The sequence below is a fragment of the Micrococcus luteus genome (genome assembly GCF_022664405.1).
GTDB classification, from domain to species: domain Bacteria; phylum Actinomycetota; class Actinomycetes; order Actinomycetales; family Micrococcaceae; genus Micrococcus; species Micrococcus luteus.
Genome location: NZ_JAKRLB010000005.1, coordinates 1 through 56,995 on the forward strand (window position 1 = coordinate 1; position 56,995 = coordinate 56,995).

Annotated in this window: 47 protein-coding genes, 2 pseudogenes and 2 riboswitches (1 of these 51 cut by a window edge); of the genes and pseudogenes, 27 read left to right on the forward strand and 22 right to left on the reverse strand. The window is 72.4% G+C overall.

Features of this window, described 5'->3' with window-relative positions:
* Together MF605_RS03175 and MF605_RS03180 are read right to left on the reverse strand one after the other, a co-directional pair.
* Positions 1–211 (reverse strand): annotated as a pseudogene (locus MF605_RS03175) (IS256 family transposase); the annotation flags it as partial.
* A gap of 33 nt (positions 212–244) precedes the next feature.
* A complete protein-coding gene (locus tag MF605_RS03180; protein WP_134415912.1) occupies positions 245–796 on the reverse strand; it encodes a DUF3800 domain-containing protein in 552 nt (183 codons plus the stop codon).
* A gap of 237 nt (positions 797–1,033) precedes the next feature.
* Between MF605_RS03180 and MF605_RS03185 the strand changes: the two genes are divergently transcribed.
* The 12 genes from MF605_RS03185 to MF605_RS03240 all read left to right on the forward strand — a co-directional run bounded on the left by MF605_RS03185 (position 1,034) and on the right by MF605_RS03240 (position 18,382).
* Entirely contained in the window at positions 1,034–3,034 is a 2,001-nt protein-coding gene (locus MF605_RS03185; RefSeq protein WP_134415910.1) for a type I restriction-modification system subunit M, read from the forward strand.
* Positions 3,031–4,290 (forward strand): restriction endonuclease subunit S, encoded by a 1,260-nt coding sequence (locus tag MF605_RS12060; protein ID WP_134415908.1) that lies wholly within the window; start codon positions 3,031–3,033, stop codon positions 4,288–4,290. The genes MF605_RS03185 and MF605_RS12060 overlap by 4 nt, the downstream gene beginning before the upstream one ends.
* A gap of 6 nt (positions 4,291–4,296) precedes the next feature.
* A complete protein-coding gene (locus MF605_RS03195) occupies positions 4,297–7,563 on the forward strand; it encodes a type I restriction endonuclease subunit R (RefSeq protein ID WP_134415906.1) in 3,267 nt (1,088 codons plus the stop codon).
* Between the two features lies 1 nt (position 7,564).
* Positions 7,565–8,491: a GIY-YIG nuclease family protein gene (locus MF605_RS03200; RefSeq protein ID WP_166795238.1), complete on the forward strand. Its 927-nt coding sequence runs from the start codon at positions 7,565–7,567 to the stop codon at positions 8,489–8,491.
* Positions 8,492–8,601: 110 nt separating this feature from the next.
* Positions 8,602–10,032, forward strand: a complete 1,431-nt coding sequence (locus tag MF605_RS03205) for a DUF262 domain-containing protein (RefSeq protein WP_242821237.1) — start codon at positions 8,602–8,604, stop codon at positions 10,030–10,032.
* On the forward strand, positions 10,022–12,079 hold the full coding sequence (locus tag MF605_RS03210; protein WP_134415900.1) for a GmrSD restriction endonuclease domain-containing protein: 2,058 nt from the start codon (positions 10,022–10,024) through the stop codon (positions 12,077–12,079). Before MF605_RS03205 ends, MF605_RS03210 begins: the two co-directional genes overlap by 11 nt.
* 46 nt (positions 12,080–12,125) lie before the next feature.
* A complete protein-coding gene (locus MF605_RS03215) occupies positions 12,126–14,666 on the forward strand; it encodes a GmrSD restriction endonuclease domain-containing protein (protein WP_134415898.1) in 2,541 nt (846 codons plus the stop codon).
* 75 nt (positions 14,667–14,741) lie between these two features.
* Positions 14,742–14,951: a hypothetical protein gene (locus tag MF605_RS03220; RefSeq protein ID WP_134377219.1), complete on the forward strand. Its 210-nt coding sequence runs from the start codon at positions 14,742–14,744 to the stop codon at positions 14,949–14,951.
* Positions 14,948–15,508, forward strand: a complete 561-nt coding sequence (locus tag MF605_RS03225) for a hypothetical protein (RefSeq protein ID WP_134377220.1) — start codon at positions 14,948–14,950, stop codon at positions 15,506–15,508. The genes MF605_RS03220 and MF605_RS03225 overlap by 4 nt, the downstream gene beginning before the upstream one ends.
* 187 nt (positions 15,509–15,695) lie before the next feature.
* On the forward strand, positions 15,696–16,892 hold the full coding sequence (locus tag MF605_RS03230; RefSeq protein WP_134415896.1) for a homing endonuclease associated repeat-containing protein: 1,197 nt from the start codon (positions 15,696–15,698) through the stop codon (positions 16,890–16,892).
* Between the two features lie 49 nt (positions 16,893–16,941).
* On the forward strand, positions 16,942–17,682 hold the full coding sequence (locus MF605_RS03235; protein ID WP_081339235.1) for a 4a-hydroxytetrahydrobiopterin dehydratase: 741 nt from the start codon (positions 16,942–16,944) through the stop codon (positions 17,680–17,682).
* Positions 17,683–17,692: 10 nt separating this feature from the next.
* Positions 17,693–18,382: a DUF2238 domain-containing protein gene (locus MF605_RS03240; protein ID WP_134377222.1), complete on the forward strand. Its 690-nt coding sequence runs from the start codon at positions 17,693–17,695 to the stop codon at positions 18,380–18,382.
* A 58-nt stretch (positions 18,383–18,440) separates the two neighbouring features.
* Here the strand turns inward: MF605_RS03240 and MF605_RS03245 are convergent, their stop codons facing one another.
* Positions 18,441–19,241 (reverse strand): enoyl-CoA hydratase/isomerase family protein, encoded by an 801-nt coding sequence (locus tag MF605_RS03245; RefSeq protein WP_095346979.1) that lies wholly within the window; start codon positions 19,239–19,241, stop codon positions 18,441–18,443.
* Positions 19,242–19,262: 21 nt separating this feature from the next.
* On the opposite strand from MF605_RS03245, the gene MF605_RS11965 reads away from it, so the two are divergent.
* Positions 19,263–19,391 (forward strand): hypothetical protein, encoded by a 129-nt coding sequence (locus tag MF605_RS11965; protein WP_255351296.1) that lies wholly within the window; start codon positions 19,263–19,265, stop codon positions 19,389–19,391.
* Positions 19,392–19,400: 9 nt separating this feature from the next.
* Here the strand turns inward: MF605_RS11965 and MF605_RS03250 are convergent, their stop codons facing one another.
* Complete coding sequence (locus MF605_RS03250) at positions 19,401–19,943, reverse strand: MarR family winged helix-turn-helix transcriptional regulator (protein ID WP_002857975.1); 543 nt, start codon at positions 19,941–19,943, stop codon at positions 19,401–19,403.
* 132 nt (positions 19,944–20,075) lie between these two features.
* Here MF605_RS03250 and MF605_RS03255 point away from each other — a divergent pair, with 132 nt between their 5' ends.
* Positions 20,076–20,462: a hypothetical protein gene (locus MF605_RS03255; RefSeq protein WP_044658809.1), complete on the forward strand. Its 387-nt coding sequence runs from the start codon at positions 20,076–20,078 to the stop codon at positions 20,460–20,462.
* 9 nt (positions 20,463–20,471) lie between these two features.
* Here MF605_RS03255 and MF605_RS03260 read toward each other — a convergent pair.
* The 3 genes and pseudogenes from MF605_RS03260 to MF605_RS03270 all read right to left on the reverse strand — a co-directional run bounded on the left by MF605_RS03260 (position 20,472) and on the right by MF605_RS03270 (position 24,441).
* Positions 20,472–21,674 (reverse strand): annotated as a pseudogene (locus tag MF605_RS03260) (acyl-CoA dehydrogenase family protein).
* The gene (locus tag MF605_RS03265; RefSeq protein WP_134415894.1) at positions 21,671–23,272 is read right to left on the reverse strand and encodes a fatty acyl-CoA synthetase; all 1,602 of its coding nucleotides are present in this window, start codon (positions 23,270–23,272) and stop codon (positions 21,671–21,673) included. Before MF605_RS03265 ends, MF605_RS03260 begins: the two are co-directional and overlap by 4 nt.
* Before the next feature lie 20 nt (positions 23,273–23,292).
* Positions 23,293–24,441 (reverse strand): acetyl-CoA C-acetyltransferase, encoded by a 1,149-nt coding sequence (locus MF605_RS03270; RefSeq protein ID WP_134415892.1) that lies wholly within the window; start codon positions 24,439–24,441, stop codon positions 23,293–23,295.
* A 258-nt stretch (positions 24,442–24,699) separates the two neighbouring features.
* Here MF605_RS03270 and MF605_RS03275 point away from each other — a divergent pair, with 258 nt between their 5' ends.
* Entirely contained in the window at positions 24,700–24,954 is a 255-nt protein-coding gene (locus tag MF605_RS03275; RefSeq protein WP_095346987.1) for a DUF6480 family protein, read from the forward strand.
* A gap of 138 nt (positions 24,955–25,092) precedes the next feature.
* On the opposite strand, the gene MF605_RS03280 is transcribed toward MF605_RS03275, so the two are convergent.
* The 7 genes from MF605_RS03280 to MF605_RS03310 all read right to left on the reverse strand — a co-directional run bounded on the left by MF605_RS03280 (position 25,093) and on the right by MF605_RS03310 (position 32,745).
* On the reverse strand, positions 25,093–25,488 hold the full coding sequence (locus tag MF605_RS03280) for a hypothetical protein (RefSeq protein ID WP_063188917.1): 396 nt from the start codon (positions 25,486–25,488) through the stop codon (positions 25,093–25,095).
* 190 nt (positions 25,489–25,678) lie between these two features.
* Positions 25,679–27,121 (reverse strand): alanine/glycine:cation symporter family protein, encoded by a 1,443-nt coding sequence (locus tag MF605_RS03285; RefSeq protein WP_095694964.1) that lies wholly within the window; start codon positions 27,119–27,121, stop codon positions 25,679–25,681.
* 60 nt (positions 27,122–27,181) lie between these two features.
* Positions 27,182–28,537, reverse strand: coding sequence for an RNase H family protein (locus MF605_RS03290; RefSeq protein WP_134415890.1), 1,356 nt, complete (start codon positions 28,535–28,537; stop codon positions 27,182–27,184).
* 206 nt (positions 28,538–28,743) lie between these two features.
* Positions 28,744–29,250, reverse strand: coding sequence for a TetR family transcriptional regulator (locus MF605_RS03295; RefSeq protein WP_041102654.1), 507 nt, complete (start codon positions 29,248–29,250; stop codon positions 28,744–28,746).
* Complete coding sequence (locus MF605_RS03300; protein WP_041102655.1) at positions 29,247–29,948, reverse strand: ABC transporter ATP-binding protein; 702 nt, start codon at positions 29,946–29,948, stop codon at positions 29,247–29,249. Before MF605_RS03300 ends, MF605_RS03295 begins: the two co-directional genes overlap by 4 nt.
* Complete coding sequence (locus MF605_RS03305; RefSeq protein WP_134415888.1) at positions 29,948–31,678, reverse strand: ABC transporter permease; 1,731 nt, start codon at positions 31,676–31,678, stop codon at positions 29,948–29,950. The genes MF605_RS03300 and MF605_RS03305 overlap by 1 nt, the downstream gene beginning before the upstream one ends.
* Complete coding sequence (locus tag MF605_RS03310; RefSeq protein ID WP_134415886.1) at positions 31,678–32,745, reverse strand: thiamine ABC transporter substrate-binding protein; 1,068 nt, start codon at positions 32,743–32,745, stop codon at positions 31,678–31,680. The genes MF605_RS03305 and MF605_RS03310 overlap by 1 nt, the downstream gene beginning before the upstream one ends.
* Positions 32,746–32,811: 66 nt before the next feature.
* Positions 32,812–32,917: riboswitch (TPP riboswitch) on the reverse strand.
* Positions 32,918–32,963: 46 nt separating this feature from the next.
* On the opposite strand from MF605_RS03310, the gene MF605_RS03315 reads away from it, so the two are divergent.
* Positions 32,964–34,250 (forward strand): AI-2E family transporter, encoded by a 1,287-nt coding sequence (locus MF605_RS03315; protein ID WP_134415884.1) that lies wholly within the window; start codon positions 32,964–32,966, stop codon positions 34,248–34,250.
* Here the strand turns inward: MF605_RS03315 and MF605_RS03320 are convergent.
* On the reverse strand, positions 34,216–35,265 hold the full coding sequence (locus tag MF605_RS03320) for an agmatine deiminase family protein (RefSeq protein ID WP_134415882.1): 1,050 nt from the start codon (positions 35,263–35,265) through the stop codon (positions 34,216–34,218). The genes MF605_RS03315 and MF605_RS03320 overlap by 35 nt on opposite strands.
* Positions 35,266–35,396: 131 nt before the next feature.
* On the opposite strand from MF605_RS03320, the gene MF605_RS03325 reads away from it, so the two are divergent.
* The 4 genes from MF605_RS03325 to MF605_RS03340 all read left to right on the forward strand — a co-directional run bounded on the left by MF605_RS03325 (position 35,397) and on the right by MF605_RS03340 (position 43,005).
* On the forward strand, positions 35,397–39,041 hold the full coding sequence (locus MF605_RS03325) for a bifunctional proline dehydrogenase/L-glutamate gamma-semialdehyde dehydrogenase (RefSeq protein WP_134415880.1): 3,645 nt from the start codon (positions 35,397–35,399) through the stop codon (positions 39,039–39,041).
* 19 nt (positions 39,042–39,060) lie between these two features.
* Positions 39,061–39,642 carry an acyl-CoA thioesterase gene (locus MF605_RS03330; RefSeq protein WP_060973503.1) on the forward strand — a complete coding sequence of 194 codons (582 nt, stop codon included), beginning with the start codon at positions 39,061–39,063 and terminating at the stop codon, positions 39,640–39,642.
* 31 nt (positions 39,643–39,673) lie between these two features.
* On the forward strand, positions 39,674–41,668 hold the full coding sequence (locus MF605_RS03335; RefSeq protein WP_166795236.1) for an FMN-binding glutamate synthase family protein: 1,995 nt from the start codon (positions 39,674–39,676) through the stop codon (positions 41,666–41,668).
* Positions 41,669–41,784: 116 nt separating this feature from the next.
* Complete coding sequence (locus MF605_RS03340) at positions 41,785–43,005, forward strand: MFS transporter (RefSeq protein WP_134415878.1); 1,221 nt, start codon at positions 41,785–41,787, stop codon at positions 43,003–43,005.
* Between the two features lie 200 nt (positions 43,006–43,205).
* Here the strand turns inward: MF605_RS03340 and MF605_RS03345 are convergent, their stop codons facing one another.
* Together MF605_RS03345 and MF605_RS03350 are read right to left on the reverse strand one after the other, a co-directional pair.
* The gene (locus tag MF605_RS03345) at positions 43,206–43,409 is read right to left on the reverse strand and encodes a cold-shock protein (protein WP_002855790.1); all 204 of its coding nucleotides are present in this window, start codon (positions 43,407–43,409) and stop codon (positions 43,206–43,208) included.
* 238 nt (positions 43,410–43,647) lie between these two features.
* Positions 43,648–44,172: a flavin reductase family protein gene (locus MF605_RS03350; protein WP_078025502.1), complete on the reverse strand. Its 525-nt coding sequence runs from the start codon at positions 44,170–44,172 to the stop codon at positions 43,648–43,650.
* A 73-nt stretch (positions 44,173–44,245) separates the two neighbouring features.
* Positions 44,246–44,365, reverse strand: a riboswitch (SAM riboswitch).
* A gap of 192 nt (positions 44,366–44,557) precedes the next feature.
* On the opposite strand from MF605_RS03350, the gene MF605_RS03355 reads away from it, so the two are divergent.
* Positions 44,558–45,172 (forward strand): hypothetical protein, encoded by a 615-nt coding sequence (locus tag MF605_RS03355; protein WP_242821238.1) that lies wholly within the window; start codon positions 44,558–44,560, stop codon positions 45,170–45,172.
* A 47-nt stretch (positions 45,173–45,219) separates the two neighbouring features.
* Here the strand turns inward: MF605_RS03355 and MF605_RS03360 are convergent, their stop codons facing one another.
* Positions 45,220–45,588 (reverse strand): Hsp15 family ribosome-associated heat shock protein, encoded by a 369-nt coding sequence (locus MF605_RS03360; RefSeq protein ID WP_002855797.1) that lies wholly within the window; start codon positions 45,586–45,588, stop codon positions 45,220–45,222.
* 10 nt (positions 45,589–45,598) lie between these two features.
* On the reverse strand, positions 45,599–46,915 hold the full coding sequence (gene hisD, locus MF605_RS03365) for a histidinol dehydrogenase (protein ID WP_134415876.1): 1,317 nt from the start codon (positions 46,913–46,915) through the stop codon (positions 45,599–45,601).
* Between the two features lie 134 nt (positions 46,916–47,049).
* Between hisD and MF605_RS03370 the strand changes: the two genes are divergently transcribed.
* Positions 47,050–48,627 carry a mechanosensitive ion channel family protein gene (locus tag MF605_RS03370; protein ID WP_242821239.1) on the forward strand — a complete coding sequence of 526 codons (1,578 nt, stop codon included), beginning with the start codon at positions 47,050–47,052 and terminating at the stop codon, positions 48,625–48,627.
* A 16-nt stretch (positions 48,628–48,643) separates the two neighbouring features.
* Here MF605_RS03370 and MF605_RS03375 read toward each other — a convergent pair whose 3' ends face one another.
* Both MF605_RS03375 and MF605_RS03380 read right to left on the reverse strand, forming a co-directional pair.
* Positions 48,644–49,090 carry a universal stress protein gene (locus MF605_RS03375; protein WP_242821240.1) on the reverse strand — a complete coding sequence of 149 codons (447 nt, stop codon included), beginning with the start codon at positions 49,088–49,090 and terminating at the stop codon, positions 48,644–48,646.
* A 72-nt stretch (positions 49,091–49,162) separates the two neighbouring features.
* Complete coding sequence (locus MF605_RS03380; RefSeq protein WP_134415874.1) at positions 49,163–49,978, reverse strand: MBL fold metallo-hydrolase; 816 nt, start codon at positions 49,976–49,978, stop codon at positions 49,163–49,165.
* 12 nt (positions 49,979–49,990) lie between these two features.
* Between MF605_RS03380 and MF605_RS03385 the strand changes: the two genes are divergently transcribed.
* The 5 genes from MF605_RS03385 to MF605_RS03405 all read left to right on the forward strand — a co-directional run bounded on the left by MF605_RS03385 (position 49,991) and on the right by MF605_RS03405 (position 56,343).
* The gene (locus MF605_RS03385) at positions 49,991–51,142 is read left to right on the forward strand and encodes a glutathione S-transferase family protein (protein ID WP_134415872.1); all 1,152 of its coding nucleotides are present in this window, start codon (positions 49,991–49,993) and stop codon (positions 51,140–51,142) included.
* A 200-nt stretch (positions 51,143–51,342) separates the two neighbouring features.
* Positions 51,343–52,110: a LamB/YcsF family protein gene (locus tag MF605_RS03390; protein WP_134415870.1), complete on the forward strand. Its 768-nt coding sequence runs from the start codon at positions 51,343–51,345 to the stop codon at positions 52,108–52,110.
* Positions 52,107–53,867, forward strand: coding sequence for a 5-oxoprolinase subunit B/C family protein (locus MF605_RS03395; RefSeq protein WP_134415868.1), 1,761 nt, complete (start codon positions 52,107–52,109; stop codon positions 53,865–53,867). Before MF605_RS03390 ends, MF605_RS03395 begins: the two co-directional genes overlap by 4 nt.
* Positions 53,864–55,639, forward strand: coding sequence for an acetyl/propionyl/methylcrotonyl-CoA carboxylase subunit alpha (locus MF605_RS03400; RefSeq protein ID WP_095694949.1), 1,776 nt, complete (start codon positions 53,864–53,866; stop codon positions 55,637–55,639). The genes MF605_RS03395 and MF605_RS03400 overlap by 4 nt, the downstream gene beginning before the upstream one ends.
* Entirely contained in the window at positions 55,636–56,343 is a 708-nt protein-coding gene (locus MF605_RS03405; protein ID WP_134415866.1) for a GntR family transcriptional regulator, read from the forward strand. The genes MF605_RS03400 and MF605_RS03405 overlap by 4 nt, the downstream gene beginning before the upstream one ends.
* A gap of 22 nt (positions 56,344–56,365) precedes the next feature.
* On the opposite strand, the gene MF605_RS03410 is transcribed toward MF605_RS03405, so the two are convergent.
* Positions 56,366–56,995: the 3' portion of a putative hydro-lyase gene (locus MF605_RS03410; RefSeq protein ID WP_095694947.1), read on the reverse strand. It continues 183 nt past the right edge of the window; 630 of the gene's 813 nt are visible here — the last part of the coding sequence; the start codon falls outside the window, past its right edge; the stop codon is at positions 56,366–56,368.

The window sequence follows — 56,995 nt, forward strand, 5'->3', positions numbered from 1 at the left end:
CCTTCTCGTAGCCCAGATGGCTGGTCAGCTCGGCCTGCAGGCCCCGCTCGAGCGCGGCCTTGACCAGCGCGGGCACGAACCCGCCGTCACCGGTGAGCTCGACGCCGCCCGCGTCGATCTGCGCGAACAGGGCATCAAGCTGCCCTGAGGCTTTCAGCTGCTCGACCAGGTCCTGGCCCGAGGGCTCGCCTGGGTTCTTCTCGTCGATCATGGTCATGATTCTTACCGTTCCTCTCGGTACGGCTTACACAGACCATCTGACACGCCCGAAGATGTGGGCATACATCGATGCAACGCGTTCGACTCGCGTCTTCTCATTGATTTGATCGATGATCACCATGAGGTTATGTCCGTGATGGTGGGCATGGCGGGCCAGACGGTTCAGAGTCTCTCGCATGGCGTCGGCTTCGCGTTTCTCGACGTCGAGGCCGATCTGCTTGGGCGTCCCACGCTGCTTCTCGTCGGCGTAGTAGAACAGCTTGCCGCCGTGGTCGACGACGACGGACCGCACGAGCGCATCGAACACGCGGAGCTGCTGCGGAAAGCGCGCGGGGGTATCCGGCCGGAACAGATTGGCCCCCTTGAACTCCCACCGTCCGGGGTGTTTCGCTCGGTCGATCTCCGAGGCGAACAGCTGACGCTTCAGTGCGGTGAACTTCGCTCCAAAGCCTCGTGCGGCAGACTCCGGCATGACGAATCCGGCATAACCGAAGGCTGGGCTTGTCCGGAAGCGAGGATGGTCCGGGCCGACGTAGGCGCCCGGCTCGCCGATCTCGTCGATGTACGCCAGCAGCATCTGACCATTGTGCAGGGCACAGCGGACACTGCAGACAAGCGCAGAGGCCCACGCAAGCGCGGGCCTCTCGAATTGGTGCTCGGGGCACTGTCTCAGCCCTAGCTACCACACGCGAGCGTACTCGCGCGCGCAGAGTATAGGCAAGTGTGGTTGTGTATGATCCGTCGCCCTGTCGGGTCGCTGCGGGGTCGGAATGGGTCCCGTCCAGCGGCCCGCCCCCACCATTCGAAGGACCCCATGACCACCCCCGCCACGCGCGGCGCTGCCTCGGCGCCCCACCGCTCTCCCCGGAACCTCTCGAACTTCGTGTGGGGGATCGCGGATCAGCTCCGGGGCGTATTCAAGCCGAACCAGTACGGCACCCTCGTCCTTCCGCTCACCATCCTCCGCCGTATGGAGGCGGTCATGGCCCCGCACCGGGAGTTCTTCGCGGAGCTGGCGGCCAAGGGGCATCCGGACTTCGTCCTCGCCAACCTGGTGGAGTCCCGCACGGGCCTGACGTTCTACAACCTCAGCCCCTTCACCCTGGACCGCATCCTGCAGGAGCCGGACCTGCTCCGCACGAACCTGCTGGCCTACGTGGACGGCTTCTCCCAGAACGTGGCGGACCTGTTCACCTACTACGAGTTCGACAAGACGGTCGCCAAGCTGGACGAGCACGACCGCCTCTTCCTGGTCCTGCAGCAGTTCGCCTCCATCGACCTCTCCCCGGATGCCGTCTCCAACGCGGAGATGGGGACCCTCTTCGAGGACCTCATCCGCCGCTTCGCGGCCGCCTCCAACGAGACCGCCGGTGAGCACTTCACCCCGCGCGACGCGGTGAAGCTCCTCGTGGACCTGCTCACCGCCAACGACGACGACGTCCTCACCGGCTACCCGGTCCGCACCGTCTATGACCCCACGGCCGGCACCGGCGGCATGCTGTCCCTGCTGGACGAGCGCCTGCGCCGCATGAACCCGAACGCGGAGGTCCGCCTGTTCGGACAGGAGCTCAACGACCAGTCCTACGCCATCTGCAAGTCCGAGCTGCTCGGCAAGGGCCAGGACGCGGACGGCATCGCTCGCGGGGACACCCTCAAGAACGACGCCCACCTGACCGAGCGCTTCGACTACGTCCTCTCCAACCCGCCCTACGGCGGCGACTGGAAGGCCTCCCGCACCGCGGTGGAGAAGGAGATCGCCGCCGGTGGCGCCACGAACCGCTTCCCGGGTGGCACCCCCGCCATCAGCGACGGCCAGATGCTGTTCCTCCAGCTCGTGGCTTCGAAGCTCCGCCCGGTCTCGGAGGGTGGAGGTCGGGCCGGCATCGTCCTCAACGGCTCCCCGCTGTTCACGGGCGGGGCGGGCTCGGGCCCGTCCGAGATCCGCCGCTGGCTGCTGGAATCAGACCTGGTGGATGCAATCGTCGCGCTGCCCACGGACATGTTCTACAACACCGGCATCGCCACCTACGTGTGGGTGCTGGACAACAACAAGTCGGAAGAGCGCCGCGGCAAGGTGCAGCTGATCGACGCCCGCACGTTCTTTACCAAGCTGCGCCGCAACGTGGGCTCGAAGAACAAGGAGCTGTCCAAGGCGGACCGCCAGCGCGTGCTGGACATCTACCGGGACTTCGACGCCCAGTCCGAGGCCAACGCCGAGTTCTCCAAGGTCCTCACCGCGCAGGACTTCGGCTACCGGGAGATCTCCGTGGAGCGCCCGCTGCAGCTGCGTTTCGAGGTGGAGGACGCCACCATCGCGGCGGCGCTGGCCACCAAGCCGGTGGACAAGCTTCCCGACGATGGCCGGTCGGCTCTCGAGACCGCCCTCGCCTCCCTGCGTGGCCGGGTCTGGGACCACCAGCCCACTTTCGTGCTGGACCTGAAGAAGGCGCTGAAGGAGCACGGTGTGACCGCTGGCGCTCCACTGGTGAAGGCCCTGGCCGGGGCGATCGGCGTGCACGACCCCGAGGCGGAGGTCGTAAAGAACACGAAGGGCGAGCCGGAACCGGACACCTCGTTGCGCGACACCGAACTGGTGCCCTTCGGCCGGGACATTCACGAGTACTTCGCGGCCGAGGTGGCTCCGCACGTGCCCGGCGCCTGGATCGACGAGTCCAAGACGAAGGTCGGCTACGAGATCCCCTTCACCCGGCTCTTCTACACGTACGTGCCGCCCCGCCCGCTCGAGGAGATCGACGCCGAGCTCAAGCAGCTCACGGCCGAGATCATCGAGCTGTTGAGTGAGGTAGAGCGGTGAGCAAGCAGCTGCGCCGTGTCGCTCAGGTCAATCCACCTGTTCCCGAGTTGCGTGGCTTGGGGGACGATGAGGTCACCTTCCTTCCCCTCGAAGCGGTCTGGCCGGACGGTCGGCGTCGGTACGAGTTCACCAAACCGGCCAACACGGCGGGATACACCGTCTTTCGTCGTGGCGACGTGGTGATGCCCAAGATCACTCCGACGTTTGAGGCTGGCCGCGTGTTCGTGGCTGATGACCTGCCGACAGCGGCAGGACTCGCCACGACTGAGGTGCATGTGCTCCGGGCTCGTGGAATCGAACCCAGGTATCTTGCCTACTTCCTTCGAACGCAGCCGGTCCTCAGTGAGGGAGAGACCGTCCTGCAGGGAGTGGGGAATCTGCGCCGAGTAACTGCTGAGTGGGTGTCTACTCTGTCGATCCCCGTGGACAACGAGTCAGGCCAGGCACGGATCGCCGATTACCTCGACCGCGAGACCGCCACGATCGACGCCCTGATCGAGAAACAGCGTGCCCTCGTCGCGGGCCTGCGCCGTCGGCGTGTAGCCGCCATCGTCGCGGCTACCTCAGGGATGCAGGCGAATGGAGACCGTGGAGAGTCCGCATCCTCGTGGCTCAAGTATATGCCGGCACACTGGTCGGAGCTGCCGATCAAGCGCATCTTGACCGATGTGCAATCCGGCTATTGGGGCTCCGATGAGGTCGGCGATGGCACCGACGTGCGAGTCGTCCGGGTTGCGGACTTTGACCGCCCCACCCTCAGCGTCGGAACGGCACCGACGATTCGGAGCGTCACTCCGTCGGAGAGGGCCAAAGCCGCGCTTCGGCGTGGCGATCTCCTGATGGAGAAGTCTGGCGGCACCGGTATCAACCCGGTGGGCTTCGTGGTCAGCTACGAATCGGATGAGGAGTCGATCTTCGCCAATTTCATCGTTCGGCTGCGGCCTCGTCCCGATCAACACGCACGCTTTTGGCTTTACGCACTCAACGGGGCATACACGTCTGGGCTGACCTGGAAGTCAGTGAACCAGACCACGGGGATCCAGAACCTCGACATGGCGTCATTCATGTCAGAACTATTCCCTGTCCCTCCCCTCGACGAGCAACGAGAAATCGCCGACCACCTCGACCGCGAGACCGCCAAGATCGACGCGCTCATCGCCAAGGCGGAGCGGTTCATCGAGCTCGCGCAGGAGCGCCGGGCTGCACTGATCACCGCCGCCGTCACCGGCCAGATCGAGATCCCCACGGAGGACTGACCGCACATGGCCATCCACAACGAGAGCGAGCTCGAGACCTACATCTGCGAGTACCTGGAGCAGCACGACTGGCTCTACTCGCCCAGCGATGCCGGCTACGACCGCAAGAACGCGATCTTCCCCGAGGACGTCCACGCCTGGCTGGCGGAGAACCAGCCGGAGGACTACGGGCGCCTCGTGAAGGCCGATGCCCCGGCCTCCGCCCAACAGGCGCAGCGGGACCAGATCACCACCCGTCTGATCGACGTGCTGAACAAGCCGCAGGACACCGGCGTCGGCGGCACGCTCAACGTGCTTCGCAAGGGCTTCAAGGTCGGCACCTCCGCCACCCTGCGCATGGCCGAACCGCGGCCGGCCACGAACCTGAACCCGGCCGCCGTCGCCTCCTACGAGCGCATGCGGCTGCGCGTGATGCGTCAGGTGCACTTCAACCCGGCCACCAACCAGTCCGTGGACCTGGTGCTCTTCGTCAACGGCCTGCCCGTGGCGACGATCGAACTGAAGACCGACTCCACCCAGTCCATCGGCCACGCGAAGAAGCAGTACCGCGATCGCAACCCGAAGGCCACGCCGCTGTTCGGGTTCGGCACCCGCGCCGTGGTCCACTTCGCCGTCTCCAACCGCGAGGTCTGGATGACCACCAAGCTGGCCGGGAAGGACACCTTCTTCCTGCCCTTCAACCAGGGCGACGACGGCCACGCCGGCAACCCGCTCAATCCGGACGGCGGTTCCTCCACGGCCTACCTGTGGGAACGGATTCTCCAGCGGGACACCTGGCTCGAGATCCTCCAGAAGTTCGTCTTCCTCAAGAAGGAGACCGTGGAGGACGAGTATGGCCGCTCGCGCCGGAAGTCCACGCTGATCTTCCCGCGCTTCCACCAGTGGGAGGCCGTCACCACGATGCTCGCCGCCGTCCGCGAGGAGGGCGCCGGCAAGTCCTACCTGATCGAGCACTCCGCGGGCTCCGGCAAGACCAACACCATCGCCTGGACTGCCCACCGCCTGCTCTCCACCTACGGGGCGGACGAGCAGCGGGTGTTCGACTCGGTCATCGTGGTCACGGACCGCACCGTGCTGGACGACCAGCTTCAGGAGGCCGTCCGGCAGATCGAGCGGACCTCCGGCATCGTGGTGGCCGTGGACCGCAAGAACCTCGGGGGAGAGGCCACCAGCAAGTCCGCCCTGGTGAAGCAGACCCTGTTGCAGGGCAACCGGATCATCGTGGTGACGCTGCAGACCTTCCCCGCCGTGCTCGAGCTCCTCAAGGGTGACTCGACGCTCGCCGGCCGCACCTACGCAGTGATCGCGGACGAGGCGCACTCCTCCCAGACCGGCTCCGCCGCAGCCAAGCTCAAGCGCGTCCTCACCCCAGACGAGCAGGCCGACCTCGAAGACGGGGGAGAGGCGGACACCGAGTCCGTCCTCGCCGCCGAGGTCGCCGCCACCGGACGCGCGGAGAACATCAGCTTCTTCGCCTTCACCGCCACCCCGAAGGACAAGACCCTGCAGATGTTCGGCCGCCCCTCCGGCGAGTACGACGAGAAGGGCCAGGAGATCCCGGCCTCCTTCCACCGGTACACCATGCAGCAGGCCATCGAGGAGGAGTTCATCCTCGACGTGCTGAAGAACTTCACCAACTACGACACCGCCTTCAAGCTGGCCCTGGCCGGACAGCAGGGCGAGTTCCGTCCGGAAGGCGACCGGGCCGCCGTCGGGAAGCCGACCACCGAAGTGGACCAGACCGAGGCGAGCAAGAAGCTCATGCGGTGGGTCAAGCTGCACCCGACGAACATCGCGCAGAAGGTCAAGATCATCGTGGAGCACTTCCGCGCCAACGTGGCCGGACTGCTCGACGGGCAGGCCAAGGCCATGGTGGTCACCGACTCCCGCGCCGCCGCCGTCCGGTACAAGCGCCAGATGGACCAGTACATCCAGGACATGGGGTACACGGACGTGGGCACCCTGGTGGCCTTCTCCGGCGAGATCACCGACGACGACTTCGGGCTCGAGAAGGTCACAGAACGGTCCATGAACCCGTCCGTGACCGGCGACCTGGCGAAGGCGTTCGACGGGGACGGCTACCAGGTGATGATCGTGGCCAACAAGTACCAGACCGGCTTCGACCAGCCCAAGCTCTGCGCCCTGTACGTGGACAAGAAGCTCTCCGGCGTGCTCGCCGTCCAGACGCTGTCGCGCCTGAACCGTGCGGCACCCGGCAAGGACACCACCTACGTGCTGGACTTCGTGAACTCCGAAGACGACATCCAGGCCGCCTTCGAGCCGTACTACGCCGGCGCGAAGCTGGAGACGGTGACGGACCCGAACCTGATCCATGACCTGGGGACGAAACTCGACGCCGCGGGCGTGTACGACTGGGACGAGGTCGACGCGTTCGCCGAGGTGTGGGTCGTGTGGAAGCCGGGGAGCGGGCAGGAGGGCCTGCAGGCTGCGCTGGAGCCCGTGGCATACCGGTTCCGCAAGGAGCTGGCGCATGCGCGGATGAACCAGGACGAGACGCGCGTGAACGAGCTCGTGCTGGTGCGCAAAGACATGCGGTCCTTCGTCAGCCTCTACGACTTCCTCTCCCAGATCTACGAGTTCGGGGACACCGAGCACTACAAGCGGGCGCTGTTCCTGCGGCACCTGGTGCAGCTCGTGGGCGATCAGCCCGGCGGTGAGGAGCTGATCGACCTGAGCGATGTGCAGCTGGTGAGCATTCGGCAGAGGAAGACGTCCTCGGGGGACATCGGGTTGACCGGTGGGGCCGCGCTGAAGGGGACGACCGCTGTGGGAGGCGGGCAGGTGCGTGAGAAGCAGCGCGGGCCGTTGGAGGAAGTGATCGAGAAGATCAACGAGATCTTCGCCGGCGAAGGCGTGGATGCCTCCCCGTCCCAGCAGGAGGCGTGGGTCAGTGCCCTCGTGGCGCCGCTCATGGAGGACGAGAAGCTGCTGGGGCAGGCTGGAGCAAACTCGCTGGAGCAGTTCCTGGCGAGCCCGAACCTGGAACGGTCGGCGATGGGCGCCGTGTACGCGAATGAGGACGCCTTCGCGAAGATGACGGACATCGTGGGCAGGGGCGGGGACCCATCCAAGATGATCGTCGCGGCGATCGGGGAGTACCTGTACTGGAAGGTGCGGAGCGAGGGGACTGGGCCGGTGGACGTTGCTCACGGACGGTCCGCCGTTTTCGCTGACGAAACGGCCCCTTCGCAGGGTACTTCCGTCGATGAGAGGGCGAGCGCGACGCCGTCGCGCGTCCGGAAGGGGAACTGAGATGGCACATCCCAAGACACTGCAGGTCTTCCTGATGGACGGTGCACCCACCGGTCGGCTGAAGTGCACCCTCGACAACTGGACGGGCCTCGTCTACGTGGTGCCACGCACCAGTCTCAACGCGGACGGGCACCCCGAGGCGTTCGAAGGCACCGGTGTGTACCTGCTGCTGGGGCAGGACGCCGATTCCGGCGACGACGTCGTCTACGTCGGGCAGGCTGTCGGGCGGGCCAACGGCAACGGCATGGTAGGCAGGATCCGGGAGCACGTCCGGAGGGAGGCGCACGACTTCTGGAACCGAGCCATTCTCCTCTCCACCCTCGGGGACACCTTCGGTCCCACGGAAGTGACCTACCTGGAGCACTACTTCCACCAGGCTGCATCCACGGCCGGTCGCTTCACCGTGGACAACGCGGTAGCGCCCTCCCAGGGCAACGTCACTGAGGAGAAGAAGGCGGAGCTGGAGGAGTACGCCGACAAGGCCAAGATCCTGATCAGCGCCCTGGGGCATCGCGTCTTCGAGAGCGCTGACGGCTCACATGCCGCGGCCGCGGCTGGCCGGGCCACCCAGGCGCCCGAAGCGGAGCCGAAGCGCACCCTGTTCACCATGACGGTCAACGGCGTCAGAGCCCAGGGACACCCGACGCCGGACGGGTTCGTCGTCCTGCGGGGCAGTGGCCTCATGGAGGGGCTGCGGCCCAGCGCACCCCCCGGTGTCCGGGCGGGCCGGGAGCGCTTCGCCGACCACATCGGTGCCGATGGGGTGCTGACCGAGGACGTCTCCTTCACCAGCTCCTCGGCCGCGGCCGGATTCGTGGCCGGCGGGAGCATGAGCGGGCCGTCCTCATGGCGGGCGCCGGATGGGCGCACCCTCGGCGAGGTCGAGGCCGCCTCGGCCGCGCCGGAGCCCATGGAAGACGACGCCTGATGAGGACGCGGCCGACCGCCTTGGATGCCGCCGTCGACCATCCGCGGGGTGCCCAGAGCGACGCCCAAGGACCGGGGACGGAGCGCTCGGGGTCGTTGACCGCGAACGTCATGACCGTCGCGGACGCACTGCGCGACCCTCGTCTCCGTATCCCCGAGTACCAGCGGCCCTATACGTGGTCCACGACGAACACGGGGCAGCTCGTCGAGGACATCCGTCGCTTCCGTTCGGCCGCGTCCTACCGGATCGGCACCATGATCGTGCACGCCGAGGACGGCTGGCTGGACATCGTCGACGGCCAGCAGCGGTACATGACCTTCGCCCTGATCGCGCTCGCACTGCAGGAGGTCCTGGGCGACACCGCCGAGCGCGCCGAGCACCAGCGTGCGGCCCTGGACCGCGCGGCGGCCATCGAGCTGCCGCCGGGCCGCCGGGACGTGTCGGAGCGCCACATCGTCGAGAACCACCGCCTCATCCTGCAGACATTCCGGTCCTGGAAGAGCTCCGAGGTCGAGGATTTCGCGGACTACTTCTTGGACCACTGCACGTTGGTGCGTCTGGTCGTCAACGACCTCGACGCAGCATTCCAGATGTTCGACTCGCAGAACACCCGTGGCCGGGCGCTCCTGCCCACCGACCTGTTGAAGGCCTATCATCTCCGCGCCTATGGAGAGGCCACATCGGACCGGGCGGCGATCCTCACGGCCGTGCGGGAGTGGGAAGCTACCCCGCCGTTCGAGATCCACCATCTCTTCTCGCGTCTGCTCTATCCGATCCTCCGCTGGAGCGCCGGTGAGTCCCTGCCGCGCGACGGCTTCACCGCGTCCCGGATCGGAGCGTTCAAGGGGATCTCCGCGGGGCCGACGGGCCTCGGCCGACTGCCCTGGGCGCACGGGCTTCTCATGGCCAAGGCCCACGTGGACGACTACAACGGGCGCAACGCCGCGCTGATCGCGCACGGTGCCCTTCCTCCGCTGGAATTCCCGTTCCAGCTGACCCAGCCCGTCATCGACGGCGAGATGTTCTTCCGCCTCGTGCGCCACTACACCCGGCTCGCGAGGGCCCTCGGCGTCTCCGCGACGGACGCGGAGCAGACCGCCGGGGACGACGCCCGTCGCGGGAGGGAGAACAGGCAGTTTCAGACGATCACCCGGCTCGTCCGAGCGACCGGTACCGGCGCTGGCTACCGCTACACACAGGAGCTCTACGGAGCGCTGCTGCTGGCCTACGCGGACCGGTTCGGCGACCACGACATCGAGCGCGCCGCTCTCGTGCTCGCACGGCATGCCTTCGCATTGAGAACGCGGTTGACGCGGGTCTACCCGCGCTCCGTGGAACTTCACGCGCTGGGCCAGCACGGGGCGCCGGACCTGGAGGACCGGGTCAACCTGTTCCGCCTGATGAGGAGCAGCCTGGACCCCGCCGCCGTCACCGGGCGCGTGGCGGCCCTCCCCGGGCCGTACGTGGACGAGGCCTCCCCGGTGGAGCGTCTCTACTCGGACACGCCCTGGGACACGGAGGAAGCCCACGATGCAGACTGAGAAGCACGCGCCTGAGGCGCTGACGATCGAGGAGTTCTTCACCGCCGCCCGGCACTACCGGGTGCCGGTCTACCAACGGGCCTACGCCTGGACGCAGGTCGAGATCGCGACACTCCTCGCAGACGTGCGCCGCGCTCGCCTCCGCTCGGAGAAGCCGGATACGCAGGGAGCCTCGTCCGACTACTACCTCGGCTCGCTGGTGGTGAACCGAGCCACGACTCCTGAGGGCGTGCCGATCGACGAGGTGGTCGACGGGCAGCAGCGCCTGACCACGCTGACGGTGCTGGCGGCCGTCGCGGAGCGTGTCATCCGTGCCGGTGTCCTCGACCCCCGGGCGTTGGCCGTCCTGGATTACGAAGGGCGCCCCGAGGCCGGGGAGGACCTCGCGACCCTCCGCCGTCGGGGCGCCCCCGCCGGGACGTCGTTCCAGGTGGACGCCATCGGGGTGGCCGTCGAGACGATCGCTGCGGCCTGCCGGCGGGCCGTGGACCGGCAAACCCCGGCAGACGATCAGGAGGTGATGTTCGACGGCGACGACCTCGCGTACCTCTGGAAGCATGTCCGGTTGCTGCGCACCGAACTTCCGAAGGGCACGGACCTCAACCACTATTTCGAGGTGATGAACACTCGCGGTGAGCAGCTCGCCAAGCACGAGATCCTCAAGGCCACATTGATGCGGCCTCTCCAGGACGCCACGGACCGGAAGGTGTTCGCGCACGTCTGGGACGCCTGCGCCGTTCTGGACCGCCACGTCCAGCTCCAGTTCTCAACCGAGCGGCCGAAGGATGGCGGTGAGGCGGCAAGAGACGCCGTCTTCGGAGCGTCCTGGTCGGCCCTCCTCACACGGGATTTCGCGTCGCTGCGGGCAGCTCTCGCGCCGAGCCTGACCGCGACGGTGTCGGGCGCCCGCACCATCATTGGGGCTCTGCGGGCCGCCGGGCAGACCGCCGTGGAGTCCTGGCCCTCGTCCGACCAGCGCCAGGACGACGCCGATACCGGCGCCTACGGGACCATCGTCGACTTCCCGAACTTGCTGCTGCATGTGCTGCGCGTGATGCAGGAGAAGGGTGAGGGGGCCGAGCCCGGCCTGCCGCGGTGGGGCCAGGACTCAACGGGGGCCGTGCGGCTCGAGGACGGCTCCCTGCTGGAGCAGTTCGCCCAGCACGGCCAGGCCGACGCGGCCTGGTCTCAGCGCTTCCTCGTGACGCTGCTCCGTATGCGCCTTCTGCTGGACACTTATGTGATCAGGACTCTGGCGACGACGGGAACACAGGCGGACGAGGAGAACTGGGTGCTCAGCCGAGCTCAGAAGCTCGAGACGGAAGCCGGCGAGCGCTCTCCGCGCCGACGGCTGGGTGTGAAGAACACCTTCCAGGATCCGCAGGTCCAGGACGCCGTCCGGAACCTTCAGGCCATGTTCCAGGTCACCGACACGCGCCGCACGTCCAAGTACTTCCTGTACCGCATCCTGCGATGGCTGGATGCGCAGCCGGTGGACGGTGTGGACGGCGTGGCGTTTCAGCTCATGCTGGAAGATCTGGCGCGGGAGCGCCTCCGTGCCTACGACGCGGACGAGGGATTGGACCTTGGGGTCAAGGTCCCGAACTTCGTGTTCAACGTGCTGGATTACATCCTCTGGGATCTCGGACGTAATCCGTCCGCCGAAGCGGGGGCGCTCGGGGCTGCACTCGGCGACGTTGAACGGAGTGTCCTGTCCCAACGCGCAGGCTCATTCCGCTTCCGGTACCGGACCTCGGTGGAGCACTTCTATCCCGTGGTTCCTGGCGAAGGGCAGAAGGTCCTGACATCGACGGAGGTGAACCGTTTCGGGAACCTGTGCATCATGGGCCGACGCGAGAACTCCCAGCGGAACAACCTGATGCCCGTCTCGAAGGTGAAGCAGTACTCCTCGGACGAGCAGAGCCTCAAGTTCCAGCTCATGGCCGGCATCCTTCACGCCGAGGGCGACTGGGACGCCCCCCAGATCAAGGAGCACGGGAACAGCATGCGGCGGATGATCCAAGAATGGCAGGGCAAACGGCCCTGACATCGCGGGACGATCTGGCCCCAGAGGCCCCCGTTAAGCTCGTCACATGGTCGCCGCGCGTGAAGTCACCCTTCAGGAACTCCTCGGGGGCTCCTACCAGTACACGGTCCCGCTCTATCAGCGGACGTACTCCTGGGGCCGCCCGCAGTGGCAGCGACTGTGGGAGGACGTCGTGGACGTCGCCGACCACCGGCGGGACAACCCTTCGGCGACCCACTTCCTCGGTTCGCTCGTTCTCGCCGGCTTCCGGGACAACGGGCCCGGTGGCGTCCAGCGGTGGCTCGTGGTGGACGGGCAGCAGCGGCTGACGACGCTGACGCTCCTCCTCGCCGCTGTCCGCGACCACCGGGCTGAGCACGAAGGCCCCATGCACGCCGATCGGGTCAACGAGAAGTACCTGGTCAACAAGTGGGAGGACGGCGACCTCCGCTACAAGGTCCTGCCCACCCAGGCCGATCGCGGCGCCTACCGCGGACGGATCGAGCACGCCCCGGACGCTGCCGAAGGCTCCAGGATCAGCGAAGCCCACCAGTTCTTCCTGACGAAGCTGCTCGGGTTGAGTCAACCGTCTGCCGACGGTGAAGAGGAGCCGCTGACCTTGGCGGAGGTCGAGTCCGCCGTCGTCGCCGGCCTGTCGATCGTGTCCGTGACCACCGGGGAGAACGACAACGCCCACCGCATCTTCGAGTCGCTGAACAACACCGGCCTCAAGCTCACCCAGGGCGACCTGCTCAGGAACTACCTGTTCATGCAGCTGCCCACACGGGCGGATGAGGTCTACACCACCCTGTGGCTCCCGTTGCAGAACCTGCTCTCCAATGAGGAACTGGAGACCCTGTTCTGGCTCGACCTGGTGCAACAGGATCCCAAGATCCGCCAGACGGAGATCTACGCGGGGCAGCAGCGGCGCATGCGTGGCCTGCAGGACGAGTCGCAGGTCAGGGCGGAAGTCGAGCGGTTCCTGGCGTTGGGGCGTCTCTACGACGTGATGCTCCGCCCGGAGAAGGAGAAGGACGCCGCAGTGCGGTTCCGCTTGGCGCGCCTGCGCGCCTGGCGCACGACGACGACGTTCCCGATCACACTGCACCTGATGGAGCGCCGGTCGTTGGGGGACATCGACTCGGACGAACTGGCCCGTGCGCTCCTCTACCTCGAGTCGTACTTGGTCCGTCGTCTCGTCTTCGGTCGCTATTCCGACGGTCTCAACACCACCTTGCTCGCGGCCACGGCCGACATCCAGGGTCAGGACGACCCGGCGGATGCCCTGCAGCGCTTCCTCTCCAGCGGACGGAAGCACTTCGCCTCCGACGATCAGATCCGCCAGGCCGTGATGACGGCACCCTTCTACACGACGGGCCGGGCGGCCCACCGGAAGCTGATCCTCCGGTGGATCGAGGAGTCCTACGGCAGCAAGGAACCGGTGGACCTCGACAGCGCGACCATCGAGCACGTCTTGCCGCAGACCCTCACGGAGGAGTGGGAGCGCGCTCTGGCCGGCCAGCTCGAGGCGCACCAGGACCTTCGAGAGGTGCACACCGAGCTCCTCCACACCTTGGGCAACCTCACCCTCACCGGGTACAACAGCGAGCTGAGCAATGGGCCCTTCGCGGTCAAGCGTGCGGAGCTGGCCAAGAGCGGCATCCGCATGAACCAGGAGATCTCCGCTGAGCCGGTATGGGGTCCCGCGCAGATCCGTGCTCGCGCCGAGCGGCTGGCGGACCGGATCGTCGGTATCTGGCCGGGACCCTCAGCAGAGGCCGCCTCGGGAGTCGCCCACACGGCCTGGCAGACGCTGACGGACGCCGTCGAGGCCATTCCCGACGGGTCCTGGACCTCCTACGGCGAACTGGCACGGCTGATCGGAAGCCATCCGGTCCCCGTGGGGACCTACCTCGCACGGACGGCGCTGCCGCACGCTCATCGTGTGCTCCAGGCGGGTGGCACCGTCTCTCCGTCCTTCCGGTGGTCCGACGTCCACCGCACGGACGATCCGCATGACGTCCTCGCAGCCGAAGGCGTGCGCTTCTCCGAGGACGGACGGGCCGACGGCGGCCAGCGGCTGCTGGCGGAGCAGCTCGCCGAGCTCATCGACGTTGACGTCGACCTGACCGATCCCCGGTCACTCGCCGCCCCGGGCAACGACCCTGCGCTGCGGGACCGCTGGGTCGACCGACTTCACGACCACAACGATCCCGAAACGGCCCGCGCACTGATCGAGGTCCAACGAGGATGGGTCGAGCGCGGTGGCCGGGCGGAATTCGCGGACAATGCCGCCGGCGGTTGTTTCTTGGTCGTCCCGCGCACGTCAGCACGCGCCATCTGGCCGGTGATCCTGTACCCGACGTACGGCGTCGAGGTCGTCTTCTATCATCTGGCGAAGTGGGCTCCCTTCACGGACGAGACGCTTCTCGACGAGTTCCGGGGACGTCTGAATCTCATCCCCGAGGTGGAATTCGGCCCTGAGTCTCTCCGCCGGCGCCCGAGCATCAAGCCGCAGACCCTTCAGCCGGCCGCGGCGCAGGAGGCGTTCCTCGACGCGCTGGAATGGTTCCTGCGCACCGTCCAGGAGGACGACAGGACTTCCTGACAGCCCGGCCAGGGGCAGGTCCTGACGAGGCGCTGACCCCCTCACCCCGTCCACCTCACCCAGTACGCTCGCCCCATGAAGATCGGTCTCCGCAAGCCCAGCCTGAAGAAGTCCATCAAGGCCCGCACCACGGGCCGCGCCAAGCGCGCGATCAAGCGCAAGGTCATCCCCGGCTACGGCCGCAAGGGGATGGGCTGGCTGCGCGATCCGAAGCGCGCCGCCCGCAACGCGGTCTACAAGCGCACCACGTTCGGTCTCGGCGATGTCCTGCGGATGTTCCGATGAGCGCGCCCGGCAGCATCACCGCCGACGGCGCTCGCGGTCTCGCCACACACCGCGCCCCCGGCGCCGTCGAGCTCGTCGAGCCGCCCCGCGAAGCTGTGGAGTGGATGGCCTCATCCGCCCCCGCGACCGACCTCTGGTGGACCGCCACCGTCTGTGGCGAGGAGGACCCGGGCTGGCACCGGCTGGAGAGCGCCGCCCAGATCGCGGACCTGGTGCACGCCCTCACCGACCCGCGGGACAAGCTGATCCTCGAGGACGAGCCGCCCACCCGGTACGCGCAGATCATGCTGCTGGGCGACGGGCTCTTCATGGTGGAGATCGCCAAGCGGTTCGAGGGGCTCGGGGCCTACAACTGGCGGATCGGCCGGGGCCGGGCTGCGGACGAGGCCGCCAACGACCCCCAGGACCTCGTCCAGCCCCTGCAGGAGCTCACCGCCGCCGAGACCGTCGAGGTCCTCGTCAGCTGGGCACAGGGCCACGGCCTCCCGCTGCCCTACGGGGCGGCCCTGCGAACCTACGGCACCCCGCCGGACCCGGGGCTCGGGTTCGACTCGTGACGCTCTAGGGGCGCGAATGTTCCCGGGCGCGGTGCAGTGCCGACCGTATGGTGTGATAAGCGTCATGCAATTCCGATGATGAAGGAGCACAGTGGAGTTCGAGGTCCCTTCCGTGTCACCCGGCTCGGAGTCTCTTAACGCCCCGTTCACCTCGAAGCGACGCCGTGAGCTCGCTGCGCTGGCCAGCATGACCATCCTGCCGTCGACCCCGCGCGCTGTGAGGATGGCCCGGGAGTACTTCGAGGGCAGCACACTGGCCGAGATCGGGGAGCGGTTCGGCCGCACCCGGGAACGGGTCCGGCAGCTCATCCGTGATGAAGCGGGGTACTCGACCAAGGAATTGAAGGCGTACCGCGAACTCCTCGCTGACGAGGAGTTCCGCATGAAGCGGGCGGCCGCCGTGTCCTGGTCGGAGCGACACGTGGGCGTGCCGCTCTCTGTGGCATCGCAGGATCTGAGTCTGTCCCAGCAGGAGCTGCGGCGGTTGCTGGGCAAGCGCGTCAAGTTCCATCTGGGAGACGCCAAGCCGCGCAAGACGTCCTCGGCTACCCCGGACGAGGTTCTGCTCTCTGCTCTCCGCGAGTTCTACGAGGAGACGGGAGAGACGGCGGCGCAGTCGTTCACCCAGTGGTCCCGGAGCCACGGAGTGCCCACTCACCAGACAGTGGCCAACCGGTTTGGTGGATGGAACGCCGCTCTCGAACGCGCGGGCATCGCGGTCACGGACCGGCGTCGGAGTCGATCCAAGTACTCCGACGCAGAGTTGGTCGAAGCACTGGTGGACGCGTGGTCCTCAGCGACGCCGCCCCGCACCTACCTCGAACTCTCGGACTGGCTCTCCGCGCGCCCGGGCATGCCGTCGGCGGCCCTGATCCGCAATCGTCTCGGCGTGGGGTTCGAAGAGATGCGAGCGCGCGCCCTGCGCGTCGTGGCCGGTCAGTCGATGGGCTTCCCGGGGCGGAAGCGGACCCGGGTCGACTGGAAGGGCAAGCTCGATCCGGGGGACGACCCGCTGACCCTGGTGCGCCGGGCGATCGAGGACCGAGGGCCGCGCCTGACCGTCGCCGCCTACAACAGCTGGGCGGCGGAACACGGAGTCCCCGCCACGCCGACGGTCCTGCGCCGCGCTGGCACCAATTGGGTCCAGCTCGTGGAGGCGGCCGGCGGTACCCCCAACCCGCCGAAGCCCGCCAACCCCTTCACTACCGAGGAACTCCGGGTGTGGATGGAGCGGTTCATGACAGAGTCGGCCACCCACAGCCAGTCCGCTCACGAGGAGTGGCGCCAGGCCCACGGTGGCCCTTCGGCTCAGACGATCACCACCCGTCTTGGCCCGTGGCGAGAGGTCCTCGAAAATCTCGGCGGGGGCCAACGAGAGGGCTGAACCGGCGGTGAGCGCCCCGTGAAGTTTGTCCCCCGGGCATCATGGCCCCATGACGTCCGCTCTCAACCGCCTCGAGCATCTCGCCGCCCTCCCACCTCACACCGCGATCGACCCAGCCGAGCTTGCTGTGGCCCTCACGGGGGTGCCAGAGCTCGGGGGTTGGCGCGTCACGCCGTCGCCCACACCCGCCGGCACCACCCCACCCGAGCTCACCATCACCTACGCCACCGACGACTTCGCCACGGCCCTGGCCCTGGCGAACCGGATCGGGGAGGCAGCCGAGGCCGCCGACCACCACCCGGACCTGACCGTCTCCTACGGCCGGCTCACCGTGGGCATGCACAGCCACGACGTCCGCGCCCTCACCTCCCGCGACGTCCGCCTGGCCCGCACCGTCGCCCGCCTCGCCAGCGAGGTCCTCGCCCCCCACGCCCTCGCCGCGTACGGCACCCTGGCGCCCGGCCGCTCGAACGCGCACGTCATGGACGGTGTGCGCGGCACCTGGATCCCCGGCACCCTCCGCGGCACGCTCCACGCCAGCGGCATCGGTGCGGCCACCGGCTACCCAGGCGTCGTCCTCGCGGGCACCGCGCCCGCGCACGCGACCACCGACGTCCCCGCCCAGGTGCTCGTCTCCGCCGACCTCCCGGACCACTGGGACCGCCTCGACGCCTTCGAGGGCGCCGGCTACCGGCGGGTGCCCGGCGTCGTCGCCCTGGAGGACGACGACGCCGTCCGCCCCGCCTTCGTCTATGAGCTGGTGCCCGATGCCGTCCCGCCGTCCGCCTGAGCCCCCCGCCATGACACCGCACCTCGACACCCACCCCGACGCCCGCCCCGACCCCGGCTCCCGCCAGCGGGCCCTCGTCCGGCGCTCGCCCCTGATCCTCGCGGCCGTCGTCCTCCTGGCTGGAGCCGCCGTCCTCGCCGCCCAGGGACACCGCGAGGCGGCCGGCCTCAGCCTGCAGATCGTCACGGTGGTCCCCGTGCCGATCGCCCTCGAACGCGCCCACCGGGTCCGCCTGCCCACCGCGCTGCATGCGATGTACGCGGCCCTGCTGCTCGTCGCACCGTGGGTGGGTGCCGCGCTCGGCGGCTACGACGCCTGGCCGTGGTGGGATGCCCTCGTGCACTTCTACTCCGGCGTGCCGATCGCGCTCGGGTGCGTCTTCCTGCTGGGCGTCGCGGCCGCGCGCCGTGGGCTGGTCCTGCCGCCCGGGCTCGAGGCGCTCCTCGTGATGGCGCTGCACTCGCTCGTGGCCCTGGCGTGGGAGATCGCCGAGTTCACCGCCGACCAGGCGCTCGGCGCGCAGACGCAGAAGGGCAACACGGACACCATGACGGACATGATCGTCGGCACGCTCGGGGCCCTGATCGTGGCGTTCGCCCTGTACGCGCACCGCACCCGCGGCCGCTTCGCCTGGCTCTCGCGCTTCACCGGGGCTCGGACGGACCTCGCCGGGGGGCCGGCGCAGCCGCCGCCGGCCTGAGCCCGCGGCGGCGTCGCCTCAGTGGGCGACGCCGCCGGCCCGCGCCGCCGCCCACCTCTCACCGGCCCGCGAACGCCTCCACCCGCCGCACGGCCTCCGGGTGCTCGGACGCCGCCGCGATCGACGCCGCCTCCTGCCGCACATGCGCGCGCAGCGCCTCGACGTCGGCCCCGCGCGCCAGCGCCTTCGTCGGCCCATAGGTGTGCGCCGGACCGGCCACCAGCTCGTCCTCGAGCTCCGCCAGACGCGCCGCGAACGCGCCGCCGGCCACCGCCTCGGTCGCCAGGCCCCATGCGACGGCCTCGGTCCCGTTCAGGCGCCGCCCGCCGAGGAGCAGCTGCGTCGCGCGCACCGGCCCGAGCACCCGCGGCAGCCAGTAGGACACGCCCGTGTCCGGTGTCATCCCGAGCGCGGAGAACGCCGTCAGCAGCTGCGCGTCCTCGCGCACCAGCACGACGTCGCCGCCCAGCATGAGCCCGAGCCCCGCCCCGGCGGCCGTCCCGTTGACGCCGGCCAGCACCAGCAGGCGAGAGCCCGTCAGCGCCACCGCGACCTCGCCCGCCGCCTCGCCGAGCTCCTGGATCATCGCGCGCCGCTCCGGCCCGGCGGGGGAGGCGGCCATGGCCTGGACGTCCCCGCCGCCGCAGAAGATCCGCCCGGCGCCGGTCAGCGTGAGCACGTGCACGGAGTCGTCCGCCTCGGCCGCGGCGATCGCCGCGAGCACCTCGCGCGCCATCGTCAGTCCGAGCGCGTTGCCCTTCGCGGGCCGGTTCAGCGTCAGCCGCACGACGCCGGGCCGCGTCTCGACGAGGACGGCGGGGGCGTCGTCGGAGGAAGAAGGGGTGGGTGCGGTGCTCATGTCAGCTCCTGGGGTTGGCGGGTGCGGTGCACGGGTGCCGGCCGCGAGGACGGCCGGCCGGGCATGGGGTGGGTGCGCGATCCGAAGCGCGCCGCCTACAACGCGGTCTACAAGCGCACCACGTTCAGCGTCTGGGACCTGTTCCGCTGAGTCTGTTCCTCACGCGGGCTGGTCCGCCTCGTCCTCGTCATGCTCCTCCACGCTGCGGATCAGGGCCCGCAGGAACGCGGCCGCGCCGGCGAGCTCGGCCGGGGTGAGGCCCTCCACCGCGGCGAGCATACTGCGGTGCATGGCGCCCAGGGTGGCGCGGACCTCGTGGTCCGTCTTGGCCGTCGGCTCCACCACCACGGATCGGCGGTCCTGTGGGTGGGGCGCCCGTCGGGCGTAGCCGTCTCGGACCAGTCGGTCCACCAGGGCGCTGGCGGAGGCCGGGGTGATCTCCAGGGCGCTGGCCAGATCCCGCTGACGGACCTTGTGGCCGCGTCGGTCGGCCCGCAGCAGGTAACGCAGGGCTGACAGGTGGGTCTCTCCCATCCCCATGCTGTCCCGGGTGCGGGCGCGCATGCGCCGTTCGGCCTCCCGGTAGCGTCGCAGCAGGTTGAGCACGTCCACAGGTTCGATCTCGCGGGCGCCGCGGGTGTACCAGTAGCCCGACGTCGGTTCGCCATCCGTGCTGGTCAGCGTGGTGTGCTCCTCACCCATGCGCTCTTGAACCTCCCTGTTCACGTCACCCCGAAAATTTGGTTAGTCTTCCTAACGCATAGTTAGACTAACATTTTCCAGGTCACGGCGATCTCTGTGAGGGGGCGCCCGGGCCGCGGCGAGAGGAATGTCATGACAGCAACGCTGGAGGCCCCCCAGGCCATGGGGCGGACCCTGTCCGCCGTCCCGCCCGTCCTCGAGTCCCCGGCGCCGCAGCCCGCCGCCTTCCGTCAGCGCTGCGCCCTCCTGGCCATGAGTGCCGCGCGGGCCGTCACCGTGTTCCCCGAGGTCGCTGAGGCCAGGTTCGCCATCACCGGCACCCCCTCCGCCCCCGCGCTGGAGGTGGACTGCATCCTGCGGGACGGAGAGGACACCGCGGCGGTCATCGAGACCATCACGGTGCACCTCGTCGAGGACCTCGAGGAGCTGCTCGGCGCACGGTTCCACGAACGTCGGCTGGAGCTGGTCGTGGACCGCAGCCTGCCCCGGGTGGGCGTGGGGGTCGTCTCCGCGCCCTGAGGGAGGCGCTCACGCGAACGCGCTCATCCCGGTCAGGTCCCGGCCGAGGATCAACGCCTGCACGGACTCGGTGCCCTCGTAGGTGTGCAGCGCCTCGACGTCGGCGAAGTGCCGCATCACCCGGTGCTCGAGGAGGATGCCGTTGCCGCCGAGCATGTCCCGGGCGATCTGCGCCACCCGCCGCGCACCCCGGGTGCAGGCGTACTTCAGCAGGGAGGCCTGCTCGTCACGCAGCCGCCCGGCCGCCTGCAGGCGGGCCACGGCCACGCAGCGGGTCTGCATCGCGGTCACCTCGTCCAGCATCTGCGCGAGCCGTTCCTGCACCATCTGGTGCGCTCCCAGCGGCTTGCCGAACTGCTCCCGCTGCCGGGCGTAGGCCAGCGCGGCCTCGAACATCGCGGTCGCGTGGCCCAGCGCGGACCAGCCCACGTTCACGCGGGTGGCCACCAGCACGCGCGCGGCGTCCTTGAACCTCGCCACGCCCGGCAGCCGCGCGTCGTCGCCGACCCGCACGTCGGTCAGCGTGATCTCGGCCTAGTGGATCGCCCGCAGCGCGCCCTTGCCCGTGATCACCTCGGCCTCGTAGCCGGGCGTGGACTGCTCCACCACGAAGCCCTTGACCTGGCCGTCCTCGGTGTCGCGCGCCCACACGATCGTGATGCCCCCGGCGGCCCCGTTGCCGATCCACTTCTTGGCGCCGTTCAGCACCCAGCCGCCGGCGGCGTCGGGCCGCGCGGACGTCTCGAGGGACACCGAGTCCGAACCGTGCAGCGGCTCCGTGAGCGCGAACCCGCCCGGCAGCGTGCCGCGCGCCACCGGCTCGAGGTACCGCTCCTTCTGCTCCGGGCCGGCGCAGTGCACCAGGGCGCGCAGCACGAGCCCGCCCTGCACGGCCGCAGCCGCGGCCATCGACCCGTCCGCCCGGGAGATCTCCATCGCCACCAGGCCCGCGGCCAACGGCGACATCACCGGGTGCCCCGGCACCTCCAGCCCGTCGGTGAGCAGGTCCAGCTCGCCCGCCCGCGCCACCAGGTCCAACGGGTACTCCGCCCGGTCCCAGTGCCCGTCGATCCGCTCGAGCACCTCCCGGCCGTAGGCACGGGCGCGGTCCCAGTGCGCGCGGTCCTCGTCCGTCGCCTCCCCGAACGCGTCCAGGTAGTCGACGTCCAGGGGCGTGACGACGTCGTAGGTCGGCTTCTGCGTGCGCGTCACCGGGCCTCCTGCGTCCGCTCGGCGCGCAGCGCGCGCTTGAGGAGCTTGCCCGACTGGTTCCGCGGCAGCTCCGCCACGAAGTCCACGCGCTTGGGCACCTTGAAGCCCGCCAGCCGCTCCTTCACGTGGGCGCGCACGGTCTCCGCGGTCAGCTCGGCGCCCTCCTTGAGCACGACGACGGCGGTCACCGCCTCGATCCAGCGCTCGTCCGGCAGGCCGATGACGGCGACCTCGGCCACCTCGTCGAGCTCGTAGATCGCGTCCTCGACCTCCCGCGGGGCGACCAGCACGCCGCCCGTGTTGATGACGTCCTTGATGCGGTCCACCACCTGGATGTAGCCGGCCGCGTCCTGGGTGACCTGGTCGCCGGAGCGGAACCAGCCGTCGTCGGTGAACGCGTCCGCGGTGGCGTCCGGGCGGTTCCAGTAGCCGGAGAGCAGCTGCGGCGAGCGGTACTGGATCTCGCCGGGCTCGCCGGGCGCGGCGGGGGCGCCGTCGGCCGTCATCACCCGCGCCTCCACGTGGAACACGGGGCGGCCGCATGAGGCCGGCCGCGCGTCGTGCTCCTCGGGGCGCAGCACGGTGCACAGGGGGCCCAGCTCGGACTGGCCGAAGCAGTTGTAGAAGCCGATGCCCGGCTGGCTCTGACGGAGGCGCTGCAGCACGGTCACCGGCATGATCGAGGCCCCGTACTGGGCCTTGTGCAGCGAGGAGAGGTCGCGCGTGGCCAGGTCCGGATGGTTCGCCAGCGGCACCCAGACGGTGGGCGCCAGGAACAGGGAGCCGATGTGCTCGGTCTCCACGAGCTCGAGCATCCGGGGGATGTCCGGGGCGGCGAGCAGTCGCACCGTGGCGCCGAGGCTCAGGTAGGGGAGCAGGAACACGTGCATCGCGGCCGAGTGGTACAGCGGCATGGCCACCAGGGGGCGGTCCTCGGCCGTGAAGTCCAGCGCGATGATCGAGGAGAGGTACTCCGCCACGAGCGCCCGGTGGGACATCATGGCGCCCTTGGGGGTGGAGGTGGTGCCGGAGGTGTAGAGCAGCTGGGCCAGGTCGGTGGCCGACACCTCCGCCTCCGGGGCGGCGGCGTCCAACGTCTCGTCCCGGGCGGTCTCCAGCACGGAGGGCTCGGCGTGGCCGGCGGGGAGCATGGTCCACACGTGCCGCAGAGCCGACGCGCGGCCCTCGGCCCGGACCTGGTCGACGCGCTCGAGCATGCCGGCGTCGGCCACCAGCAGCTCCGCACCCGAGTCCTCGAGGGCGTGCGCGAGCTCGCCGCCCTTGAGCGCGAAGTTCACGGGCACGTGCACGTAGCCGGCCGTGACGCAGGCCAGGAAGAGCAGCGCGTAGGCGTCCGAGTTGGTGGCGTAGGCGGCCACCCGGGTGCCGGCCGGCAGGCCGGTGTCCTGGAGGCGGCGGGCCACGCGGTGCGCTCCGTCGCGGAGCTGGGCGTAGGTCCAGTCGCGGTCCTCGAAGCGCAGGGCGACGGCTTGCGGGGAGCGGGCGACCGCGCGTGCGAACACGCGGCCGATCGTGTCCTCCGGGGCGGGGGAGGGGTGGGCGGCGGTGTCGGTGGGGTGGGTGATCTGGCCTCGCATGGGAACCTCCGGGGGACGGGTCAGAGACGTTCGATCACGGTGACGTTGGCCTGGCCGCCGCCCTCGCACATGGTCTGCAGGCCGTAGCGGCCGCCGCTGCGCTCGAGCTCGTGCAGCAGCGAGGTCATCAGGCGGGCGCCGGTGGCGCCGATGGGGTGGCCCAGGGCGATCGCCCCGCCGTTGACGTTGACCTTCGCCGGGTCCGCGCCGGTCTCGGTCAGCCAGGCCAGCACGACGGCGGCGAACGCCTCGTTGATCTCCACGAGGTCCATGTCGTCGATGGTCAGGCCCATGCGGTCGAGCGCGTACGCCGTCGCCGGGATCGGGGCGGAGAGCATCATGACGGGGTCGGCGCCGCGGGCGGAGAGGTGGTGGATGCGGGCTCGCGGGGTGAGGCCGTGGCGGCGCACGGCCTCCTCGGAGGCGAGCAGGAGGGCGGCCGCGCCGTCGGACATCTGGGACGCGGTGGCCGCGGTGTGCAGCCCGCCGGGGACGATCGGGTCGAGCGAGGCGATCTTCGCGGCGTCCGGGGTGCGGGGGCCCTCGTCCGCGGTGAGGCCAGCGAGGGGCAGGATCTCGCGGTCGAAGCGACCGTCGGCCTGGGCGGCGAGCGCGCGCTCGTGGGAGCGCACCGCGAACTCCTCCAGGGTGTCCCGGTCCAGGTTCCAGTGCCGGGCCATCATCTCGGCCCCGCGGAATTGGGAGATCTCCTCGTCCCCGTAGCGGGCGGCCCAGGACTCGGAGCCGGTGAACGGGTCGGGGAAGCCGAGATCGCGGGCGGCCGTGTTGGACCGGGAGAGCGGGATCGCGGACATGGACTGCACGCCACCGGCGACGACGAGGTCCGCCGTCCCGCTCATGATGGCCTGCGCGGCGTAGTGGACCGCCTGCTGGCCGGAGCCGCACTGGCGTTCGACCGTGGTGCCGGGGACGTCCTCGGAGAGCCCGGCCGCGAGCCAGGCGTTGCGCGCCACGTCCATGGCCTGTGGGCCGAGCTGGTCGATGCAGCCGAGGATGACCTCGTCGTACTCGGCCGAGTCGATGTCCTGGCGGGCGACGAGCTCGCGCAGCGGCGCGGCCGCCAGATCGAGGGGATGTACGCCGGCGAGCCCCTTCCCTCGGCGACCCACGGGGGTGCGGACGGCGTCGATGATGTAGGCCTCGGGCATGGGGGCTCCTCCGGACGGCGGGGACGTGACGCCAATCACGCTATTGCTTGGACATCCAACGATCAAGAGTGTGACGGGATCCGTTGCGGCGGCCTGGAGGAGCGCCGTTTCGTCAACGAAAGCGGCTCGGGGCGCGCCGTTTCGGCCACGAAAGCGCTGGGGCGGGCGTCGCCTCGCCCTGGTCAGGACCCCCTGCCCCGGGCCTACCGTGAGGGCCAGCGGCACGCACCCGTGCCGCTGAGACGAGAGGAGCCGGCCATGGCCACCCCGCACACCCCCGACCCCCAGGACGCCCGGCGCGCACGCGAGGCGACGGACGAGACCTCCGGCGTCGCGTTCGACGGCGACACGCCCCCAGCCGAGGGCGCAGGCGTCGGCCCGAGCAACCCGGGCATGGACGTGGAGCAGACCGGCGAGCGCTCGGCCGGCAAGATCGTGCTCGGGCTGATCATCGCCCTCGTGGTCATCGGCGTCCTGGTGTTCATCCTGGGCCGCGTCGCCGGCCTCGGCTGAGCCGCGGCGCAGACGCCTCGAGCACGCCACCGGCCCATCGCGACCACGGGGCGGGCACCGATCCGTCGGTGCCCGCCCCGTGGTCGTGTCCGCTCCGCGGTGATGCCGCTCAGCTGCGACGCCGCGCCGTCGCAGCGGTCAGAAGCCGCCGCCCACGGTCCGGCGGCCACCCGCCGTGCGTCGGCCGGCGGCACCGGACCGGCCGCGGGAGGCGAGGGCCCCGCCGAGCAGCCCGCCCAGCAGGCCGGTGCCGAGGCCGCCCGTGGACCGGGCCGAGGGTCCGAAGCCGCCGCGGTACGCACCGGAGCTGCGCCCGCGCGTCGTGCCCCCGGCGCCGCGGCGCGAGAGCTCACGCAGCGCCAGACCGCCGAGCGTGCCCAGGAGGGCACCGCCCAGGCCGCTGGACCGGCGTCCCTGAGAGCGGGCCTGCCGGCCGAAGCCGGGGGACCGGCCGATGTGCGCACCGATGGTGGGTCGGCTGGAGCGGCGGCCACCGCCGCCGAGAGTGCGGGTGAGGCTGGAGAGGATGCCCATGGTGTCCTCCTCGGACGTCGTGCCGGCCACTCGTGCGTGGCCGGTCGGGTGCGCCTCAACCTAGGCGTCAACCCCCGCACGGTGTCCAGACCGGGCATCCTCATGCATCGAGGCGGGATATCCACCCCACGGCCGCCCGCGGCAGCCAGATGGGGTCGATATCCCGCCTCGAAACGCGCGGGCGGGGGCGTCAGTCCTGGAGCGGGGAGGTCTTCGGCTCGTCCCTCCAGAGGGCCACGTTCCGCGCCTCGGGCAGGTCGGAGAGGTGGAAGCCCGGATCCATGCCCGCCTTGAGCTTGCGCTCGTAGTCCCGGAGCAGCTTCACGGCCAGCCCGCCCAGCGGGATGATCGCCACGAGGTTGATGGTCGCCATGAGGGCCGCGAACGTGTCCGCGAGGTTCCACACCAGCGCCACGGAGCCGAGCGCGCCGCCGACCACGCACACCAGCACGAGCACGCGGAACACGGTGATGGCCCGACCCGCGTGGCGGCCGGCCAGGTACCGGATGTTGGCCTCGCCGTAGTAGGTGTTGCCCAGCACGGAGGACCAGGCCAGGAAGAAGATGATGACGGTCAGCGCCGGGCCGGCCCACGCGCCCACGGCCTGCTGGAGCGCACCCTGGGTCACCTGCATGCCGAGCGCCTCCCCGCGTCCGTAGGCCGGGTTGGAGAGCAGGATGACGAACGCGGTGGCCGAGCACACGATCAGGGTGTCGAAGTAGACGCCCAGGGACTGCACGAAGCCCTGCTTGGCCGGGTGGGAGACGGCCGCGGTGGCGGCGGCGTTCGGGGCGGAGCCCATGCCGGCCTCGTTGGAGAACATGCCGCGGCGCACGCCCTGCATCACCATCGTCATGCCGACGGCGGCGCCCGCGACCTCGCGCAGGCCGAAGGCGTGGCCCACGATCAGCGCGATCATGCCCGGGACCTCGGTGATGTTGACGACCATCACGATCAGGGCCAGGAAGATGTAGAACGTGGCCATCACGGGGACCAGCACGTTGGTCACGGCCGAGAGCCGGCGCACGCCGCCGAAGATCACGAGGCCGGTGAGGGCGGCCAGGCCCAGGCCCACGATCCACGCGGTGGTGGAGGACGCGCCCCAGTTGGCCTGCACGGACTCGGAGATCGAGTTGGACTGCACGGCGTTGAACACGAAGCCGTAGGTCACGGTGATGGCGACGGCGAACACGGCCGCCAGCCACTTCGCGCCCAGACCGTCGCGGATGTAGTACGCGGGCCCGCCGAAGTAGCCGTCCGCGCCCTTCTGCTTGTACAGCTGGGCCAGCGTGGACTCGACGAACGCGGTGGCGCCGCCGATGATCGCCAGCAGCCACATCCAGAACACGGCGCCCGGGCCGCCGATCACGATCGCGATCGCCACGCCGGCCACGTTGCCGGTGCCCACGCGCGAGGCCGCCGAGATGGTGAAGGCGCGGAACGGGCTCACGCCGTCGTTCTCGAATCCGGTCTGGGACTTGGCCGTCACCGACCGGAGCATCTCCGGGAGCATGCGCACCTGCACGCCCACGGTCCGGATGGTGAACCACACCCCCGCCACGAAGAGCAGCGCCATCACGACGTACCAGTACTTGTCGTTGAAGGCGGTGACGGCCGCTGTGATCTGTTCCACTGTCGCTTCCACAGCCCCACCCTAGAGGCTGGGGCGGAGGACGCGGAATCGGGGCCGGGGTCAGCCGGCGGCGGCGTCGTCCTCGACGCGGAGCTGGATCAGCTGCCCCATCCGCTCGGGCAGGTCCCCCTCGGGGGTGCCGACGCTGGCGTGGCGGGCGGCGGCCCGGGCGAGGTCGTCGGCCAGTTCGTTGCCGTGCACGCCCACGTGGCCCTTGACCCACGTGGTGTCCACCTGGACGTCCGCGGCCTGCGCCAGGTCGACGGCGGCCAGCAGGCGCCGCAGGGTGCGGCGGATGCGCTCGCCCCGGGCGCCGCCGAGGGTGAGCCGCTCGCGGCGGGCGGCGTTGAGCAGGGCCAGCGCGGCGCGCGAGTCCGAGTGGATGGTGACCCGGCCGCCGGGGGTGCCCGCCCACGCGCAGATCACGTGCCCCAGCACGAGCGCCTCGAGTTCCACCTCGAGCGGCATCGTGGCCCCGGCCACGGCCTGCACGGCCCACATGCTCGGCCCGGCGACGGCGGCCGCCCCGCCGATGCGGGAGCCGCGCAGCACGGAGCCGTCCACGTACACGTCCGTCACGTCCGCCTCGTCCGCGAACGTGAGGCTGTGGGTCACCCCGGGCAGGTTGCGGCGCAGGAAGCGGTCCGTGCGGCGGCGGGAGAGGAAGACGCCAGAGGAGCGGCGCAGCGCGTCCTCCTCCTCCTGGGCGGCCTCGATGGCCTCGAGCGGGATCCGGGCCGCGCCCGTCTGGGCGACCGTCTCCGGGTCCACGTCCGGCAGCAGGTAGCTGGAGCGCTGCGTGCCCACGGGGGACTCGTCGAGCCGGTAGGAGACCACGCGCGTGTCCACGGGGGCGAGGACCTCGAGCAGGGAGAGCAGCTCGGCGTCCCGGTCCGAGCCCAGCCGCACGATCACCGGGCGCTCCGGCGGCAGGTCGACGGTGACGGTGGACCAGAAGGCGCTCAGATGCGCCGTGCCGACCATCCCGGTGTAGACGTGGCCGCGGACGTCGTCGCCGAGCTCGCGCAGCTCGAGCTCGCGGGCCACGTAGACGATGCCCCCCGTCGTCGGATGCAGGTCCAGGCGGAGGGCGGGGCCGTGGTCCACGCCGGGCAGCATGGCCAGCGGGCTGGCCACCACGCGGACGCCGTCCCGGCGGATCCGGGTGCGCGGCGGGGAGGGGCGGGGGACGACGGGGCCGGTGCGCGTGAGGTCGACGCCGTTCCGGTCCCGCGGGGTGCCCCGGGGCCGGCGGGCCCGGACCACGCGCAGCGGGCGGTGCTGCTCCTCCGCCTTGGCGCCCGGGCCACGGAACTCCCAGCCCACGTCGACGAGCGCCGCGGGGTGTGCGGGCTCGACGTCGTGATGCAGCGTCCGGTCCACGACCGTCCGCGGGTGGTTGATCCGTGCTCCCATGGCTTCGCCGGCTGTGTCGAAGGGGACCGCGCCGGAACTGTGAGCCGGGTCCGGCGGGCCATGCTGGTCCTGCGGCGGTCGGGCGGGATCGCCGGGGACGAAGGGGACGACCCGTCCCGACCTGTCCGCCCGACCTTACCGAGCGGACCTGTGAGGAGGCAGGTCTCCTCTCCTCGGCCTCCCGCGCGGCGGCGCCGGACGGGGGCTCAGAGCGGGTCCGTGCGGTGCCGCTGCACGTCCGGGCCGGTCGGCACGCCGAGCGCCTGCGCCTGCGCGCGCTGCTGCCGCAGGGACACGGTGCCCAGCAGCAGTGCCAGGGCCCGCTCCCCGTCCTCCGGGGTGTCTGCCGCCTCGGTGAGCAGACGGTGCAGGCCGAGACCGCCCAGCCCGAGCGCGAGGGCGGAGAGCACCAGGTCCGCCCCGTCCCGGTGCCGCAGCAGGGCGGCCTCCGCGGCCTCGGCGCGGCCCGCCAGGTCCGTGATGCGGCGGGCGCGCACGGTCTCCTCCGCCTCGGCGACGATCCGGTCCGCCACCCGCGCCAGCAGCGACTGCTTGTCCGGCACGTGCCAGTACAGCGCGGAGGCCTGCACGCCCAGCACCGCGGCCACGCGCCGCATGGACAGGTCGCCCATGCCGAAGTCCTGCAGGATCCCGACGGCGGCGTCCACCACGTCCTGGGCGGTCAGCCGGGGGCGGGGTGCGGGCGGGGTCATGCCGGAGAGGCTACCGCCGGGCCGGCCTCCTCCGCCGCGATGCGTCCCCCCGCGCCGAGGCGCACGGTGCGGTCGGCCATCACGGCGGCCTCCGCGAGGTCGTGGGTGACGACGACGCCGGTCGTCCCCGCCGCCCGCAGCACCGCCCGGATGTCCTCGGCCAGGCGCCGGCGCAGGTCCGCGTCGAGCGCGGACAGCGGCTCGTCCAGCAGGAGCACCCGCGGGGCAGGGGCCAGCGACCGGGCGAGCGCCACGCGCTGGGCCTGCCCGCCGGAGAGCCGCTGCACGGGCCGGTCCGTGAGCTCGGTCAGGCCCACCAGGTCCAGCAGCTCGGCCACGCGCGCCCGCCGCCGGGCCCGGTCCCAGCCGGCGGACTCGAGGCCGTACGCCACGTTCCGGCCCACGGTCCGGTGCGGGAACAGCTGCCCGTCCTGGAACACCATCCCCACGCCCCGGCGGTGCGTCGGCACCGCGGCCACGTCCCGCCCGTCGAGCTCCACCGTGCCCGCCACGACGTCCTCGAGCCCGGCGATCCCGCGCAGGATGGTGGACTTGCCCGAGCCGGAGGCGCCCACGAGCGCCACGATCTCCCCGGCGGCCACGTCCAGGTCCGTCCCCCGCACGGGGGTGGAGCCGTCCGGGTAGCGGATCGCCACGTCCCGGAGCCGGAGGGAGGCTCCCGTCGTCGTCGGCGTCATCACAGACCTCCCGCCCCGGCCGGGCCCCGGGGGCGCAGCCGCTCGCACACCAGCATGATCCCGGCGCTCAGCACGGCCAGCACCGTGGCCGCCGCGAGCGCCATCCCGTAGTTGTCCGCGCCCGGCCGGCCCAGCAGCCGGGCGATCAGCACCGGCAGGGTGGGCGCGGACGGGCTCGCCAGGAAGCTCGTGGCCCCGAACTCACCCAGGGACACCGCGAACGCGAAGCCCGCGGCCACGCCCACGCCGCGGGCGAGGAACGGGCCGTCCACCGTGGCCAGCACCCGCCACGGGCCCGCCCCGAGGGTGCGTGCGGCCTCCCGCAGCCGCGGGTCCACCGCCGCGAGCACGGGCACGAGCGCCCGCACCGCGAGCGGCAGCGCCACCACCGCCTGGGCCAGCGGCACGAGCACGCCCGAGGCCGCCAGCTCCGGGAACGCGGCCCGCAGGGACACGACGAAGCCGAAGCCCACGGTCACCGCGGACACCCCGAGCGGCAGGAGCAGGGCGCCGTCGAGGGCCCGCTGGGCCGCCAGCGCCGCGCGTGAGCGGAAGGGCCGGGTCAGCAGCAGGGCCAGCGGCACGGCCACCACGAGCGTCACGAGCGTGGCGTCCACGGCCACCCGCAGGGACTGCTCCAGCGCCTGGGCCGGCGTCGACCCGCCCACGAACCCGCTGCCCGCGCTCGTGGACAGCAGCCGGTAGTTGCCCAGCCCCCAGCCAAGGCGGGTGTGGAAGGAGCGCACCACGAGCGTCAGGATCGGGGCCACCACGAGCGCCACCACCGCGAGCATCACGGCCACCGGGACCGCGTCCGCGCGCGTGAGCCGGGCCGGCGGCGTCTCCCGCAGGCGCAGCGCCCGCTGGGTGCGCGACGCCGTCACGCCGGAGACCACGACGGCGACCAGCACCACCGCGAACTGCAGCACGGAGAACACCGCCGCGGTCCGCAGGTCCAGGTAGACGGAGGTCTGCACCCAGATCTCCGACTCGAGCGTGCCGTAGCCGGGCCGGCCGAGCGTCTGGACGATGCCGAACGCGGACGCGCAGAACAGGAACACCAGCGCCGCGCTCGCGGCGATCGCCGGGGCGAGCTGGGGCAGCGTCACGGTGCGGAACGCCCGCCACGGCGAGGCGCCCAGGGTGCGGGCGGCCTCGGTCTGGCGGGGGTCCAGCGCGTTCCACAGCGCGCCCACCTGGCGCACCACCACGGACACGTTGAAGAAGACCATGGCCAGCACGACGGCGGTGGTCGTCTGGTCCAGCCCGGTGAAGCCGAGCGGTCCGCCGGGGGCGAGCAGGGCGCGGAACGCGACTCCGACCACCACCGTGGGCAGCACGAACGGCACGAGCACGAGGGCGCGGAGCACGGCCCGCCCCGGGACGCGACGCCGGTGCAGCACGAACGCGGTCGGCAGGCCGAGCGCCACGGAGACCACCGTGCCGGCGGCGGCCATGCCGAGCGTCTGGCCGAGGATGCGCCACGTGCGCTCGCGGGCGAGGGTCTGGCCGAAGGCGGTGAGGTCCACGGCGCCGGTGAACGTCTCGGCGTCGCCGCCGATCCCGCGCCAGAGCATGGCCGCCACGGGCCACGCGAAGAAGACGAGCAGGAAGGCGACCGGCAGGACGGCGGCCACCAGCCACCACGGGCCGAGCCCGTCCCCCCGGCCGCGGGCCCGCCGGCGCGGCAGGTCCGTGCCGGGGGCCGCGACCTCGGTGAGCGCGGACATCAGCGCCGGGAGGCCTCGGCCAGGGCGGTCCACTCCTTCAGCAGGTCCTCGCGGCGCTCGTCGATGCGGGCGGGGTCCGGGGTGATGGCGTCCTCGACGAGCGGCGCGTTCTGCGCCCACTCCTCGGGCAGCTGCACCGACTCGTCGATCGGGTACATGTACATCGACTCGGGCAGGGCGGTCTGGACCTCCTCGGTGAGCATGAAGTCCACGAACGCCTGCGCGCCCTCGGGGTTCTTCGCGCCCTCGAGCACGCCGGCGTACTCGACCTGCGGGGTGCAGGAGTCCTCGATCACCTCGGTCTCGGGGGCGAACGCGGGGGAGGAGGAGTAGGAGAGCACCACCGGGAACTGACCCTTGCCCTCGCCGCCGGAGAAGTCCGAGTTGTAGGCGTCGGACCAGCTGTCGGCGATCTTGCCCCCGTTCTCCATCAGGCCCCGCCACCAGTCCTGCCAGCCGTCGTCGCCGTACTTCTCCGTGGTGGCCGCGAGCAGCGCCAGGCCGGGGGAGGAGGCCACGGGGGAGGTGGCGACCGTCAGCTTCGCGTACTCGGGGTCGTCGAGCTGGTCGATCGAGGTGGGGGCCTCGACGTCGTGGGCCTCGAACCATGCCGGATCCGTGTTGAAGCACACCTGGCCCTGGTCCACCGGGGTCATGCGGTCCTCCACCATCCGGTCCTGTGCGGAGGCGGGCAGGTCCTGCGGGGTGTATTCGGCGACGACGCCCTCGCGGACGAGGCGGTGCGCCGAGTGGTCCTCCACGCCGTAGACGCCGTCCACGGTGGGCTCGTCCTTGGCCAGCAGGAGCTGGTTCACCACGCTGCCGGCGTCGCCGGGGGCCGTGGTCTTCAGGGTGTAGCCGGACTCCTGCTCGAACTTCTGGACGAGCTCCTCGGGCAGGTTGAACGAGTCGTGCGTCATGATCGTCACGGTCGTCGACTCGCCGCCGCCGGCCCCGGAGGCGGCCGACGACGCCCCGTCGCCGGACGAGCCGGACACCGAACAGCCGGTGAGGGCGAGGGCGGCCACCGAGAGGGCGGCGAGGGCGCGGTGCGGGGTGCGGGACATGGCGGTTCTCCTCTGGGACGGCAGAGGGGCCGGGACGAGGCCGCCACCGGAATCCCGGGACGACGTCGACCGGGAGACTCGACTTCCTTCGCCGGTGCGGACCGGAGCAGGTTCGAGGGTCTGCGGCGGACCGCACTCTCAGCGCCGCGCGGGCGCTCCCCTGTCGATGTGGACTGGTCCCGACCCTACCCCGTCCGGCCCGCGCATAGACTGCCCGCGTGAGCGCCGCACAGCCCGCGGGGGTGACCCCGCCGCCCGCCTCGTCCAGCCCCGCCTCCGACTGGGACATCCGCCGCCCCCACCGCATGTGGCCGCGCATGCTGGTGATCGTCCTGACGCTCGCGGGCCTGGTGCTGGTGGTGCAGTTCTTCCAGGGGATCGCCTCCATCGCGGCGCCCGTCTTCCTGGGGCTGAACCTCGTGATCGTGGCCTACCCCCTGCAGGCCTGGCTCATCCGCCGGGGCCTGCACCCCGTGCTCGGGGCCGCCACCACCGTCCTGCTGGTCGTCGCGGTGATGGCCGTGTTCGGGGGCATGATGGTGTGGTCCGGCCTCGAGCTGGTGGCGGAGCTGCCGAAGTACGCGGACCGCTTCCAGCAGATCGTCCTGGACGTCTCGCACTGGCTCAACGAGCGCGGCGTGACCCCGGACATGGTGTCCCAGCAGCTGGCCTCGATCGACATGAGCACCGTGACCGGGACGGCCGTCAGCGCCATCACGAAGATCGCCACGAACGTCTACGCGGTCTTCGGCCTGCTCGTCACCGTGATCATGGGCATGTTCTTCCTCGCGATGGACTCGATGGACGTCGAACGCCGCGTCCGCCTGCTCAGCACCGCCCGCCACGAGTTCGGCCACGCCCTGGTCGAGTTCGCCCAGGGCGTGCGCCGCTACTGGGTGGTCACCACGGTGTTCGGCCTGATCGTGGCGGTGTTGGACGTGATCGCCCTCATGCTGATCGGCGTTCCGCTCGCGCTCGTGTGGGGCGTGCTCAGCTTCCTCACCAACTACGTCCCGAACATCGGCTTCATCATCGGCCTGCTGCCGCCGGCCGTCCTGGGCCTGGCGGCGGGCGGCTGGTCCGACTTCCTGTGGGTGGTGGTCAGCTACTCGGTGCTGAACTTCGTGCTGCAGTCCGTGATCCAGCCCAAGGTGGCCGGCGACGCGATCGGCGTGATCCCCACCGTCAGCTTCCTCTCCCTGCTCTTCTGGGCCTGGGTCCTCGGCCCGCTCGGCGCCATCCTCGCGCTGCCCTGCACGCTGCTGGCCAAGGCCGTGCTGATCGACGCCGACCCGAACGCCCGCTGGATCAACGCGCTCATCGCCTCGGACCTGAAGGGGATGGAGCGCCGTCAGTCCTCGCTCCTGGAACGGCTGCGCCCGGCGGCCTGGCGATCCGACGCGCACGGGAAGGACGAGGACCGCGCCCCGGCGGACGGCGGGGACGACGACGGCCCCGCGGCGGACGAGGTCACGGGCGAGGCTGGAGCAGCACCAGGTCGTTGAGCGCGCCGGCCAGCCGCAGCAGCGGCGGGGCGGGGAACGACAGCTGGGCCAGCCCCGGGTGCAGTGCCGCGCACGCGGCGGCCGCGGCCTCCTCGCCCGCGGCGTCCTCGAACGCCGGCCGCAGCACCGCCGCGCCCAGCGGCAGCGTGTCCAGGAGGGAGCGGGGGCCCCGCTCGGCCGGGTCGTACTCGGCGGGCTGCACCGCCCCGGTCACCGTGCGCACGCGCAGGGGCCGGCCGGCGGCGTCGTCGGCGCCCTGCAGGAAGCGCAGCGCCGCCGCCGCGTAGGGGTGCTCGGGGTGGAACCGGTCGCCGCGCCAGTGCACGGCGGCCTCGCCGTCGCCCCGCAGCCGCACCCACGAGGCCAGGTGGCCGGGCCCGCCCCACGGCCCGGTGCCCGGCCGAGGTGCCGGGGGCACCCACAGCACCCGGGTGATCCCCAGCAGGGCGGCGAACTCGGCGGCCACCTGGTTGGGGGTCCACGCGCCGTTGATCCGCCCGTCCAGCACGGGGTCCGCGGCCACCACGGCCGTCCCCTCGCCGTCGCTCACCCAGGCCCCGCGCGGGGCGCACAGCAGGGGGGTGAGCAGCGGCAGTCCCGCCGCCTCCGCCACGGCCGTCGCGGCCGCGCCGTCGAGCGGTCCGGTCCCGGTCAGTCCCGCGGCGCTGCGCCAGGCGACGGCGGCCAGGCCCTCGGGGCGGCGGACGAAGCTCGGCCCGGTGCGGCCCAGCAGCGGTGAGCCCACGGGCGCGCGCAGCAGGTCCACCTCCGGGGGCACCAGCCGCGCCGCCCCGGCGTCGCGCGGGTGGGCGAGCACGGTGACCGGCAGCACGGCGGCGAGCGTCTCGGCCAGGCCCACGACGGCGTCCCGCATCTCCTCCAGCAGCGTCGGCACCGGGTGGCGGTGGGGCAGGACGAGCCAGGCCCGCTCGGGCGGATCCTCGGGTCCGGGCACGGGCACGACGACGTCCCGGCGCTCCCGCGCGTCGGTGGGGACGGGGTCGGCGGCGGCCATGGCGGACGGGCTCCTGGGAAGACGGCGGCGACGCGCGGGCGCGCGGCGAGGGGATGTCCATCGAGCATAGGCGTCTGACAGGAAGCCGCGGCGGTTTGACCTGTGACCCGGCACACGTGCAGAGTGCGGCCATGACCGCGATGTTCTCCGCCCAGGACCACGACGATCTCGACCGGGTCCTCGGCGCGACCGGCGGGATCCCCGACCCCGCCGACCTGCACGCCCTCGCCGACGACGCCGTCGCGCAGGTGCGGCGTTGGCTCGCCGAGTCCCGCGACCATGAGGCCGACTTCGCGGCCCGCCAGCTGGCGGGCGCCCTGAAGGAGCCGGGCGGCCTCGACTTCATCGTGCGCTTCGTGGACCACGTGGTCCGCCCCGAGGACCCCGCGATCGCCGCCCGGGCGCTGCGGGAGCTCGCCGGCCGCGCCCCCGGCTTCCTGCCCCCGGCACTGCGCGCCGTCCTCGGCGTCGGCGGCCGCGCCGCCCCGCTCGTGCCGCGCATCGCCGTCCCCACGGCCCGCCGCGTGCTGCGGCGCATGGTCTCCCACCTGATCGTCGACGCGCGGGACCGGCAGCTTGGCAAGGCCATCGCGGCCCTGCGCGACGAGCACACCCGGCTGAACATCAACCTGCTGGGCGAGGCGATCCTCGGTCAGGGCGAGGCGGACCGCCGACTCGAGGGCATCGCCGCGCTGATCCGCCGCGACGACGTCGACTACGTGTCCGTCAAGGTCTCCGCCGCCACCGCCCCGCACGCGCCCTACGCGTTCGACGAGGCCGTCGCGGACATCACCGAGCGGCTCACCCCGCTGTTCGAGCTCGCCCGGGACCGGGACACCTTCATCAACCTGGACATGGAGGAGTACCGCGACCTCGACCTCACGCTCAACGTGTTCACCGCCCTGCTCGAGCAGCCGGGCCTGCGCGACTACGAGGCCGGCATCGTGCTGCAGGCCTACCTGCCGGACGCGCTCGCGGCCATGGTGCGCCTGCAGGAGTGGGCCGCGCGCCGCGTCGCCGCCAGCGGCGCCCCGGTCAAGGTGCGCGTGGTCAAGGGCGCCAACCTGCCCATGGAGCGGATGCAGGCCTCCCTGACGGGCTGGCCGCTGGCCACGGTGGGCTCGAAGCAGGAGGCGGACACCAACTACAAGCGCGTGCTCAACTACGCGCTCACCCCGGAGCATCTGGCCCACGTGCGCATCGGCGTGGCCGGGCACAACCTCTTCGACGTGGCCCTGGCCCACCGGCTGATCGAGCGCCGCGGCCTCGACCCGGCCGCGGTGGAGTTCGAGATGCTCCTCGGCATGGCCACCGGCCAGGCCGCCGCCGTCCGGGCGGACGTCGGCGCCCTGCTGCTCTACACGCCCGTGGTGCGGCCCGAGGAGTTCGACGTGGCGATCTCCTACCTCGTGCGCCGCCTCGAGGAGGGCGCCTCCCCGGAGAACTTCATGTCCGCCGTGTTCGACCTGGACGCGGACGCGGACCTGTTCGCCCGCGAGGAGGAGCGCTTCCGCGCCTCGCTGCGCCACCTGGACGCGGCCGTGCCCCGTCCGAACCGCCTCCAGGACCGGTCCCGCGGGGAGGACGGGCCGACCCCCGCCCCCGTGGACGGCTTCGCCAACACCCCGGACACGGACCCCGCGCTGCCCGGCAACCGGGAGTGGGCCCGCCGGATCCTCGCGGCCGTCCCGGGCTCGGACCTCGGGACGGACACCGTCCGCGCCCACCGCGCCACCACGGCCGACGACGCCCGCGCCGCCATCGCCGCCACCGCCGACCCCGGCGCCCGCTGGGGCGCGCTCACCGGCCACGAGCGCGCCGACGCGCTGGACGCCGTCGGACGGGCCCTGCACGCCGGCCGGGCCCGCCTGCTGGAGGTGGCCGCCGCCGAGACCGGCAAGACCCTGGACCAGGGCGACCCCGAGGTCTCCGAGGCCGTGGACTTCGCGCACTACTACGCGCGCCTGGCACGCGGCCTGGACGCGGTGGAGGGCGCCCGCGCCGTGCCCGTCCGCCTGACCCTGGTGATCCCGCCGTGGAACTTTCCCGTGGCCATCCCGGTCGGGGGCGTCCTCGCCGCGCTCGGCGCCGGCTCGCCCGTGGTGTTCAAGCCGGCCCCGCAGTCCGAGCGGACGGGCGCGGTCGCGTGGGAGCTGATCGTGGCCGGGCTGCGGGACTCGGGCCTGTTCGACGACGGCGGCCCGCTCGCCGGGCACGACCCCGCGGACCTCGTGCGCCTGGTGACGCTGGCGGACGAGGACGAGGCGGAGGTCGGCGCGGCGCTCGTGACCGACCCGGCCGTCGAGCGGCTCATCCTCACCGGCAGCTGGGACACCGCACGGTTGTTCAAGGGGATGCGCCCCGACCTGCACCTGCTCGCCGAGACCTCCGGCAAGAACGCCGTGATCGTGACCCCGTCCGCGGATCTGGACCTGGCCACGAAGGACGTGGTCCAGTCCGCGTTCGGTCACGCCGGCCAGAAGTGCTCGGCGTCCTCCCTCGTGGTGCTCGTCGGCTCCGTGGGCACCTCCGAGCGCTTCCACCGGCAGCTGCTGGACGCCGCCTCGTCCCTGCACGTGGCGCACCCCGCGGACCCGCGCGCCGAGATGGGCCCCGTGATCGAGGCCCCAGGCGAGAAGCTGCGCCGCGGGCTCACCGAGCTCGGCCCGGGGGAGCGGTGGGCCCTGCGTCCGCGGCAGCTGGACGAGACGGGTCGCCTGTGGAGCCCGGGCATCCGATCCGGCGTACGCCCCGGCGCCGACGCCCACCTCACCGAGTACTTCGGCCCCGTGCTGGCCGTGATGACGGCCGAGACGCTCGAGGAGGCCATCGGGATCGTGAACGCCGTGGACTACGGCCTCACCTCCGGGCTGCACTCGCTGGACCGGGAGGAGATCGACGTGTGGCTGCGCGGCGTGCGCGCCGGCAACCTCTACGTGAACCGCGGCATCACCGGGGCCATCGTGCGCCGCCAGCCCTTCGGCGGCTGGAAGCGTTCCGTCGTCGGCCCCACCACGAAGGCCGGCGGGCCGCACTACCTGCACGGCCTCGTGGACTGGGAGGACGCGCCCACGTGGGCCGGGGGAGAGGGGCGGCCCGGGGCCGAGGCCGACGGTGCGGGCGCGTCTTGGCTCGAGACCGCCCGCGCCCTCGACACCCACGCGTGGACCACCGTGTTCGGGGTGGCCACGGACGTCTCCGCGCTCGAGGCCGAGCGGAACGTGCTGCGTCACGTCCCCACCCCGGTCCTCGTGCGCCGGCACTCGGGGCCCGCCGACCACCTGCTGCGCATCGTCTCCGCCGGCCTGCGCGCCGGGGCGCCCATGACCGTGAGCCTGCGCCCGACCCCCACCGCGGAGGGGCCCGATACGGACGGACTCTCGGCCGAGGCCGTGCGCGGCCGGGTGGAGGAGCTGGTCCGGCCCGCCCGCACGGAGGGTGCCGGCACGGCCGCGCCGGTGGACGTCGTCGTCGAGGATGACGCCGCGTTCCACGACCGCGCCCGGCGGCTGGCCCTCATCCCGCCCGCAGCGGAGGGCGGCGGCGACGCGCGGATCCGGCTCGTCGCCGACTGGACCGGCGACCGGGAGGCGGCCGAGGCGGCGCGGCGCGCGCTGCACGCGGCGCTCGGCGACACCCCCGACGTGGCGGTCTACGCTGGCCCCGTGGTGAGCGCCGGCGAGGTGGAGCTGCTGCCGTTCCTGCACGAACAGGCCGTGTCCGTGACCGCCCACCGGTTCGGCACGCCGGACCATCTGACCGAGGGGGTCCTGTGACCCCGAGGAGGAACATCCGATGCATCTGATCCCCCGCACGATCTGGGTCGTCGCCCGCGCGCGTCGCCGCCCGCGCGCCGGACTCTGGGAGCCGACGACGCTGCCGATGCGCGCCCTGCCCACGGACGTGGACCTGGCCCTGCACGTCAACAACGGCCAGTACTTCGGGCTGTTCGACCTCGGCCGCTTCGACGCGATGGTCCGCACCGGCCTGTGGGACGAGATCCGCCGTCGCGGCTGGACGCCCGTGGTGCAGGCCGAGCAGATTGCGTTCCGCCGCTCGGTGACCCTGGGGCAGCGGTTCGACGTGGAGACGCGGATGATCGGCCTGGATGAGCGCGCGGTGTGGTTCGAGCAGCGCGTGGTGGTCGACGGCGACGTCGCGGTGCGCGCGTACATCTGCACGCGCCTGCGCAAGAAGGACGGCCGCCCCGTGGAGAACGACGAGGTCCGGGCGATCGCGGCGGCGGCCGGCCACGACCTCGCGGGGGAGCCGACGCTGCCGGAGTGGCTGCACGAGTGGCGGCGCAGCGTGGCCCTGCCGTCGGCCCGGACGCCCCTGCCCCACACGTGGGACCTCGACACAGTGCGGCGAGGATGAACGTTCGAGTGATATAGGGCACGATGGTCGGGTGAACAACAGACTCCTGATCGTCGCGACCCTCTCGCTGGCCGCGCTCGTCGTCGTGCTGGTGGCCGCCATCGGCGGCGGCGCGTGGTGGGTGCTGGCGGTGCTCCTGGTGGCGCTGCTCGTGCTCGCCGTGTGGGACATGACCCAGAAGCGGCACGCGATCCTCCGCAACTACCCCGTGCTCGGCCACATGCGGTATCTGCTGGAGTCGATCCGCCCCGAGATCCAGCAGTACTTCATCGAGCGCAACTTCGACGGCAAGCCGTTCGACCGGGACACCCGCTCGATCGTCTACGCCCGTGCGAAGGGCCTGGACAGCCACAAGGCGTTCGGCACCGAGCGGGACACCTCGGAGATCGGCTACGAGTTCCTGTTGCACTCCACCGCCCCGGTCAACCCGCCGGAGGAGCCCCCCACGGTGCGGATCGGCGGCCCGGACTGCCGCCGGCCCGTGGACATCTCGCTGATGAACATCTCGTCCATGTCCTTCGGCTCCCTCTCCGCCAACGCCGTGATCGCCATGAACAAGGGCGCCGGCCTGGGCGGGTTCATCCACGAGACCGGCGAGGGCGGCCTCACCAAGTACCACCGCGGCAACGGCGCGGACCTGTTCTGGGAGATCGGCTCCGGCTACTTCGGCTGCCGCAACGAGGACGGCACCTTCAGCCCGGAGAAGTTCGCCGAGAAGGCGCTGCTGCCCGAGGTCAAGGGCATCACCATCAAGATCTCCCAGGGCGCGAAGCCCGGCCTGGGCGGCATGCTGCCCAAGGAGAAGATCTCCCCCGAGATCGCCGAGGCCCGTGAGATCCCGATGGACAAGGACTGCCTGTCCCCGGCGTCCCACTCCGCGTTCCGCACCCCGCGCGAGATGGTCAAGTTCATCGAGCAGCTCCGTGAGCTCTCGGACGGCAAGCCGATCGGCATCAAGTTCTGCGTGGGCTCCCGCGTGGACGTGCTGGCCATGACCAAGGCCATCTGGGAGGAGCGGATCGCCCCCGACTTCATCATCGTGGACGGCTCCGAGGGCGGCACCGGCGCCGCCCCGCTCGAGTACTCGGACCGCGTGGGCACCCCGCTGACCGAGGGCCTCATGCTCGTGCACAACGCGCTCGTGGGCACCGGCCTGCGCCACATGATCAAGCTCGGCGCGGCCGGCAAGGTCGCCACCGGTTCGGACATCGTCAAGCGTCTGATCCAGGGCGCGGACTTCACCATGTCCGCCCGCGCGATGATGATGGCCACCGGGTGCATCCAGGCGCAGAAGTGCCACACGAACGAGTGCCCCGTGGGGGTGGCCACGCAGGACCCGCGTCTGATGCGCGCCCTCGACGTGGAGGACAAGGGCAACCGCGTCTTCAACTACCACCGCCTGACCGTGCGCGAGGCCGTGCAGATCATGGCGTCCATGGGCCTGACGCATCCGTCCCAGCTGAACACCCGCATGCTGCGCCGCCGCGTGGACCACCTGAGCACCCGCTCGTACGCGTCCATCTACCACTGGCTGCGCACGGACGAGCTGCTCAACGACCCGCCCGCCGGCTGGGCCATGGACTGGGAGGAGGCGGACGCGGACCACTTCGGCGAGCACGCCCGCGTGGACTACCTCACCGAGCGCGACCCCGAGTGGCGCTCCGAGCTGCTGATCCCGGGCCGCAAGGCGGCCGGCGCCCCCGTGCAGGGCTCCCCCATCTCCGGGACGGGCTCCACGCTGGTCGACGCCCGGCGGGCCGAGTCCGTGCCGCTGACCACGTCGCCGATGCCGCGCGTCAGCTCGCTGGGTGAGGGCGAGTCGCTGTGCACGCCCGGCGGCCGTCGTCGGGCCCCGCAGGACCCGGCACCCGCCGCCACCGCCGGCGAGACGCCCACCGACGAGAACGAGGGCCTGCCGGCGGAGGCCGGCGAGCGGCCCGAGCGCCAGGACGGCGAGGAGGTCACCCGGCGGGGGACCACCGGCCGCGTCGAGGGCGAGCACCGCGGCGAGGGCCGCGTCGGCTGACCCACCCCCGCAGTCACCCCCGCTTTCGAGGCGGGAAATCCACCTCACACGACGCCCCCGGGCGCCCATGAGATGGATTTCCCGCCTCGTCGCATGAGGGGTCGTAGCCTGGGGCCGTGACCCCGCCCGTCCCCGCCGCTCGCCGCCCCTCCGCGGCCCTGCTGTGGGTGCTGCTGGCGGCCATGGGCGCCGGGCCCCTGTTCAACTACGGCGTCTCCGCCTCCTCCACGGTCGTGATGGAGCGGCTCGACGTCACCTCGGGCCAGCTCGGCACCGTGATGACGGTCGTGTTCGCCGCGGCCGCCGTCACCTCCCTCGGCCTCGGCCGGGCCGCCGACCGCCTGTCCGCCCGCGCGCAGCTGAGCATCATCTTCGGCGGCACCGCCGCGGCGCTCGTGCTCGGCGCCGTCGCCCCGTCCCTGCCCGTGCTGTACGCGGCGGCCGCCGTCGCGGGCGTCACGCAGGCCATCTCCAACCCCACCACGAACCGGATCATCCGCACCGTGGTGCCGCCGGAGAGGCGCATCGGGTGGGTCGGGGTGAAGCAGTCCGGGGTGCAGGCGGCCCAGCTGGTCGGCGGCCTGTTCTTCCCGGCCGCGTCCCTCGCCCTGGGCTGGACGGGCGCCGCGCTGGGGGCCGCGGTGCTCATCGGGGCGCTCTGGGTGCTCGCCCTGGTCGCCGCCCCGCCGCTGCCCGGGGCGCCGCCGTCGGCCACCGGCCCCGCCGGCGGACGACGACGGCGGGACACCTCGCCCCTGCCGGCCACGGTCTGGTTCTTCGCGGCGATCGCGTTCCTCACCGGCCTGGGCATGCAGGCCACGAACACGTACCTGCCGCTGTTCGCCGTCGAGACGCTGGGAATGACGCTCGTGGCCGGCGGCGCCGCGGCGGCCGTGTCCGGGGTGGTGGGGGTGCTCTCCCGGATCGGGTGGAGCCGGCGGATGAGCTCCGGAGACCGGCCCACCACCCTGCTGGCCGTGATCTGCCTGGGTGCGGTGGCCGGCGTCGCGGTGTTCCTCGCCGCGGACCTGCTGGACCTGCCGGCCCTGCTGTGGGTGGGCGCCGCGGTGCACGGCCTGACGGTGCTGGGCGCCAACGTGGTGGTCAACGCGGGCCTGCTGAGCGAGGTGCCGGCCGAGCGGCTCGGCCGTGCGACCGGGGCGAACTCGATGGGCATGTACGCCGGCTTCGCCCTGGGCCCACTGCTGATGGGCGTGCTGCGCGACGTCACGGGCGACTACCGGGCCGGCTTCGCGGTCGTCGCGCTCGGGTATCTGCTGGCCCTGGGCGTGGTGCTGCTGCTGCGTCGCCACGTGGGCCGGCGGGGCGCGGCCTGACGCGCAGGGCCAGGACGAGGCCCACCCCGGAGGACCGCGCCTCAGCGACATCACCGCAGTGCAGCCCTGCGGTGATGTCGCAGCGCCGCGGTCGAACGGGCGTGCGGCGCAGTGCGCGGCGGGGCGTGGACGCCTGACACACGACGACGCCCCCGGTCCATACGGACCGGGGGCGTCGGAAGCCGTGCGTCAGGCGAAGATCAGAGCTTCGTCACGTTGGCGGCCTGGAGGCCCTTGGGGCCGTCCTGGGTCTCGAACTCGACGCGGTCGTTCTCCTGGAGCTCCTTGAAGCCCGAGCCCTGGATGGCGGAGAAGTGCACGAACACGTCCGCGGAGTTGTCCTCGGGGGCGATGAAGCCGTAGCCCTTCTCAGCGTTGAACCACTTGACAGTACCGACAGCCATGATGGTGTCCTTTCGATGTGCCCCCGCGGTGCGGTGGCGGTGTTGGACCGCGGCCCGGATGTGGGACGCGGGTGAAGCGGCGAGACTGAACCGCTTGCCCAACACTCATCGACGCCGGCGATGCCGGGCTGACGAGCAGTGAAGATGGCGGGATACAGCTTGATCAACTTCAGGCTCCATCATTGCACGGATCTCGCCGACCGGGAACCAGGGGCCCGATTGTTCACCTGGAGTTCGCTCAGAGCGCGCGCAGGCCGTGGAAGAGATTGCGGTGCAGGGCGGCCGGGGGAGCGGCGTCCGTGTGATCCGCGAAGGCCGTCACCTCCAGCAGCACCACCGTGTGGTCGCCCGCCGGGACCTCGGCGTGCACCCGCGTCTCGAGCCAGAGCGAGGAGCCCCCGATCAGCAGGGCGTCGTGCGGGCTGCGGTGCACGTCCAGACCGGCGAAGCGGTCGCCCTCGCGGGAGGCCAGCTGACGGCACAGCGGCGTCTGGTCCGCCGCGAGCAGGGAGACGCCGATCGCCCCGGCCCGGCGCAGGCGCGGCCAGGTGCGGGAGCTGTTCTGTGCGGAGAAGGACACGAGGGCCGGCTCCCAGGAGATGCCCACGCCGAAGGACGAGGACACCATCACCTCGGGGACGTCGTCGGCGAGGCCCGCCAGCGCGACGACCCCGGTGGGGAATGCCGAGAGGCCGGAGCGGAGGTTGCCGAGGGACAGGTCGGTGTCCCACGCGGCGGTGTGGGGTTCGTGGGTCAGGGTCATGGCGCGCGTCCTCTTCCGATGACTGGCGCGGCTCCGCAGACGGCGGGAACGCGGATCGCCCGGATCCGCGGAGGCGCGGTACTTGCCCGTCGGGGTGTCCGAGGGGCCGAATCATCACCTGGAGCACCCCACTACTGCGTGAGAGGGTTGCCGTCCCGCCGGCCAGGGCCGTGAATGACGGGAACTCGTGATTCTGGGGATCAGCCTACGGAGGGGTCCGTGGGGTGGTCAAAGCGCGGCGGTCGCGCGGCGTCATCCGAGCTGCCCGATGTGATGCTTGACACACCGCGCATCGCCAGCCAGGATCAAGCCACTCGAGAGGGGGGCTCGAGACCGCAGCCCGCGGCCCCGCAATCGGTTCTCTGAGAGGGATCGGATCATGCGGATGGACATCGAGAAGAAGCGTGCGGCATTGTCGGCCGCCGTGGTCGTCGCGGCTCTCCTCGGTATCGCCATCTCGGGATGCTCCGCTTCCCCGGGCAGCGTCTCCTCCACCGCGAAGGCATCCACCGCTGCGGCGTTCTCCGTCACCGTGACGTCAGCGGCCCCCTCGGCAACCCGGTCGGCCTCCGCCACCGGTTCGTCCGCGTCGTCACCCGCCGGTGAAGAAGCACTCCCCGCCGCGCTGTTCGAGGAGGACGGGATGACGTTGGTCGAGTACACGCGCCGGCATCCGGATGCGGACTATCTCGACCCGGAGAAGGAGTCCGTCCTGAAGGAGGCGGTCGGGACGGGCACACAGCAGATCACCGTGGACGCCCAACAGGGTGCGGTCCTTCGGGTCATCGTGCTGTGTCCTTCGGATGCCACCGGTGAGACGGAGATCCTGACCTCACGGGGTGGCGGGGGAACGAAGACCTGGATGGCCGGGTCGGAGGCGCTGTGCGGCGGCTGGTCGGCGGCGACTCCCCCCGTGGATGAGGCGGGGCCGATGACGTTCACCGCCACGGTGGACAACGACAAGCCGTTCCGGATGGTGCTGACCGCACCCTCCGCATGAGGCCGCCATCACGACGGCGGATGACGGCGCGGGGAGGACGGAGGCGCTCAGCGTCGGTCGCGGCCGCGCAGCGCGTCCAGCTGCCGGCGGTCCCGCTTGGTGGGCCGGCCCGCGCCGCGCTCGCGGTACGGCACCGCGAGCAGCTCACGCGGCACGGGCGGCGGGGAGTGGTCCACATACTGCTGCCGGGCCACGGGGGCACCCACCCGCTTGGCGATCAGCCCCGTGACCTCGAGGATCCGCTCACGTCCGTCCTGGCGCACCCGCACCCGGTTCCCGACGACGACGGGCGTCGCCGCCTTCACGGGCTCGCCGTCGATGCGCACGTGGCCTGCGCGCACGGCCGCCGTGGCCGCCGACCGGGTCTTGTACAGCCGCACGGCCCACAGCCACGCGTCGATGCGGACGCCGCTCACGCCCGCCCCCTCACGCGAAGCGGGCGCGGATCGCGGCGCCGTGCGCGGGCAGGCGCTCGTCCTCGGCCAGCACGCCGATCCCGTCCGCGACCTCCTCGAGCCCGGTCTCCGTGTAGCGGATGCGCTGCTGCAGGCGCAGGAACGTCACCGTGTTCAGACCGGAGGAGTGCCGGGCCGTCCCCGAGGTGGGGAGCACATGGTTGGACCCGGCCGAGTAGTCGCCCAGCGGCACGGGGGCGTACGGGCCCACGAACACGGCGCCGGCGTTGCGGATGCGCCCCACGAGGGCCTCGGGGTCGCGCGTCTGGATCTCGAGGTGCTCGGTGGCGTAGCGGTCGGAGACCTCCACGGCCTGGTCCATGTCCCGCACCAGCAGCACGCCGGACTGGGGGCCGGTGAGGGCCTCGCGGATCTGGTCCTCGTGGAACGCCCCGGGCACCTGCGCCTCGATCGCCGCCAGCACGTCCCGGAGCAGGTCCTCGGAGTCCGTGATGAGCACGGAGGCGGCCAGCGGGTCGTGCTCGGACTGGCTGATCAGGTCCGCGGCCACCCAGTCGGCGCGGGCGGTGCCGTCCGCGATCACGGCGATCTCGCTCGGCCCGGCCTCGGCGTCCACGCCGATCACGCCCTGCAGGGCGCGCTTCGCGGCGGCCACGTACACGTTGCCGGGCCCCGTCACCAGGTCGACGGGCGCGCAGAGCCACCCGCCGTCGTCGTCCTGGACGCCGTGCGCCAGCATGGCCACGGCCTGGGCGCCGCCGGCCGCGTAGACCTCGTCCACGCCGAGCAGCGCGCACGCGGCGAGCACGGTGGGGTGGGGCAGGCCGCCGTGGTCCCGCTGCGGGGGCGAGGTCACCGCGAGGCTCCCCACGCCGGCGGCCTGCGCGGGCACCACGTTCATCACCACCGAGGAGGGGTACACGGCGCGGCCGCCGGGCACGTACAGGCCCACGCGGCCCACGGGGGTCCAGTGGTTCTCCACGACGGCGCCCTCGCCGAGCTCGACCGTGGAGTCCTGGGGGTGCTGGGCGTCGTGCACGAGCCGGGCCCGGCGGATCGACTCCTCCAGGGCGGCGCGCACCCGCGGGTCGAGCCCGGCCAGGGCGGCCTCGAGCGCCTCCGCGGGCACGCGCAGGGCCGGCGGACGGACACCGTCGAACCGCTCGGCCAGGTCCAGCAGGGTCTGCTCGCCGCCGTGGCGGACCTGCTCGATGATCGGGGCGACCACCGGCACCACGGAGGACACGTCCACGTTCGCCCGCGGGATGATGCGGGACAGGTCCGCGGTGGCGGTGTCGAGTGGGCGCAGGTCGGTGACGGAGAGCACGGATTCCTCCAGAGGGGCGGCGGCGGGCCGGCGGGACGGGGCGCGACGACGGCCGGGCCCGGACCGCGCGGACGGTCAGGCTCCATTGTGCTCTTCTCCGGGGTGCGTCCGGGGGTGGGTGTCAGACTGTCGTCATGGTCTTCCCCGCGCTGCCCGCCCTCGCGACCCCGCCCCTGCTGGCCGCCCTGGACCGCCTCCTGGCGGGCGAGACCGTGCCGTCCGGGGTGGAGGGGGACATCCAGGACGGGGCGGCCGCCACCACCCGGGCCTTCGGCGTGGAATGGGGGACGCTGCTGACCGTGCTGATGGCGTTCGCGATCGGCGCGGCGGTCGTGTACCTGGCCCTGCAGGTGGCACGCGTCGTGCTCGTGCGCCGCCCCGCGTTCCAGCACGGCGCCGCGCGGCTGAGCCTGCCGGCCGCCGTCGCCGCCGGCCTGCTGGCCTCCCGGATCTGGCTCGGGGTCATGGCCGAGGAGCAGACCTGGTACCGGCCGGCGTCGTTCCTGATGCTCATCGCCGTGGCCGCGGCGGGCGCGTGGGCTGGGTGGCGCCTGGTCGGCGTGATCGAGGAGGGGATCCTCGGCCGCTACCAGGAGACCGGCGTCGAGCACCGCCGCGAGCGACGCATCCGCACGCAGACCATCCTGATCCGGCGCATCCTCAACGCGGTGATCGTGGTGGTGGCCGTCGCCGTGGTCCTGCTGGGGGTGCCCGAGGTGCGCTCGCTCGGGGCCGGCCTGCTCGCCTCCGCCGGTGTGATCTCGGTGATCGCCGGCCTGGCCGTGCAGTCCACGCTGACCAACGTGTTCGCCGGATTCCAGCTCGCCTTCACGGACGCGATCCGGGTGGGCGACGTGGTGGACATGGAGGGCGTGTTCGGCACCGTCGAGGAGATCACCCTGTCCAACGTGGTGCTCAAGCTCTGGGACGGCCGCCGCATGGTCTACCCGTCCTCGCACTTCACCACCCAGCCGTTCGAGAACTGGACGCGGGTGGGCGCCGAGGTCTCCGGCGTCGTGGAGCTGGACGTGGACTGGCGCGTGCCCATGGACGCGCTGCGCGCACGACTCACCCAGCTGCTCGAGTCCACGGACCTGTGGGACGGGCGCGAGCACGCGCTGCAGGTGACCGACGCGACCGGCGGCGTCGTGCGCATCCGCGCCGTGGTCTCCGCCCGCAACTCCGGCGACCTCTGGGACCTGCGCTGCCTCGTGCGCGAGGACCTCGTGGCCTTCCTGCGTCACGAGCACCCCGAGGGCATCGTGGTGCAGCGCATCGTGGACCGGCACCCCGCCCACGACGACGCGGCCCCCGCCTCCGAGGGCTCCGACGCGGGGGCCCGCAGTGGCGACCCGACGGGCGAGCCGGGCCCGGACGGCTCCGGGGTGGCGACCCGCGAGCCGCGTCCGCGCACCGCGCCGCTGCCGCGCGTCGACGGCGCCGATCCGCGCCCGGACACCCTCACCACACCGCTGACCCGCGTGGGCGACCACTCCGGCCTGTACACCGGCTCGATGACGGCGGTGCAGCGCAACCGCGAACTCGCCGGCCCGGGCGAGGAGGCGTTCGCCGAGCGGCGCGCCCAGCAGGCCAAGCAGGCGGCGGAGGCCGCGGCGGCGGACGAGGCCGGGCGGCGCAGCGGCGCCGGCTCCCACGTGGACGGCCTCCTCGACGACGCCGTCACGCGCCGCCGTCAGGACGACGAGGACTGAGGCCCGGCGGGAGCGCTCAGCGCTCGCGCGTCGGGTCCCCGGGATCGACGGGCGTGTGGTCCCCGTACTGCCGGTACTCCTTCACGCACAGCACGGGCTGATCGATCTCCTGCAGCAGCTCGTCCGAGACCGATCCCATGACGAACCGGCCGAAGCCGCCGCGGCGGCGCACGCCGATGACCACGATGGACGGGTCCAGCTCCGCGGCCACGTCCTTCATCTCCTCCACCGTGGACCGGCCGCGCGCGTACTGGCGGAACTCGGCCGTCACGCCGGAGGCGTCCAACCGGGCCTGCACGCCGCGCTGCTGCTCCTCCGTGACGAGGGACTTGGTGCGGTGCTCGCCGCCGGGGCCCGCATTGACCACCACCACGTGCTCGCCGGTGGAGCGGGCGATGTCCAGGGCGGTGTCCAGAGCGGCGTCCGCGGCCTTCGAGGGGGCGTAGCCGACGAGGATGGTCATGGGGTGCCTCCGCGGGGTCGAGGGACGGGTCTGAGGTCAGCGTAGTGCGGGCCGGGCCCGCGGCGGAGGGGCTCAGTCCTCGCGCAGGTGGCGCAGGTGCGCGGCCACCGTCTGGACGGCCACGCGGGCCACGGTGCCGGTGAGGCCGGGGTAGATGCGCGGGGCCAGGTCCTCGGGCGTGATCGTCGCCGCCTCGGTCTCGGGCAGCGCGGCCAGGGCGGCGCGGATCTGCTCCAGGCGGCCCTCGCGGTGGTGCCGGTAGTCGCGGGCGACGACGTCGAGCGGCTCCGGCACGGGCCCGTGCGCGGGCAGCACCGTGAGCGGGCCCGCCGCCTCGAGGCGGCGCAGGCTGGCCAGGTAGTCGGTGAGGGTGCCGTCCGGGTGGTCGAGCATGGTGGTGCCCGAGCCGAGGATGGTGTCGCCCGTGAGGACCGCGCCGTGCGCGCCCGCGTCCGGGACGGCGAACGAGTAGGAGTCCGAGGTGTGGCCCGGGGTGTGCCACGCCAGCACCGGGGTGCCGGCGACGTCGATCCGCTCGTCCGGCGTCAGGACGGCGGCTCCGCCCCGGCACCAGTCCGGGTCCGCGGCGCGCACGGGGGCGCCCGTGGCCGCGTGGAACGCGTCCACCCCGCCGGTGTGGTCGGCGTGCCGGTGCGTCACCAGGATGAGCGCGATCCGGCGCCCCTCGGCCGCCGCGCGGACGCGCTCGAGGTGCGCGGCGACGTCGTCCTCCGGACCCGGGTCCACCACGACGGCCGCATCCGAGTCCGGTGCGGCGACCACGTACGTGTTGGTGCCCGCGAGGGTCATCGGGGAGGGGTTCTGGGCGGTCACGCAGCGCACCAGCGGGGCGGGCGTGGAGCCGGGCGTGGCGGTGGTCGTCGTCATAGGCTCGAGTGTATGGAGAACCAGCAGACCGGCCAGGCCGCGGACCGCGGCACCATCGACACGCGCGCGGGCCTCAAGGGCAACTACGTGCAGTCCGGGGCGGAGTTCACGCGGGACACGAACTACATCGCGGACCGGATCGTGGCGGACCCGGAGGCCGTGCGGGCCCTGCCCGTGGCCGAGCCGTCCACGGTCGGCCGCGTGGGCGGCGGGCTCACCGAGGGGGCCGAGGCGTGGCCCGTCGAGGCGGGCCGCTACCGGCTCGTGGCGGCGCGGGCATGCCCGTGGGCGAACCGGACGATCATCGTGCGTCGCCTGCTCGGCCTGGAGGACGCGATCTCGCTGGGCACCCCGGGGCCGACCCACGACGAGCGCTCCTGGACCTTCGACCTCGACGCCGGCGGGAAGGACCCCGTGCTCGGCACCGAGCGGATCCAGGAGAACTACCTCACGCGATTCCCCGACTACCCGCGGGGCATCACGGTGCCGGCGATCGTGGACGTGCCGACGGGCGGCGTCGTGACCAACGACTACCCGCAGATCACCCTCGACCTCTCGACGGAGTGGACCGCGTTCCACCGCGACGGCGCCCCGCAGCTGATCCCCGACGCCGGGCCGGAGCGGGACGAGATGTTCGAGGTGATCGAGCGCGTGTTCACCGAGGTGAACAACGGCGTGTACCGGTGCGGCTTCGCGGGGTCCCAGGAGGCGTACGACGCCGCGTACGAGCGGCTGTGGACCGCGATGGACTGGCTCGAGGAGCGTCTGACGACGCGCCGCTTCCTGATGGGGGAGCGGATCACCGAGGCCGACGTGCGGCTGTTCACCACGCTGGTGCGGTTCGACCCCGTGTACCACGGGCACTTCAAGTGCAACCGGAACAAGCTGACCGAGATGCCGGCGCTGTGGGGCTACGCGCGCGACCTGTTCCAGACCCCGGGCTTCGGCGACACGATCGACTTCGCGCAGATCAAGGAGCACTACTACGTGGTCCACGAGGACATCAACCCGACGGGCATCGTGCCCGCGGGCCCGGAGCTGGCGAGCTGGCTGAGCGAGCACGGGCGTGAGGCGTTCGGCGGGGACCCGTGGGGCGGCGGCACCGCACCCGGGCCCGTGCGCGAGGACGAGCGCGTGGACCCGGAGCACACGCCGCTGCGGTGAGGTCGCCCGGCCCGGTCCGCAACGCGGGTTGAGTTGTCGCGGGTCCCGGGCTGGGACACCCGCGACAACTCAACCCGCGTTGGCATGTGGTGCGGGTGAGCGCCAGCAGGACGCGCCGAGGATTGTTGAACAATCCCCCCTCATGCCTCAAGATTGTGTGACCGGCACCTCAGCCGGGCCCGATCCGAGAGGACTGCACTGTGTCTCACGCGCCGCAGATCGACCTGAACTCCGACGTCGGCGAGTCCTTCGGCTCGTGGACGATGGGGGACGACGCCGCCATCATGCCCTCCGTCTCCTCCGCCAACGTCGCGTGCGGCTTCCACGCGGGCGATCCCTCGGGGATCGCGCGGACCTGCCGTGACGCGGTCGCCGCCGGCGTCACGATCGGCGCGCACGTGGGCTACCGCGACCTCGCCGGCTTCGGCCGCCGCTTCCTGGACTGCACGCCCACCGAGCTGGCCGACGACGTCCTCTACCAGATCGGCGCCCTCGACGCGCTCGCCCGCGCGGCCGGCGGCCAGGTCCGTCACGTGAAGCCGCACGGCGCCCTCTACAACACGATCGTCCGTCACGAGGCGCACGCCCAGGCCGTCGTCGACGGCGTCAAGGCGTTCGGCTCCGACCTCCCGCTGCTGCTCCTGCCCGGCTCCGTCGCCCTGGACAAGGCCGCCGCCGCGGGGCTGCGCGGCGTCGCCGAGGCCTTCGCTGACCGCGGCTACAACCCGGACGGCACGCTGGTCTCCCGCCGCGAGCCCGGCGCGGTCCTCCACGACGAGGACGCCGTCGCCGCCCGCATGGTGCGCCTGGCCACCGAGGGCGTCGTCGCAGCGGTGGACGGCACGGACGTGCGCGTCGACGCCGAGAGCATCTGCCTGCACGGCGACACGCCCGGCGCCGTGGCCATGGCCGCGGCCGTGCGCCGCGCGCTCGAGGGCGCGGGCGTGTCCATCAGGGCCTTCGCATGAGCGCCCCACGTCACCCCGCCGCCACACCGCCGGCCCGCGCGATCCGCTGGGTCGGCACGCAGGGCTTCCTCGTCGAGTGCGCCTCACTCGAGGACGTCATGGCCGTCCACGCCCACCTCACGGCCCACCCGGAGCGCGGCCAGCGCCAGGTCATGGCCGCCGCCGCGACCGTCCTGGTGACCTTCACCTCGCAGGCCGCCGCCGAGCACGCCGCACCGCGGGTCAGCACTCTCACCCCCGACGCCGGTGAGGTGACGGGGGGTCGGATCGTCGAGATCCCCGTGGTCTACGACGGCGAAGACCTCGCCGAGGTCGGCCGGCTCACCGGGCTCGGCGTCGACGGCGTCATCCGGGCCCACAGCGAGGCCGACTGGTTCGCCGCGTTCGGCGGCTTCGCGCCGGGGTTCATGTACTGCGCCTCCGAAGCGGCCCCGTTCGAGGCGCCCCGCCGCAGCTCGCCCCGCACGGCCGTCCCCGCGGGCGCCGTCGCCGTCGCCGGGGCCTTCTCCGCCGTCTACCCGCGCACCTCGCCCGGCGGCTGGCAGCTGCTCGGGCACACCACCGCGGCCCTGTGGGACCTCGGCCGCGAGCAGCCCGCCCTGCTGCAGCCCGGCGACCGTGTCCGCTACGTCCCCGTGCGCCCGACGGCGTCCGTCACCTCCGGCACGGACGCGGCGGTCGACGCCACCCCGCCCGCCGACGCCGCGGCCGGCCTCCCGTCCGTGGCCGGCCGCCGCGGCGTCACCGTCGTGGACCCGGGGCTCCTGACCCTGGTCCAGGACCTGGGCCGCCCGGGCCTGGGCGACCTCGGCGTCGTCGCGTCCGGCGCGGCCGATCGGGACGCGGCACGCCAGGCGAACCGGCTCGTGGGCAACCGCTCACGCGAGGCGGTGCTGGAGACCGTCCTGGGCGGCCTCACCCTCACCGCGCACGGCCACCAGGTGATGGCCCTGGCCGGCGCCGAGGCCGGCGGGACGATCACCGCGGCCGACGGCGCCACGCGCCGGGTGCCCGCCCGCACGCCGTTCGTCGTGCTGGACGGCCAGACGCTGACGGTGGACGAGCCGGTCGGCGGCCTGCGCGTGTACGTGGGCCTCCGGGGCGGGATCGACGTGCCGCCCGTGCTCGGCAGCCGCTCGATCGACACCCTGTCCGGGCTCGGCCCCGCCCCGCTGACGGCGGGGGACCGCCTCGCCCGCCGCGTCGGCCCGGATGCGAGGGGCGCCGCCGGCGCCTCCGCCGCGAGCCCGACCGCCGCCGGCGCCCCCGCCTCGGCGGAGGCCGGCGTCGCGACGGTGGGGGACCCGGAGACCTCGCTGCGCCCCATGCCCGCGCCCGGCCAGGTGGCCGTGCTGCGCGTGGTCCCCGGCCCCCGCGACGACTGGTTCGGCGAGGCGGGCCTGGAGCGCCTGTTCACGCAGGACTGGGACGTGAGCCAGCAGACCGACCGGATCGGGGTGCGCCTCACGGCCCCCGACGACGGCGCGCCGCTCGAGCGCGTGCGGGAGGGCGAGCTGAAGTCCGAGGGCGCCGTGCGCGGCGCGCTGCAGGTGCCGCCCTCGGGTGAGCCCGTCCTGTTCCTCTCCGACCATCCGGTCACCGGCGGCTACCCGGTGATCGGCGTCGTGGCCCGCGCGGACCTCAGCCTGGCGGCCCAGCTGCCGCCGGGCGCCCGCGTCCGCTTCGTCCCCCATCCCCGCCCCGGCGCCGAGACCGTCGTCGACTCCGCATCGCCCTCCGAGGAGACCCCCGCATGACCACCACCCCCGCCGCCCGCCCCGTCACGCGGGTGCTCATCGCCAACCGCGGCGAGATCGCTGTGCGCGTGGCCCGCGCCGCCCGCGACCACGGCATCGCCTCGATCGCCGTCTACTCGGATCCGGACGCCGACGCCCTGCACGTGGCCGTCGCGGACGAGGCCTTCCACCTGCCGGGCGCGTCCTCGGCGGACACCTACCTGAAGATCGACGCGGTCCTCGACGCCGCCCGCCGCGCCGGCGCCGACGCCGTGCACCCGGGCTACGGCTTCCTCTCCGAGAACGCCGACTTCGCGCAGGCCGTGATCGACGCCGGGATGACCTGGATCGGCCCGTCGCCGGACGCCATCCGCGCCCTCGGCGACAAGATCACCGCCCGCTCCCTCGCCCAGCAGGCGGGCGCCCCGCTCGTGCCGGGCTCGGACGGCCCCGTGCCGGACGCCGCCGCCGCGCGCGCGTTCGCCGAGGAGCACGGCCTGCCGATCGCCATCAAGGCGGCCTTCGGCGGCGGCGGCCGCGGCATCCGCGTGGTGCGTGAGCTCGGCGACGTCGAGGACGCGTTCGAGGCGACCGTCCGCGAGGCCGTGGCCGCGTTCGGCCGCGGCGAGTGCTTCGTGGAGCGCTTCCTGGACCGCCCCCGCCACGTGGAGGCCCAGGTCCTCGCCGACGAGCACGGCCACGTGGCCGTGCTCGGCACCCGCGACTGCTCCCTGCAGCGCCGCAACCAGAAGCTCGTGGAGGAGGCCCCGGCGCCGTTCCTCACGGACGAGCAGCGCGAGCGCATCCACACCTCCGCCCGCGAGATCTGCCGCGCCGCCGGGTACACCGGGGCCGGCACGGTCGAGTACCTCGTGGCCCCGGACGGCCTCATCAGCTTCCTGGAGGTCAACACCCGCCTGCAGGTGGAGCACCCCGTGACCGAGGAGGTCTTCGGCGTGGACCTGGTGCGCGAGCAGTTCCGCATCGCCGCCGGCGAGCCGCTGAGCATCCCCGAGGACCCGACCCCGCGCGGCCACGCCCTCGAGTTCCGACTCAACGCCGAGGACCCGGCGTACGGCTTCCTGCCCGTGCCCGGCCCGATCGACGCGTTCGAGGCCCCCACCGGCCCCGGGGTCCGCATGGACTCGGGCGTCCGCACCGGCTCCGTGGTGCCGGGGGAGTACGACTCCCTGCTCGCCAAGCTCATCGTGTGGGGCGAGGACCGCGCCCAGGCCGTCGCCCGCGCCCGCGACGCCCTGGCCGAGCTGCGCATCGACGGCGTGCCCACCGTGGTGCCGTTCCACCGCGCCGTGCTCGAGCAGGACGCCTTCACCTCGGGGGACCGCCTCGGCGTCTACACCACGTGGATCGAGTCCGAGTTCGCCGAGCCGCTGGCCGAGTCCCCCTACCTGGGCGCCGAGGTGCCCGCGGGCGGCCGCACCTCCGTCACCGTGGAGCTGGACGGCCGCGCCGTGCGCCTGGGCCTGCCCGCCGATCTCTACGCGGCCCTCCTCGGAGGCGGCGGCGCGGGTGCCGCGGCCCCGGCCGGCGCTGCCGGCGCCGGGAAGCCCGACGACGACGGCGCCGTGGCCTCGCCGGTCACCGGCACCCTGGCCTCGTGGAAGGTCGAGGACGGCGCCGAGGTGGTCGAGGGTGACACGGTCGCGATCGTCGAGGCGATGAAGATGGAGACGCCGATCCGTGCCCCGCGTGCGGGCCGGATCCAGCTCCTCGTGGCCGAGACCCCGGCCTCGGTGACGCGCGGCCAGGCGATCGCCCGGCTGGGGGCGTGAGGGTGCCGGCGCGCGGCGGTGTCACCGGGGAAGGCCTCGCGCCCGGCGTCGGCGGCGGCGAGTCCGCCCCGGCTCCGGCTCCCGTGGCCGCGGCCGCACAGCTGCGGCAGCGGATCGCGGCGGCCGGGCTCGTGCCGGGGGAGCGACTGGGAGAGGTGGCGCTGGCCGCCGAGCTCCAGGTCAGCCGCAACAGCCTGCGCGAGGCGTTCACCATGCTGGCCTCGGAGGGCCTCGTGGAGCGCCGGCCGCACCGCGGGGTGTTCGTGGCGGCGCCGGGTCCGGAGGACGTGCGTGGGCTGTACCGCACGCGTCGGGTGATCCAGCTCGGCGCCCTCGAACACGGTGAGCTCACCCCCGGCGCGGCGCGCCAGCTGCGCTGTGCCCGGGACCTGCTCTCGGGCGGCCCGGACACCCCCGCGCGGGTCCTGGGTGACGCCAACCATCGCGTCCACGTCGGCATCGTGGACCTGGCCGGCGCCCCCGAGCTCACGCGGCTCATGGCGTCGGTGCAGGCCCGCGTGCGCCTGGCGTTCCATCCCATGGACGAGCAGACGCGCCTGCACGTGCAGTTCGCGGACCGCAACCGGTGGATCGTGGAGCGGCTGCTGGCCGGCGACCTGCCCGCGGTGCACGCCGTGTTCGGCGACTACCTGGACGAGGCGGAGCAGTTCGTCCTGGCGCACCTCGCCGCCGTGGGGGACTGACCGCCTCCCCGGGCCCCGACGGTCACGGGACCTGGAACATCCGGTCCGGCAGGTCCGTGATGAGCATGTGCCCGGGCGCGTGCGTGATGGCCAGCGGCGGGCGGGACTCCATGATCGCCGCCTGCGGCGTCACCCCGCACGCCCAGAACACGGGCAGGTGGCCCTGCGGGACCTCGACGGCGTCGCCGAAGTCCGGTGCCGCCAGGTCCGTGATCCCGAGGCCGGCCGGGTCGCCCACGTGCACGGGCGCGCCGTGCACCGCGGGGTAGCGGGAGGTGATGCGCACGGCGTCGGCCACGCGGTCGGCGGGGATGGGGCGCATCGAGACCACGAGCGGGCCCGAGAGGCGGCCCGCCGAGGCGCAACGCCGCGTGGTGCGGTACATCGGCACGTTCACGCCGGCGTCCTGGTGGGCCATCCGGATGCCCTCGGCCACCAGGGCGGACTCGAAGGTGAACGAGCAGCCGATCACGAACGTCACGAGGTCGTCCCGCCACACGTCGAGCAGATCCGTGGGGCGGTCCGTCTCGACGCCGTCGCGGTACACCACGTACTGCGGCACGTCCGTGCGGACGTCGCCGTCCAGCGCGGGGCCGTTGACCTCGCCGGCCTCGAAGACGCCGAGCAGCGGCACGGCCTGGGGGTTGCGCTG

Excerpts from the sequence above, each read along its gene's own strand:
- MF605_RS03180 (WP_134415912.1), bottom strand. The coding sequence starts at position 796 with ATGCTGCTGGCGTACATCGACGAGATCGGCGAGCCGGGCGCCTACGTC.
- MF605_RS03185 (WP_134415910.1), top strand. The coding sequence starts at position 1,034 with ATGACCACCCCCGCCACGCGCGGCGCTGCCTCGGCGCCCCACCGCTCT.
- MF605_RS03195 (WP_134415906.1), top strand. The coding sequence starts at position 4,297 with ATGGCCATCCACAACGAGAGCGAGCTCGAGACCTACATCTGCGAGTAC.
- MF605_RS03200 (WP_166795238.1), top strand. The coding sequence starts at position 7,565 with ATGGCACATCCCAAGACACTGCAGGTCTTCCTGATGGACGGTGCACCC.
- MF605_RS03205 (WP_242821237.1), top strand. The coding sequence starts at position 8,602 with ATGACCGTCGCGGACGCACTGCGCGACCCTCGTCTCCGTATCCCCGAG.
- MF605_RS03210 (WP_134415900.1), top strand. The coding sequence starts at position 10,022 with ATGCAGACTGAGAAGCACGCGCCTGAGGCGCTGACGATCGAGGAGTTC.
- MF605_RS03215 (WP_134415898.1), top strand. The coding sequence starts at position 12,126 with ATGGTCGCCGCGCGTGAAGTCACCCTTCAGGAACTCCTCGGGGGCTCC.
- MF605_RS03220 (WP_134377219.1), top strand. The coding sequence starts at position 14,742 with ATGAAGATCGGTCTCCGCAAGCCCAGCCTGAAGAAGTCCATCAAGGCC.
- MF605_RS03225 (WP_134377220.1), top strand. The coding sequence starts at position 14,948 with ATGAGCGCGCCCGGCAGCATCACCGCCGACGGCGCTCGCGGTCTCGCC.
- MF605_RS03230 (WP_134415896.1), top strand. The coding sequence starts at position 15,696 with ATGACCATCCTGCCGTCGACCCCGCGCGCTGTGAGGATGGCCCGGGAG.
- MF605_RS03235 (WP_081339235.1), top strand. The coding sequence starts at position 16,942 with ATGACGTCCGCTCTCAACCGCCTCGAGCATCTCGCCGCCCTCCCACCT.
- MF605_RS03240 (WP_134377222.1), top strand. The coding sequence starts at position 17,693 with ATGACACCGCACCTCGACACCCACCCCGACGCCCGCCCCGACCCCGGC.
- MF605_RS03245 (WP_095346979.1), bottom strand. The coding sequence starts at position 19,241 with ATGAGCACCGCACCCACCCCTTCTTCCTCCGACGACGCCCCCGCCGTC.
- MF605_RS03250 (WP_002857975.1), bottom strand. The coding sequence starts at position 19,943 with ATGGGTGAGGAGCACACCACGCTGACCAGCACGGATGGCGAACCGACG.
- MF605_RS03255 (WP_044658809.1), top strand. The coding sequence starts at position 20,076 with ATGACAGCAACGCTGGAGGCCCCCCAGGCCATGGGGCGGACCCTGTCC.
- MF605_RS03265 (WP_134415894.1), bottom strand. The coding sequence starts at position 23,272 with ATGCGAGGCCAGATCACCCACCCCACCGACACCGCCGCCCACCCCTCC.
- MF605_RS03270 (WP_134415892.1), bottom strand. The coding sequence starts at position 24,441 with ATGCCCGAGGCCTACATCATCGACGCCGTCCGCACCCCCGTGGGTCGC.
- MF605_RS03275 (WP_095346987.1), top strand. The coding sequence starts at position 24,700 with ATGGCCACCCCGCACACCCCCGACCCCCAGGACGCCCGGCGCGCACGC.
- MF605_RS03280 (WP_063188917.1), bottom strand. The coding sequence starts at position 25,488 with ATGGGCATCCTCTCCAGCCTCACCCGCACTCTCGGCGGCGGTGGCCGC.
- MF605_RS03290 (WP_134415890.1), bottom strand. The coding sequence starts at position 28,537 with ATGGGAGCACGGATCAACCACCCGCGGACGGTCGTGGACCGGACGCTG.
- MF605_RS03295 (WP_041102654.1), bottom strand. The coding sequence starts at position 29,250 with ATGACCCCGCCCGCACCCCGCCCCCGGCTGACCGCCCAGGACGTGGTG.
- MF605_RS03300 (WP_041102655.1), bottom strand. The coding sequence starts at position 29,948 with ATGACGCCGACGACGACGGGAGCCTCCCTCCGGCTCCGGGACGTGGCG.
- MF605_RS03305 (WP_134415888.1), bottom strand. The coding sequence starts at position 31,678 with ATGTCCGCGCTCACCGAGGTCGCGGCCCCCGGCACGGACCTGCCGCGC.
- MF605_RS03310 (WP_134415886.1), bottom strand. The coding sequence starts at position 32,745 with ATGTCCCGCACCCCGCACCGCGCCCTCGCCGCCCTCTCGGTGGCCGCC.
- MF605_RS03320 (WP_134415882.1), bottom strand. The coding sequence starts at position 35,265 with ATGGCCGCCGCCGACCCCGTCCCCACCGACGCGCGGGAGCGCCGGGAC.
- MF605_RS03325 (WP_134415880.1), top strand. The coding sequence starts at position 35,397 with ATGACCGCGATGTTCTCCGCCCAGGACCACGACGATCTCGACCGGGTC.
- MF605_RS03330 (WP_060973503.1), top strand. The coding sequence starts at position 39,061 with ATGCATCTGATCCCCCGCACGATCTGGGTCGTCGCCCGCGCGCGTCGC.
- MF605_RS03345 (WP_002855790.1), bottom strand. The coding sequence starts at position 43,409 with ATGGCTGTCGGTACTGTCAAGTGGTTCAACGCTGAGAAGGGCTACGGC.
- MF605_RS03350 (WP_078025502.1), bottom strand. The coding sequence starts at position 44,172 with ATGACCCTGACCCACGAACCCCACACCGCCGCGTGGGACACCGACCTG.
- MF605_RS03355 (WP_242821238.1), top strand. The coding sequence starts at position 44,558 with ATGGACATCGAGAAGAAGCGTGCGGCATTGTCGGCCGCCGTGGTCGTC.
- MF605_RS03370 (WP_242821239.1), top strand. The coding sequence starts at position 47,050 with ATGGTCTTCCCCGCGCTGCCCGCCCTCGCGACCCCGCCCCTGCTGGCC.
- MF605_RS03375 (WP_242821240.1), bottom strand. The coding sequence starts at position 49,090 with ATGACCATCCTCGTCGGCTACGCCCCCTCGAAGGCCGCGGACGCCGCT.
- MF605_RS03380 (WP_134415874.1), bottom strand. The coding sequence starts at position 49,978 with ATGACGACGACCACCGCCACGCCCGGCTCCACGCCCGCCCCGCTGGTG.
- MF605_RS03385 (WP_134415872.1), top strand. The coding sequence starts at position 49,991 with ATGGAGAACCAGCAGACCGGCCAGGCCGCGGACCGCGGCACCATCGAC.
- MF605_RS03395 (WP_134415868.1), top strand. The coding sequence starts at position 52,107 with ATGAGCGCCCCACGTCACCCCGCCGCCACACCGCCGGCCCGCGCGATC.
- MF605_RS03400 (WP_095694949.1), top strand. The coding sequence starts at position 53,864 with ATGACCACCACCCCCGCCGCCCGCCCCGTCACGCGGGTGCTCATCGCC.